The sequence below is a fragment of the Pseudarthrobacter sp. NPDC092202 genome (assembly GCF_044755505.1).
Lineage (GTDB): Bacteria > Actinomycetota > Actinomycetes > Actinomycetales > Micrococcaceae > Arthrobacter.
This window is the reverse complement of record NZ_JBIVRG010000004.1, coordinates 111,690-165,150: the sequence shown is the minus strand read 5'-3', so window position 1 is coordinate 165,150 and position 53,461 is coordinate 111,690. Positions and strand designations below refer to the sequence as shown.

At 65.7% G+C, this 53,461-nt stretch carries 59 protein-coding genes (2 of these 59 only partly in view); 29 read left to right on the top strand and 30 right to left on the bottom strand.

Translation table 11 applies throughout. From position 1 onward, the window contains the following. The 5 genes from ACIQF4_RS08925 to ACIQF4_RS08905 all read right to left on the bottom strand — a co-directional run. Positions 1-392 carry the start of a molybdopterin-dependent oxidoreductase gene (locus tag ACIQF4_RS08925; RefSeq protein ID WP_400515048.1) on the bottom strand. It extends 2,440 nt beyond the left edge of the window, so only the first 392 of its 2,832 coding nucleotides appear in the window; its start codon is at positions 390-392; its stop codon lies off the left edge, out of view. A gap of 2 nt (positions 393-394) precedes the next feature. Then, positions 395-1,333, bottom strand: a complete 939-nt coding sequence (locus tag ACIQF4_RS08920) for an FAD binding domain-containing protein (protein WP_400515050.1) — start codon at positions 1,331-1,333, stop codon at positions 395-397. Then, positions 1,324-2,583: an XdhC family protein gene (locus tag ACIQF4_RS08915; RefSeq protein WP_400515052.1), complete on the bottom strand. Its 1,260-nt coding sequence runs from the start codon at positions 2,581-2,583 to the stop codon at positions 1,324-1,326. The genes ACIQF4_RS08920 and ACIQF4_RS08915 overlap by 10 nt, the downstream gene beginning before the upstream one ends. Before the next feature lie 140 nt (positions 2,584-2,723). Continuing rightward, on the bottom strand, positions 2,724-4,244 hold the full coding sequence (locus tag ACIQF4_RS08910; RefSeq protein ID WP_400515054.1) for an NCS2 family permease: 1,521 nt from the start codon (positions 4,242-4,244) through the stop codon (positions 2,724-2,726). A 9-nt stretch (positions 4,245-4,253) separates the two neighbouring features. Further along, positions 4,254-4,748, bottom strand: a complete 495-nt coding sequence (locus tag ACIQF4_RS08905; protein ID WP_350003035.1) for a nucleoside deaminase — start codon at positions 4,746-4,748, stop codon at positions 4,254-4,256. Between the two features lie 413 nt (positions 4,749-5,161). Here ACIQF4_RS08905 and ACIQF4_RS08900 point away from each other — a divergent pair, with 413 nt between their 5' ends. Next, on the top strand, positions 5,162-6,529 hold the full coding sequence (locus ACIQF4_RS08900; RefSeq protein ID WP_400515056.1) for an 8-oxoguanine deaminase: 1,368 nt from the start codon (positions 5,162-5,164) through the stop codon (positions 6,527-6,529). A 6-nt stretch (positions 6,530-6,535) separates the two neighbouring features. Here the strand turns inward: ACIQF4_RS08900 and ACIQF4_RS08895 are convergent, their stop codons facing one another. Then, positions 6,536-6,724 carry a hypothetical protein gene (locus tag ACIQF4_RS08895; RefSeq protein WP_400515059.1) on the bottom strand — a complete coding sequence of 63 codons (189 nt, stop codon included), beginning with the start codon at positions 6,722-6,724 and terminating at the stop codon, positions 6,536-6,538. Between the two features lie 361 nt (positions 6,725-7,085). Here ACIQF4_RS08895 and pucL point away from each other — a divergent pair, with 361 nt between their 5' ends. After that, positions 7,086-7,994, top strand: coding sequence for a factor-independent urate hydroxylase (gene pucL, locus ACIQF4_RS08890; RefSeq protein WP_400515061.1), 909 nt, complete (start codon positions 7,086-7,088; stop codon positions 7,992-7,994). Positions 7,995-8,174: 180 nt separating this feature from the next. Next, positions 8,175-9,686 (top strand): nucleobase:cation symporter-2 family protein, encoded by a 1,512-nt coding sequence (locus tag ACIQF4_RS08885; RefSeq protein WP_400515063.1) that lies wholly within the window; start codon positions 8,175-8,177, stop codon positions 9,684-9,686. Positions 9,687-9,825: 139 nt separating this feature from the next. On the opposite strand, the gene ACIQF4_RS08880 is transcribed toward ACIQF4_RS08885, so the two are convergent. Continuing rightward, positions 9,826-10,581 carry an IclR family transcriptional regulator gene (locus tag ACIQF4_RS08880; RefSeq protein WP_066279009.1) on the bottom strand — a complete coding sequence of 252 codons (756 nt, stop codon included), beginning with the start codon at positions 10,579-10,581 and terminating at the stop codon, positions 9,826-9,828. 209 nt (positions 10,582-10,790) lie between these two features. Between ACIQF4_RS08880 and ACIQF4_RS08875 the strand changes: the two genes are divergently transcribed. From ACIQF4_RS08875 to ACIQF4_RS08855, 5 genes are all read left to right on the top strand, one after another. Further along, the gene (locus ACIQF4_RS08875; RefSeq protein ID WP_400515066.1) at positions 10,791-12,239 is read left to right on the top strand and encodes an NAD-dependent malic enzyme; all 1,449 of its coding nucleotides are present in this window, start codon (positions 10,791-10,793) and stop codon (positions 12,237-12,239) included. A gap of 39 nt (positions 12,240-12,278) precedes the next feature. Beyond that, a complete protein-coding gene (gene aceB, locus ACIQF4_RS08870; RefSeq protein ID WP_400515068.1) occupies positions 12,279-13,877 on the top strand; it encodes a malate synthase A in 1,599 nt (532 codons plus the stop codon). A gap of 3 nt (positions 13,878-13,880) precedes the next feature. After that, positions 13,881-15,158 carry a DUF6986 family protein gene (locus ACIQF4_RS08865; RefSeq protein WP_400515069.1) on the top strand — a complete coding sequence of 426 codons (1,278 nt, stop codon included), beginning with the start codon at positions 13,881-13,883 and terminating at the stop codon, positions 15,156-15,158. Positions 15,159-15,174: 16 nt separating this feature from the next. Continuing rightward, on the top strand, positions 15,175-15,987 hold the full coding sequence (locus ACIQF4_RS08860) for a bifunctional allantoicase/(S)-ureidoglycine aminohydrolase (RefSeq protein ID WP_231457410.1): 813 nt from the start codon (positions 15,175-15,177) through the stop codon (positions 15,985-15,987). 94 nt (positions 15,988-16,081) lie between these two features. After that, the gene (locus ACIQF4_RS08855) at positions 16,082-17,233 is read left to right on the top strand and encodes a serine hydrolase domain-containing protein (RefSeq protein WP_400515071.1); all 1,152 of its coding nucleotides are present in this window, start codon (positions 16,082-16,084) and stop codon (positions 17,231-17,233) included. 43 nt (positions 17,234-17,276) lie between these two features. Here the strand turns inward: ACIQF4_RS08855 and ACIQF4_RS08850 are convergent, their stop codons facing one another. Then, complete coding sequence (locus ACIQF4_RS08850) at positions 17,277-18,458, bottom strand: zinc-dependent alcohol dehydrogenase (RefSeq protein ID WP_400515072.1); 1,182 nt, start codon at positions 18,456-18,458, stop codon at positions 17,277-17,279. Positions 18,459-18,627: 169 nt separating this feature from the next. On the opposite strand from ACIQF4_RS08850, the gene ACIQF4_RS08845 reads away from it, so the two are divergent. After that, positions 18,628-18,876, top strand: a complete 249-nt coding sequence (locus tag ACIQF4_RS08845) for a hypothetical protein (RefSeq protein WP_350005533.1) — start codon at positions 18,628-18,630, stop codon at positions 18,874-18,876. Between the two features lie 19 nt (positions 18,877-18,895). Here ACIQF4_RS08845 and ACIQF4_RS08840 read toward each other — a convergent pair whose 3' ends face one another. The 3 genes from ACIQF4_RS08840 to ACIQF4_RS08830 all read right to left on the bottom strand — a co-directional run bounded on the left by ACIQF4_RS08840 (position 18,896) and on the right by ACIQF4_RS08830 (position 21,813). Then, complete coding sequence (locus tag ACIQF4_RS08840) at positions 18,896-19,603, bottom strand: HAD family hydrolase (protein WP_350005535.1); 708 nt, start codon at positions 19,601-19,603, stop codon at positions 18,896-18,898. Beyond that, positions 19,603-19,893 (bottom strand): hypothetical protein, encoded by a 291-nt coding sequence (locus ACIQF4_RS08835; RefSeq protein ID WP_350005539.1) that lies wholly within the window; start codon positions 19,891-19,893, stop codon positions 19,603-19,605. The genes ACIQF4_RS08840 and ACIQF4_RS08835 overlap by 1 nt, the downstream gene beginning before the upstream one ends. Positions 19,894-20,004: 111 nt before the next feature. After that, on the bottom strand, positions 20,005-21,813 hold the full coding sequence (locus tag ACIQF4_RS08830) for a glycoside hydrolase family 15 protein (protein WP_350005649.1): 1,809 nt from the start codon (positions 21,811-21,813) through the stop codon (positions 20,005-20,007). Positions 21,814-21,874: 61 nt separating this feature from the next. Between ACIQF4_RS08830 and ACIQF4_RS08825 the strand changes: the two genes are divergently transcribed. Next, a complete protein-coding gene (locus tag ACIQF4_RS08825) occupies positions 21,875-22,606 on the top strand; it encodes a DUF72 domain-containing protein (protein ID WP_400515074.1) in 732 nt (243 codons plus the stop codon). A 65-nt stretch (positions 22,607-22,671) separates the two neighbouring features. Then, the gene (locus ACIQF4_RS08820; RefSeq protein ID WP_350005543.1) at positions 22,672-23,772 is read left to right on the top strand and encodes a phosphatase domain-containing protein; all 1,101 of its coding nucleotides are present in this window, start codon (positions 22,672-22,674) and stop codon (positions 23,770-23,772) included. Here ACIQF4_RS08820 and ACIQF4_RS08815 read toward each other — a convergent pair. The 4 genes from ACIQF4_RS08815 to ACIQF4_RS08800 all read right to left on the bottom strand — a co-directional run bounded on the left by ACIQF4_RS08815 (position 23,769) and on the right by ACIQF4_RS08800 (position 26,817). Next, positions 23,769-25,346: a family 1 glycosylhydrolase gene (locus tag ACIQF4_RS08815; protein ID WP_350005545.1), complete on the bottom strand. Its 1,578-nt coding sequence runs from the start codon at positions 25,344-25,346 to the stop codon at positions 23,769-23,771. The two genes, ACIQF4_RS08820 and ACIQF4_RS08815, sit on opposite strands and share 4 nt — an antisense overlap. A 112-nt stretch (positions 25,347-25,458) precedes the next feature. Beyond that, complete coding sequence (locus ACIQF4_RS08810) at positions 25,459-25,836, bottom strand: hypothetical protein (RefSeq protein ID WP_350005651.1); 378 nt, start codon at positions 25,834-25,836, stop codon at positions 25,459-25,461. A gap of 130 nt (positions 25,837-25,966) precedes the next feature. Further along, positions 25,967-26,287, bottom strand: a complete 321-nt coding sequence (locus ACIQF4_RS08805; protein ID WP_400515075.1) for a J domain-containing protein — start codon at positions 26,285-26,287, stop codon at positions 25,967-25,969. 104 nt (positions 26,288-26,391) lie between these two features. Further along, entirely contained in the window at positions 26,392-26,817 is a 426-nt protein-coding gene (locus tag ACIQF4_RS08800; protein ID WP_251422810.1) for an Hsp20/alpha crystallin family protein, read from the bottom strand. A gap of 136 nt (positions 26,818-26,953) precedes the next feature. Between ACIQF4_RS08800 and ACIQF4_RS08795 the strand changes: the two genes are divergently transcribed. Beyond that, complete coding sequence (locus tag ACIQF4_RS08795; RefSeq protein WP_350005549.1) at positions 26,954-27,274, top strand: MerR family transcriptional regulator; 321 nt, start codon at positions 26,954-26,956, stop codon at positions 27,272-27,274. A 58-nt stretch (positions 27,275-27,332) separates the two neighbouring features. Here ACIQF4_RS08795 and ACIQF4_RS08790 read toward each other — a convergent pair whose 3' ends face one another. Then, on the bottom strand, positions 27,333-28,133 hold the full coding sequence (locus ACIQF4_RS08790) for a phosphatase PAP2 family protein (RefSeq protein ID WP_400515077.1): 801 nt from the start codon (positions 28,131-28,133) through the stop codon (positions 27,333-27,335). A 79-nt stretch (positions 28,134-28,212) separates the two neighbouring features. Here ACIQF4_RS08790 and ACIQF4_RS08785 point away from each other — a divergent pair, with 79 nt between their 5' ends. Continuing rightward, the gene (locus ACIQF4_RS08785) at positions 28,213-29,325 is read left to right on the top strand and encodes a DNA alkylation repair protein (protein WP_400515079.1); all 1,113 of its coding nucleotides are present in this window, start codon (positions 28,213-28,215) and stop codon (positions 29,323-29,325) included. 3 nt (positions 29,326-29,328) lie between these two features. On the opposite strand, the gene ACIQF4_RS08780 is transcribed toward ACIQF4_RS08785, so the two are convergent. Continuing rightward, positions 29,329-30,201, bottom strand: coding sequence for an NAD-dependent epimerase/dehydratase family protein (locus tag ACIQF4_RS08780; RefSeq protein WP_400515081.1), 873 nt, complete (start codon positions 30,199-30,201; stop codon positions 29,329-29,331). Between the two features lie 11 nt (positions 30,202-30,212). Further along, on the bottom strand, positions 30,213-30,845 hold the full coding sequence (locus ACIQF4_RS08775; protein WP_400515082.1) for an adenylate kinase: 633 nt from the start codon (positions 30,843-30,845) through the stop codon (positions 30,213-30,215). Between the two features lie 298 nt (positions 30,846-31,143). Here ACIQF4_RS08775 and ACIQF4_RS08770 point away from each other — a divergent pair, with 298 nt between their 5' ends. Further along, positions 31,144-31,887: a GAF and ANTAR domain-containing protein gene (locus tag ACIQF4_RS08770; protein ID WP_400515084.1), complete on the top strand. Its 744-nt coding sequence runs from the start codon at positions 31,144-31,146 to the stop codon at positions 31,885-31,887. A 182-nt stretch (positions 31,888-32,069) separates the two neighbouring features. Here the strand turns inward: ACIQF4_RS08770 and ACIQF4_RS08765 are convergent, their stop codons facing one another. The 5 genes from ACIQF4_RS08765 to ACIQF4_RS08745 form a co-directional block, all read right to left on the bottom strand. Next, positions 32,070-32,906, bottom strand: a complete 837-nt coding sequence (locus ACIQF4_RS08765; protein ID WP_400515086.1) for an alpha/beta fold hydrolase — start codon at positions 32,904-32,906, stop codon at positions 32,070-32,072. Between the two features lie 168 nt (positions 32,907-33,074). After that, positions 33,075-33,272: a hypothetical protein gene (locus tag ACIQF4_RS08760; RefSeq protein WP_231457626.1), complete on the bottom strand. Its 198-nt coding sequence runs from the start codon at positions 33,270-33,272 to the stop codon at positions 33,075-33,077. A gap of 186 nt (positions 33,273-33,458) precedes the next feature. Further along, positions 33,459-34,643, bottom strand: coding sequence for a fatty acid desaturase family protein (locus ACIQF4_RS08755; protein ID WP_400515088.1), 1,185 nt, complete (start codon positions 34,641-34,643; stop codon positions 33,459-33,461). Between the two features lie 13 nt (positions 34,644-34,656). Beyond that, on the bottom strand, positions 34,657-35,754 hold the full coding sequence (locus ACIQF4_RS08750; RefSeq protein WP_400515090.1) for a ferredoxin reductase: 1,098 nt from the start codon (positions 35,752-35,754) through the stop codon (positions 34,657-34,659). A 222-nt stretch (positions 35,755-35,976) separates the two neighbouring features. After that, a complete protein-coding gene (locus ACIQF4_RS08745; RefSeq protein WP_400515092.1) occupies positions 35,977-37,008 on the bottom strand; it encodes an LLM class flavin-dependent oxidoreductase in 1,032 nt (343 codons plus the stop codon). A 69-nt stretch (positions 37,009-37,077) separates the two neighbouring features. Between ACIQF4_RS08745 and ACIQF4_RS08740 the strand changes: the two genes are divergently transcribed. The 3 genes from ACIQF4_RS08740 (at position 37,078) to ACIQF4_RS08730 (ending at position 38,263) form a co-directional block, all read left to right on the top strand. Next, positions 37,078-37,437, top strand: a complete 360-nt coding sequence (locus ACIQF4_RS08740) for a YnfA family protein (RefSeq protein ID WP_400515094.1) — start codon at positions 37,078-37,080, stop codon at positions 37,435-37,437. 79 nt (positions 37,438-37,516) lie between these two features. Then, positions 37,517-37,921, top strand: coding sequence for a YidH family protein (locus ACIQF4_RS08735; protein ID WP_400515095.1), 405 nt, complete (start codon positions 37,517-37,519; stop codon positions 37,919-37,921). A 3-nt stretch (positions 37,922-37,924) separates the two neighbouring features. Beyond that, on the top strand, positions 37,925-38,263 hold the full coding sequence (locus ACIQF4_RS08730) for a DUF202 domain-containing protein (protein WP_400515096.1): 339 nt from the start codon (positions 37,925-37,927) through the stop codon (positions 38,261-38,263). A gap of 67 nt (positions 38,264-38,330) precedes the next feature. Here ACIQF4_RS08730 and ACIQF4_RS08725 read toward each other — a convergent pair whose 3' ends face one another. After that, the gene (locus ACIQF4_RS08725) at positions 38,331-38,729 is read right to left on the bottom strand and encodes a hypothetical protein (RefSeq protein ID WP_400515098.1); all 399 of its coding nucleotides are present in this window, start codon (positions 38,727-38,729) and stop codon (positions 38,331-38,333) included. A gap of 57 nt (positions 38,730-38,786) precedes the next feature. On the opposite strand from ACIQF4_RS08725, the gene ACIQF4_RS08720 reads away from it, so the two are divergent. The 3 genes from ACIQF4_RS08720 (at position 38,787) to ACIQF4_RS08710 (ending at position 41,521) form a co-directional block, all read left to right on the top strand. Next, positions 38,787-39,023: a DUF2630 family protein gene (locus ACIQF4_RS08720; protein ID WP_400515100.1), complete on the top strand. Its 237-nt coding sequence runs from the start codon at positions 38,787-38,789 to the stop codon at positions 39,021-39,023. Positions 39,024-39,046: 23 nt separating this feature from the next. Then, positions 39,047-39,841, top strand: coding sequence for a carbon-nitrogen hydrolase family protein (locus tag ACIQF4_RS08715; RefSeq protein ID WP_400515102.1), 795 nt, complete (start codon positions 39,047-39,049; stop codon positions 39,839-39,841). A 339-nt stretch (positions 39,842-40,180) separates the two neighbouring features. Next, a complete protein-coding gene (locus ACIQF4_RS08710; RefSeq protein ID WP_400515104.1) occupies positions 40,181-41,521 on the top strand; it encodes an ammonium transporter in 1,341 nt (446 codons plus the stop codon). Positions 41,522-41,566: 45 nt separating this feature from the next. On the opposite strand, the gene ACIQF4_RS08705 is transcribed toward ACIQF4_RS08710, so the two are convergent. Further along, positions 41,567-42,181 carry a PadR family transcriptional regulator gene (locus ACIQF4_RS08705; RefSeq protein WP_400515106.1) on the bottom strand — a complete coding sequence of 205 codons (615 nt, stop codon included), beginning with the start codon at positions 42,179-42,181 and terminating at the stop codon, positions 41,567-41,569. 175 nt (positions 42,182-42,356) lie between these two features. Between ACIQF4_RS08705 and ACIQF4_RS08700 the strand changes: the two genes are divergently transcribed. Then, positions 42,357-44,534, top strand: a complete 2,178-nt coding sequence (locus ACIQF4_RS08700; protein WP_400515108.1) for a transglycosylase domain-containing protein — start codon at positions 42,357-42,359, stop codon at positions 44,532-44,534. Here the strand turns inward: ACIQF4_RS08700 and ACIQF4_RS08695 are convergent. After that, on the bottom strand, positions 44,531-46,150 hold the full coding sequence (locus tag ACIQF4_RS08695; RefSeq protein WP_400515110.1) for a DUF222 domain-containing protein: 1,620 nt from the start codon (positions 46,148-46,150) through the stop codon (positions 44,531-44,533). The genes ACIQF4_RS08700 and ACIQF4_RS08695 overlap by 4 nt on opposite strands. A 285-nt stretch (positions 46,151-46,435) precedes the next feature. Here ACIQF4_RS08695 and ACIQF4_RS08690 point away from each other — a divergent pair, with 285 nt between their 5' ends. Continuing rightward, on the top strand, positions 46,436-46,924 hold the full coding sequence (locus ACIQF4_RS08690) for a GNAT family N-acetyltransferase (RefSeq protein WP_400515112.1): 489 nt from the start codon (positions 46,436-46,438) through the stop codon (positions 46,922-46,924). Positions 46,925-47,123: 199 nt separating this feature from the next. On the opposite strand, the gene ACIQF4_RS08685 is transcribed toward ACIQF4_RS08690, so the two are convergent. Beyond that, positions 47,124-47,717 (bottom strand): DUF1992 domain-containing protein, encoded by a 594-nt coding sequence (locus ACIQF4_RS08685; RefSeq protein WP_400515184.1) that lies wholly within the window; start codon positions 47,715-47,717, stop codon positions 47,124-47,126. Between the two features lie 129 nt (positions 47,718-47,846). Here ACIQF4_RS08685 and ACIQF4_RS08680 point away from each other — a divergent pair, with 129 nt between their 5' ends. Beyond that, complete coding sequence (locus tag ACIQF4_RS08680) at positions 47,847-48,362, top strand: PaaI family thioesterase (protein WP_400515114.1); 516 nt, start codon at positions 47,847-47,849, stop codon at positions 48,360-48,362. Between the two features lie 117 nt (positions 48,363-48,479). On the opposite strand, the gene ACIQF4_RS08675 is transcribed toward ACIQF4_RS08680, so the two are convergent. Together ACIQF4_RS08675 and ACIQF4_RS08670 are read right to left on the bottom strand one after the other, a co-directional pair. Beyond that, positions 48,480-48,977: an SRPBCC domain-containing protein gene (locus tag ACIQF4_RS08675; RefSeq protein ID WP_400515116.1), complete on the bottom strand. Its 498-nt coding sequence runs from the start codon at positions 48,975-48,977 to the stop codon at positions 48,480-48,482. A 14-nt stretch (positions 48,978-48,991) separates the two neighbouring features. Continuing rightward, positions 48,992-49,324, bottom strand: coding sequence for a metalloregulator ArsR/SmtB family transcription factor (locus ACIQF4_RS08670; protein WP_350005605.1), 333 nt, complete (start codon positions 49,322-49,324; stop codon positions 48,992-48,994). 100 nt (positions 49,325-49,424) lie between these two features. Here ACIQF4_RS08670 and ACIQF4_RS08665 point away from each other — a divergent pair, with 100 nt between their 5' ends. After that, complete coding sequence (locus tag ACIQF4_RS08665) at positions 49,425-50,153, top strand: hypothetical protein (RefSeq protein WP_400515118.1); 729 nt, start codon at positions 49,425-49,427, stop codon at positions 50,151-50,153. Between the two features lie 33 nt (positions 50,154-50,186). Here ACIQF4_RS08665 and ACIQF4_RS08660 read toward each other — a convergent pair whose 3' ends face one another. Beyond that, positions 50,187-50,921 carry a GAF and ANTAR domain-containing protein gene (locus ACIQF4_RS08660; protein WP_350005609.1) on the bottom strand — a complete coding sequence of 245 codons (735 nt, stop codon included), beginning with the start codon at positions 50,919-50,921 and terminating at the stop codon, positions 50,187-50,189. Positions 50,922-51,040: 119 nt separating this feature from the next. Here ACIQF4_RS08660 and ACIQF4_RS08655 point away from each other — a divergent pair, with 119 nt between their 5' ends. From ACIQF4_RS08655 to ACIQF4_RS08635, 5 genes are all read left to right on the top strand, one after another. Further along, positions 51,041-51,760, top strand: coding sequence for a GAF and ANTAR domain-containing protein (locus tag ACIQF4_RS08655; protein WP_400515120.1), 720 nt, complete (start codon positions 51,041-51,043; stop codon positions 51,758-51,760). Positions 51,761-51,766: 6 nt separating this feature from the next. Next, a complete protein-coding gene (locus ACIQF4_RS08650) occupies positions 51,767-52,102 on the top strand; it encodes a hypothetical protein (protein WP_400515122.1) in 336 nt (111 codons plus the stop codon). A gap of 167 nt (positions 52,103-52,269) precedes the next feature. Further along, positions 52,270-52,995, top strand: coding sequence for a GAF and ANTAR domain-containing protein (locus ACIQF4_RS08645; RefSeq protein WP_400515124.1), 726 nt, complete (start codon positions 52,270-52,272; stop codon positions 52,993-52,995). A 2-nt stretch (positions 52,996-52,997) separates the two neighbouring features. Continuing rightward, entirely contained in the window at positions 52,998-53,249 is a 252-nt protein-coding gene (locus ACIQF4_RS08640; RefSeq protein WP_400515125.1) for a hypothetical protein, read from the top strand. Then, on the top strand, positions 53,246-53,461 hold the beginning of the coding sequence (locus ACIQF4_RS08635; protein WP_400515127.1) for an ANTAR domain-containing response regulator. 561 nt of this gene lie beyond the right edge of the window; 216 of the gene's 777 nt are visible here — the first part of the coding sequence; it begins with the start codon at positions 53,246-53,248; its stop codon lies beyond the right edge, outside the window. The genes ACIQF4_RS08640 and ACIQF4_RS08635 overlap by 4 nt, the downstream gene beginning before the upstream one ends.

Sequence of the window (53,461 nt, the reverse complement as noted above, 5' to 3'; positions counted from 1 at the left end):
CGGCACAGGTTTCCCTTGAGGTTCCGGGGCAGGTTCTCTGTCTGCCCGTCGTCGAAGGTGGCGGCGGTCATCACCATGCCCGCAGTGCAGAAGCCACACTGGAACCCCTGCCGCTCCATAAACTGCTGCTGCACCGGATGCAGGTCCGCAGCCCCGCCGGCGGTTGCCGCCAGACCCTCGATGGTGGTGACCGCGTGCCCCTCTGCGCGGACCGCCGGGTAGATGCAGCTGTGCACCGGGGTTCCGTCCACGTGGACGGTGCAGGCGCCGCAGTCACCGCCGTCGCACCCCTTCTTCACGCCGAGGTTGCCCTGCTCGCGCAGGAAGGTCCGCAGGCACTGGCCCGGGCGGGGTGCGGCGTCCGCCGCGTTTCCGTTGATTTCGACGGCCATGCTCAGGCCCCTTCCAGCTGTGCTTCAAGCCCGCGGGAGTCCGGCGGCCAGAAATCGCCCGATACCCGGAGTCCGGGTGCCCCGTCCGGCGCGGCAAGTTCCGCGCGGATCTCTTCCGCGAGGCGGTAGGTCATGTCCCGGCGCCAGGGCGGCAGTCCGTGGATGTCGTCGTGGTACAGGTCGCCGGGGATCGCCTCGTCGAGGGCCCGGGCCAGGGCGTCGGTGTCCGGCAGGGCGTCAAAGCGCAGCTGCACAGGCCGCTTGGTGGCAGCGGTGACAGTGAGCACCAGGCGGTGTCCGTCGTCGAGCCTTCCGATCAGCAGGACCCCGGACCTGCCCAGGTTGCTGAGGGACAGGCGGCGGAATGCCACCCTGGACGCAAGGGCCGACGCCGGGAGGAAGATGCTGCGGAGAAGCTCGCCGGGTGCCAGGCAGTTCCGGGCGTCGCCGGTGACGAAGTCTGCAACCGCCACGCTGCGGCTGGTCCCGCCGGGTGCGATCACTGTAGCCGTTCCGTCCAGGCCGGCGCAGAGCGAAATGACCGGACCGGCGGGCAGGGACGTGCACAGGTTGCCGCCCACGGTGGACATGTTCCAGACCTTGAAGGAGGCCACGAAGGAATCGCAGCAGGGCCGGATTAGGTCCAGTGCCGGCCAGGCGCGGCCTGTTGCCTGCGTTGAACCGGGAAGCTCTGTTGAACCGGGAAGCTTGTACAGCTCGGCGATGGTGCAGGTGGCGGCGAGTTCGATTCCGGCGTCAGTGACGGTTACGGGGGTCCAGCCTGAGCTGCCGAGGTCGAGCAGGCGCTTGAGCGGCTGCGGCCCGAACGCCAGGCTGCCATAGGAGAACAGCACGGTGCCACCGGCCAGCCAGGCGTCACCGTCCCGCCATTGTGCGGGGTCGGTGGTGGGGACTACCGCCTCGATGGTGTTCATGTCCATGCGATCTCCTGCTGCAAAACGTTGGTGGGTGCCGGCGCGCTGGCCGATGATGCGGCCGGCTGGTGGATGGGGCCGGAGGTTTCCCTGAGCGGCTGGTGGGTGGCCGCCGGGTTCCTGGCGGCGATGACTTCTGCGAGGACGGAAACCGCCACTTCCGCCGGGCTTGCTGCCCCGAGGTCCAGGCCGAGCGGTGAATGGAGCTGGGCGATCCGTCCGGGGAGTATCCCCCGGTCCAGGAGGGCGCCCACCCGCTGGGCGTGGCTGCGGCGTGAGCCGAGCGCTCCAATGAAGGCGACCTCCAGCGCCAGTGCGGCTTCCAGCAGCGGGATGTCGAACTTGGGGTCATGTGTCAGGACGCAGACCACAGTCCGGGAATCCACCCGCCCCGCGGCCGCTTCCGCTGCAAGGTACTGGTGCGGCCAGGCCGTGACCACCTGGTTCGCTGCCGCAAACCGGGCCTGTGAGGCAAAGGCCGGGCGGGCATCCACCAGGGTGACCAGGTAGCCCAGCGGTTTGGCGGCGGGCAGCAAGGCGGCGCTAAAGTCGTTGGCGCCGAAGACCAGCAGGCGCGGCGGTGCGAGCCGGGTTTCCACCAGGACGGCGGCTTCACTGGTGCACAGGCCCCCTCCGCCCAGATCCAGGACACCGGTTGTGCCGGAGCGGATGAACGACTCGAGCAGCGCGGCGTTTGCCCGCACGGCGCGTTGGCTGTTGCCAGTGCTTTCACTTCTACCGGTGCCGTCGCGGCCCTCGAGCAGCCCGGCCAGGCCACGGTGTCCGTCCAGGGAGGGGGCACCAGGGTCCGGAAGAACGACGGCGCCGCTGCCGCCGCCATCAGCGCGGCGGTCCAGCCGGCGGACCAGCGCCAAGGGTTCGTCCGGCCCGTACTCGGCCAGCTCCCGGACAGCCGCTCCCAGCGGGCATCCGCGGTGCCTGTTGGCAGGCTCGATGTGCACCTGCAGCTCACCGCCGCAGGTGAGCCCGGCGGCGAAGGCGTCGTCCGCGCTGAAGCCGAACGTCTCAAGGCGCGTGGCGCCGTCGTCCATTGACTCCAGGGCGGCCGCCACCACGGCGCCTTCCACGCAGCCTCCGGAGAGGCTGCCCAGGACCGCGCCGTCCGCGGATACCAGCATGGAGGTGCCCACCGGCCGGGGGACGGAACCGCTGGCGCGCACGATGGTGGCCACCGCGAAGGGCTGGCCGGCCAGGGCAGGTGCCCAGGTGCCCAGTGAAGGGATCAGGTCAAGCATGGCGGCACTCCTTCTTCCGCGCTGCAAGTGGTGTCCATATTGTCGTTGCTGCGGGCTGGTTCTGAAAGCATGTGGTTCTAAAAGCGCTGCCGTTCCGGACATCCGCGCCCCCCGGTCGCGGATGTCCGGACGCAGCGCGCTCAGGCGCCGAGCAGCAGGTTGATGGGGCCGCGGGCGAAGTACACCAGGAAACCTGCGCTGACCACCCACATCAGCGGATGGACCTTCTTCGCTTTCCCGGACGCCGCGCCGATGATGGCCCAGCTGATGAAGCCCACGCCGATGCCATTGGCGATCGAGTAGCTCAGGGGCATGGTCACGATGGTGAGGAAGGCCGGCAGTGCCACGGAGAACCTGGTGAATTTGATCTCGCGGATCTGCGCCATCATCATTGCGCCAACCACCACCAGCGCAGCGGCGGCAACCTCCAGCGGAACCACGCTGGTGAGCGGGGTGAGGAACATCGAGCCCAGGAACAGCACGCCGGTGACCACGGACGCCAGGCCCGTACGGGCACCTTCGCCGATGCCGGCCGCGGAGTCGATGTACACCGTGTTGGAGGAACCGGACGTTGCACCGCCGGCCACGGCACCGAAGCCTTCCACGATGAAGGCGGACTTCAGCCGGGGAAACGTTCCGTCCTTATGGGCGACGCCGGCGCTCTTGGCCAGGCCGGTCATGGTGCCCATGGCATCGAAGAAGTTGGTGAACACCAGGGTGAACACCAGCATCGTGGCGGCCAGCGCCCCGATCCGGCCGAAGGCCCCAAACAGGTCGAACTGGCCTACCAGGCCCAGGTCCGGGGCGGACACCAGCTGGCCGGAGAGCACGGGGGTGTTCAGGTGCCAGCCGCCGGGGTTGGTGGCGCTGGCCGGACCGATTTTCAGGACAGCCTCCACAACGGCCGCGAGGACCGTGGTGGCGATGATGCCGATCAGCAGGCCGCCCTGGACCTTGCGGGCCACCAGGATGCCCATGGCCAGCAGGCCGACGATGAACACCAGGGTGGGAACTGAGGTGATGGAGCCGCCGTTGCCCAGCTGGACGGGCGGGCCGCCCGCCGTTGCCTTGACGAAACCGGAGTCCACGAAGCCGATGAAGGCGATGAACAGGCCGATTCCCACCGTGATGGCGGCTTTCAGTTCCTTGGGCACAGCCCGGAAGATGGCGGTACGGGCGCCGGTGATGCCGAACAGGACGATCAGGAATCCGTTTATCACCACCAGCCCCATGGCTTCTGCCCAGGTGACCTCCTGGATCACCGAGACGGCAAGGAACGAATTGATGCCGAGCCCTGCGGCCAGGCCGAACGGCAGGTTTGCCACGAGGCCGAAGAGGATGGTCATGACGCCGGCGGTCAGGCCGGTGACGGCGCCCACCTGCGCGGCGGAGAGCCAGCCCCCGGCGACGTCGGTGGGGGCGTTGTCCGCGCTGAAGCCACCCAGGATCAGGGGGTTGAGGATGACGATGTACGCCATGGTGAAGAAGGTGACCAGGCCGCCGCGGAACTCCCGGGCAAGCGTGGAGCCGCGCTGGGTGATCTGGAAGAACCGGTCAAGGAAGGAGTCCGGTGCCGGCTGCCTGGGGGTGCGCGTTGCGGGCTTCGGGTTGCGGGTGCTTGGAGCCGAATGCTCCTCGTGGGAATTATCCAGGATGGTCATCCCAGCCGCCTAGTAGTCAATCCTGGACTCGAGCGTGTTCCAGGTGGTGAACGGCTCCAGCGGGGCGGGTGCCTGCGGATCGTCCAGCTCAAGTTTCGAGACCGGCATCAGGGAGTTCCTGTCCTGGTTCTCGAAGTATTCATAGAAGACGGCGTCGTCGAACCCCACGGAGGCGGCATCATGCCGGTCCGCGGCGTACACAACGCGCTCAACCCTTGCCCACAGCGCGGAGGCCAGGCACATGGGGCACGGCTCGCAGCTGGTGTAGAGGGTGGCGCCGGTGAGGTCGAACGTGCCGAGTTCGCGGCAGGCCGTGCGGATGGCGGTGACTTCGGCGTGGGCGGTGGGATCGTTGTCCGCGGTGACGCGGTTGACGCCGTCGAACGTCTGGCCGTCGGCCGTGACGATCATGGCCCCGAAGGGTCCGCCGCTGTTGAGGACGTTGGCCGTAGCCAATGTGATGGATCTGGCCAGAAACTGTTCGGCCGTGACGGTGGTACTCATGATGCGACTTCCTTTTGCCGGGAAGCCTGATGCCGCTTGCAGGACCAGTAGAACCAGGTGCGACGGTTACCAGGCTTCAGCATGTGCTGTGAAGGTTAAGTTGCGCCTGGTAGATAGCTTCCCGCTGACCGGGTGCCCGCCTTTGGCAAGATCGAGGTTAGCACCGGATTGTGGCCGGCGCCATAGTTTTCTGGAAACTAAATTTCGCAATGTGAAATCTATGTTTCTGGCCGCTCACCCCCGCCGGTCACATTCTGCCAGGCGTTGACGCAGTAGCGGCAACAGCCCTAGCCTGAGTCCCAGCCGCGCTGCTCCCGGTCTGTAACTTGCCCTGCAGCAGCAGCCACCTGGATCAGCAGACAGGGCCTCACTGAGCTGGAAAGACCACCGCCACGCTCAGAGAAGGACACACCATGGCGCACCCCACTGCACCACCTGCCCGCCTGTGGATCAGGAACCCGCAGGCCGCCTTCACCGCCAACGGACTGGACGCCTCCGGCGGGCTGGTGGTCAGCGGCGGAGTCATTGCCGAGGTCCTGGCGGCCGGGCAAAACCCCTCGGAACCATGCCAGGAAACCTTCGACGCCGGCAGCCATGTGCTGCTCCCGGGGCTCATTAACACGCACCACCACTTCTACCAGACCCTCACCCGGGCGTGGGGTCCCGCAGCGAATGCCCCGCTGTTCCCGTGGCTGCAGAACCTGTATCCGGTGTGGGCCCGGCTGACGCCGCGGGACCTCGAGCTGGCATCGACCGTGGCGCTGGCCGAGCTCCTGCTTTCGGGCTGCACCACCGCCGCGGACCACCATTACCTCTTTCCAGCCGGCCTGGAGGACGCCATCGACATCGAAGTGGCAGCGGTCCGCCGGCTGGGAATGCGCGCCACGCTGACGCGCGGGTCCATGACCCTCGGAACGGACGACGGCGGCCTGCCGCCCCAGTCAACCGTGCAGGCACCGGAAGTGGTGCTGGCAGACAGTGAGCGGCTGGTGCGGCAGTACCACGAGCCTGGAGGCGATGCTGTGATCCAGATAGCCCTCGCCCCGTGCTCCCCGTTTTCGGTGACGAAGGAGATCCTGGCCGAGAGCGCAGCACTTGCGGAGCGGCTGGACGTGCGCCTCCACACGCACCTGGCGGAGACCCTGGATGAGGAGGGGTTCTGCCAGGAAGTGTTCGGGCTGCGCCCCGTGGACTACCTGGACAGCGTGGGCTGGCTGACGGACCGCACCTGGCTCGGCCACGGCATCCACTTCAGCGACGCCGAGATCAGCCGGCTGGGAGCCGCGGGCACCGCCGTCGCCCACTGCCCCACCTCCAACATGCACCTGGCCTCCGGGACCGCGCGGGTCCTGGAACTGGAGGACGCGGGAGTGCCGGTGGGGCTGGGAGTGGACGGGTCGGCGTCGAACGACGCGTCGAACATGATCCTGGAGGCACGGCAGGCACTGTATCTCCAGCGGCTGCGGTACGGGGCGGATGTTCCCGTGGAGCGCGCGCTCGGCTGGGCAACCCGCGGATCGGCGGCTGTGCTGGGCCGCGCAGGGCTGGGACAGCTGGCACCAGGGATGCAGGCAGACCTGGCCCTCTTCCGGCTGGACGGCCTGCGCTTCTCCGGCAGCCACGATCCCGTCGCCGCTCTGCTGCTGTGCGCCGCCGACCGTGCGGACCGGGTGATGGTGGGCGGCCAGTGGCGCGTGGTGGACGGCATGATTCCAGGGCTCGACACCGCCGGCCTGATCGCCGAACACTCAGCCGCAGCCCGCCGCCTGGTGAACGGGTAGCCGGGCCTAAGGCTGCCTGCGGCCGAAGCTTGGCAGTGCGTGGATCCAGCGGGAGAACCTGCCCTGCACATGCTCGCGGTCGGCCGGAAGATTGAAATCGGGATCCGTGCCGCCTCCGAGGGGAAGGTAGAACTCCGGAACGGCCTGAGCCGCCGCCTGCGCCGGTGCAACCGGCGTTGTGTCCTGCTGGTACATCTGATCCTCCTCCGAGGTAGTTTTTGTACTGAAACAACTTCCGCTTAGCGGAAATAAAGTTTTGCTATACGGAATACAGTAAGGGTCTACTGTTCCGCAGGTCAACAGTTCTCCGGCCCGTCGGTCACAAAGTGAATTTTCAACTTGTGATGTACACCACCGGTTTCCGGAGGTACGCTGGATGTCAACTCGTGGCGCATGTCACGTAACCTGGGAGCAGCAGGCAGGGTCGTAATGAGCTGGCATCAATGGATGCCGGCTCTTTTTTGTTGGGTCGGCTCCACCGGAAACGCGCTTGAAATGCGCGCTTAATTTCAGTGATGGAACCTAGGTTCCACTTACCGGAAGTTGGGAACAGACCATGAGCAGCAACATCATCCTTGGCGACAACCAGTACGGAAAGGCCGAGGTCCGGGTAGTCAAGATCACCCGCGACAGCGACCGCCACGAGATCGAAGACCTGAACGTCACCTCGCAGCTGCGCGGAGACTTCGCGGCGGCCCACCTCGAGGGCGACAACGCCCATGTGGTGGCCACGGACACCCAGAAGAACACCGTCTACGCATTCGCCCGCGATGGCGTAGGTTCACCCGAAGCGTTCCTCCTGCGCCTCGGCGAGCACTTCACCTCCAGCTTCGACTGGGTGACCGGCGGACGCTGGGAAGCCGAGTCCTACAGCTGGAACCGCATCCAGGCCCACGGCGCCGAACACGACCACTCCTTCGTGCGCAACGGCCAGGAGGTCCGCACGGCGGTCCTGGTCCGCGACGGCGCCACCACGCACCTTATCTCCGGACTCAAGGACCTGACCGTCCTCAAGTCCACCCAGTCCGGCTTCGTGGGCTACCCGAAGGACAAGTACACAACCCTTCCCGAAACCACGGACCGCATCCTGGCCACCGACGTCTCGGCCCGCTGGCGCTTCAAGACCGGAACGGACTTCAGCGCCCTGGACTTCAACAAGAATTACGACGACGTCAAGGGACTCCTGCTCGAAGGCTTCACGGAGAAGTACTCCCACGCCCTCCAGCAGACCCTCTTCGACATGGGCACCAAGGTGCTCGAAGCCCACAGCGAGATCGAGGAGATCAAGTTCTCGATGCCCAACAAGCACCACTTCCTCGTGGACCTCTCCCCCTTCGGCCTAGACAACCCCAACGAGGTCTTCTTCGCCGCGGACCGTCCCTACGGCCTGATCGAGGCCACGGTCCAGCGCGAGGACGCCACCCCGGCGGCCATCGCCTGGTCCGGCATCGCCGGCTTCTGCTAAACCTCCACTGCCAACCACCATCCGGTCCGGAGTTTTTGTCCAGATAAGACGGCTTCTAAGCACCTGAAGTCCGCATACGTGGACAAAAACTCCGGACCGCACCGAACGTCTTCCAGCACCACCGTTAGCCAGACAACGTTAGCCAGACGATGACGTCTGCCATGAACCAGAAAGTCTGCCATGAACATCAAGAACACCCTCAAAGCCGACGCCAAAAAGCAGGGCAAGCGCCTCGCCTCGAACCGGCCGGAGGACGAACGCCTTTCCATCGGGAGCAGCTTTGCCTACGGCTTCCAGCACGTCCTCACCATGTACGGCGGCATCATCGCGGTCCCGCTGATTGTGGGCCAGGCCGCGGGCCTCTCCCCGGCCGATATCGGCATCCTGATTGCGGCCGCCCTCTTCATGGGCGGGCTGGCGACGCTGCTGCAGACCATCGGCATACCGTTCTTCGGCTCCCAGCTTCCCCTGGTGCAGGGTGTTTCCTTCGCCAGCGTGGCCACCATGGTGGCCATCGTCAGCGGCGGCGGCGGATTGCCGGCCGTGTTTGGTGCGGTCATCGTATCGGCGGCCATCGGCCTGCTGATCGCTCCGGTCTTCTCCAAGATCGTGCGGTTCTTCCCGCCGGTGGTGACCGGCACGGTCATCACCACCATCGGCCTGACGCTCATGCCCGTTGCGGCCAACTGGGCCATGGGCGGCAATCGCACCGCAGAGAACTACGGCAGCATGGCCAACATCGGCCTCGCGGCCGTAACCCTGGTCCTCGTCCTGCTCCTGAGCAAGGTGGGCAGCGCCACCATTTCCCGCCTGTCCATCCTCCTGGCCATGGTGGCCGGCACCATCATCGCCGTCGTTACCGGCATGGCGGATTTCTCCAAGGTGGGCCAGGGACCCATCGCAGCCTTCCCCACTCCCTTCCACCTCGGCGCACCCACCTTCGAAATCGCCGCCATCATCTCCATGGTGATTGTGGTACTGGTCATCCTCACCGAGACAATGGCGGACATTCTGGCAGTTGGCGAAATCGTAGGCACCAAGGTCGATTCCAAGCGGATCGCGGCCGGACTCCGTGCGGACATGGGATCCAGCCTGGTCGCCCCGATCTTCGGCTCATTCACCCAGAGCGCGTTCGCCCAGAACGTTGGCCTGGTGGCTGTCACCAAGATCAAGAGCCGTTACGTGGTGGCTGCCGGCGGCGTCATCCTGGTCATTCTCGGCCTGCTGCCCGTCATGGGCCGTGTTGTCGCAGCCGTCCCCACCGCGGTTCTGGGCGGTGCAGGAATTGTCCTGTTCGGCACCGTGGCCGCCAGCGGCATCCGGACGCTCGCCAAGGTGGAATACAAGAACAACATGAACCTGATCATCGTGGCGGCGTCCATCGGATTCGGCATGATCCCCATCGCCGCTCCCACCTTCTATGACCAGTTCCCGTCCTGGTTCAGCACCATCTTCCACTCCGGCATCAGTTCCGCCGCCGTCATGGCCATCCTGCTGAACCTGCTCTTCAACCACCTCAAGGCCGGCAACTCGGAGAACCAGTCCGTATTCGTGGCGGGCACGGGGCGGGTCATCAGGGAAGAAGACCTGAAGTGCCTCGAGCACGGGGACCGCTTCGAAAACGGCAAGCTCATCGACTGCGAAGGCAAGGAAGTGCCTGTCCAGTCGTCCGACAAGGCGTCCGAGCACTAGCAACGCCGCCAAACGACGACGGCGGCCCACTCCGGGAAGGAGGGGCCGCCGTCGTGCTCAGCTCAGAGTTTTTGTCCAGGTATGCAGGGCAAACGGGTGTTTAAGTCTGCATATCTGGACAAAAACTCCAGAGGGTGGGTCAGGTGCGGTTCATCTCCAGGGAGATGGCCTCCGCGGCCTCGCGGAGGACGGGTACCGCCTTGTCCGCGAAGTGCTCGTCCACCCGGGACACGGGGCCGGACACCGAGATGGCAGTGGGGGTGGGTGCGTTGGGCACCGCCATGGCGAAGCAGCGGACACCCAGTTCCTGCTCCTCCTCGTCGATGGAGTAGCCGCGTTCGCGGATGAGCTTGAGGTCGGCCAGGAGGTCATCAACGTCGCCGATGCTCTTGGGGGTGGGGGTGGGCATCCCGGCACGGGTGACGATGCCGCGGACCACGTCGTCGTCCAGCTGGGCCAGGATGGCCTTGCCGACGCCGGTGGCATGGGTATGGGCACGCCGGCCCACCTCGGTAAACATGCGCATGGCATGGAGTGAGGGCACCTGCGCCACGTAGATGACCATGTCCGAGTCGAGCACGGCCATGTTGGACGTCTCGCCCAGCCGGTCAACAAGGGTTTTGAGCTGCGGCCGGGCCACGGCGCCAAGCTGCTTGTTGGCTCCCTCGCCGAGCCTGATGAGGCGCGGGCCCAGGGCGTAGCGCCGGTTGGGCAGCTGGCGGATGTAGCCAAGCGATACCAGGGTGCGCAGCAGGCGGTGGATGGTGGGCAGCGGCAGGTCGGTGGACGACGACAACTCACTGAGGGTGACGTCGCCGCCGGCGTCTGTGATCAGTTCCAGCAGTTCGAAGACGCGCTCAACGGACTGCACGCCTCCTGCGGCTTTTTCAGCCATGACCAGTCTCCTGTGGACTCGGATTCCGACAAGTCTTATCCGCATCGTGAAAAGAATTGCCCTAGAAGTCCCAAGATACAGCACAAGCCGGGCAGGCGCGATGAATGGCAACACGGGCTTGTATTTCCACAAAGTAGATAATAATATCCATAATACGAAAACATTCGGATTGGAACAGAAGCCCACTGGGCCCAACAGGAGGACATTCAATGGCGAACCCGAGCCCCGGAAATTCCATCACCCTGCGCGTGGAAGCACCCTCAAGCTTCAGCGCCACAAGCGAGCTCGCTGCGGCCGTAGGTGCAGCCGGCGCTGCCATCACTGCCCTTGACGTCACCGAGTCCCATCACGAGACCCTGGTTGTGGACGTCACCTGCAACACCACTGACGACGAGCACGCCGGCCGGGTCAAGGACGCCCTGAACGCGCTCGACGGCGTCAAGGTCCAGCACGTCTCGGACCGCACCTTCCTGATGCACCTGGGCGGCAAGCTCGAAGTCGTCCCCAAGGTAGCCCTGCGCAACCGTGACGACCTCTCCCGCGCCTACACTCCCGGCGTCGCACGCGTCTGCCTCGCCATCGCCGAGGACCCGGCAGCGGCCCGCAACCTGACGGTCAAGCGCAACACCATCGCCGTCCTCACCGACGGTTCAGCCGTCCTGGGCCTGGGCAACATCGGCCCCGCCGCCGCCCTGCCGGTCATGGAAGGCAAAGCCGCGCTGTTCAAGCAGTTCGCCAATGTGGACGCCTGGCCGGTCTGCCTGGATACCCAGGACACCGAGGAAATCATCATGATCGCCAAGGCCATGGCCCCCGTCTACGGCGGCATCAACCTTGAGGACATCGCTGCCCCGCGCTGCTTTGAAATCGAGAACCGCCTCCGCGAAGAACTGGACATCCCGGTGTTCCACGACGACCAGCACGGCACCGCAATCGTCACCCTCGCCGCCCTTGTCAACGCCCTGCGCGTGGTGGGCAAGAAGCTGTCCGAGGTCCGCATTGTGGTCTCCGGTGTGGGCGCTGCCGGTTCTGCCATCATCCAGCTCCTCAAGGCCCAGGGCGCGCAGCACATCATTGCGGCCGGCCGCTCCGGTGCCATCCACTCAGGGCAGGAATACGGGGACGAACACCGCAGCTGGATCGCCGCGAACACCAATCAGGAAGGCTTCGACGGCACCCTGCACGAGGCCCTCGCGGGTGCGGACGTGTTCATCGGCGTCAGCGCCCCGCACGTGATCGGCGAGGAGCAGGTGGCGGCGATGGCACAGGATGCCATCGTGTTTGCCATGGCCAACCCGACGCCGGAGATCGATCCGGTGGTGGCGGCACGGCACGCCGCCGTGGTGGCCACCGGGCGCAGCGACTTCCCCAACCAGATCAACAACGTGCTGGCGTTCCCCGGCTTCTTCCGGGGGCTACTGGACGCCGGAGCCTCGGACATCACTCCGGAGATGCTGGTAGCCGCCGCGGACGCCATTGCCAACCGGGTAGCTGACGAAGAGCTCAATGCCAGCTACATTATCCCCAGCGTCTTCGACCCCCATGTTGCCGCCGATGTTGCCTCAGCTGTTGCCGCAGCCGCCCACGCAGCAAACGTGGCCACCGCGGCTGAACCGGCTGAAGCCGCGGCTCCCGAAGCCGCCCTGGCCAGCGCCTGATTCACTGCCTGACTGCAAGCCACAAGGAAAGGACCAGAAATGGCCATCACTGTCACAGATCCCCGGCCGATCGACCGCGCGGAGGAGATCCTCACCCCCAAGGCGCTGGCCTTTATCGAGGAGCTTCACACCCGCTTTGCCGGCACCCGCAACGAGCTCCTGGCGGCCCGTGCCGTCAAGCGCCAGCGGGTGGCCGAGACCGGAAAGCTGGACTTCCTGCCGGAGACGCAGGACGTGCGCGACGGCGACTGGAAAGTTGCGCCCGCCCCCGCACCGCTGCAGGACCGCCGGGTTGAAATGACCGGGCCTGCCTCGCCTGCGAAGATGGCCATCAATGCCCTGAATTCCGGCGCCAGGGTGTGGCTCGCGGACCTCGAGGATGCCAGCACCCCCACTTGGGGCAACGTCATCGACGCCATCCTCAACCTCCGCGACGCCGCCCAGGGCACCCTCAGCTACACCTCGGACGAGGGCAAGGAGTACAGGCTCCGCACCGACGCGCCGCTCGCCGTCGTGGTGGCCCGCCCCCGCGGCTGGCACATGCCCGAAAAGCACCTGCTCATCAATGATCAACCCGCGGTGGGCGCCCTCGTGGACTTCGGCCTGCACTTCTTCCACGTGGCCAAGCAGCTGGTCCTCAACGGCCAGGGCCCGTACTACTACCTGCCCAAGATGGAGAGCCACCTCGAGGCGCGGCTGTGGAACGACGTCTTTGTCTTCGCGCAGGACTACCTGGGCCTGGGCCAGGGGACCGTTCGCGCCACCGTCCTGATCGAGACCATCCCGGCCGCTTTCGAAATGGACGAGATCCTCTACGAACTGCGGGACCACGCCTCCGGCCTGAACGCCGGCCGCTGGGACTACCTGTTCAGCATCATCAAGTACTTCCGGGACGCCGGGGAGGAGTTTGTGCTGCCGGACCGCGCGTCGGTGGCAATGACGGCTCCGTTCATGCGCGCCTACACCGAGCTGCTGGTCAAGACCTGCCACAAGCGCGGTGCGTTCGCCATGGGCGGCATGGCCGCCGTCATCCCCAACCGCCGCCACCCCGAGGTGACCGAGGCCGCCTTCGCCAAGGTCCGCGCCGACAAGACCCGTGAGGCCAACGACGGGTTCGATGGCTCCTGGGTTGCGCACCCGGACCTGGTGCCCACCTGCCGGGAAGTGTTCGACTCCGTCCTGGGCGACAAGCCCAACCAGCTGGACAAGCAGCGCCCCGAGGTTTCCGTCACGGCAGAGCAGCTGCTGGACGTCACCTCCGCCGACGGCCAGGTTACCGAGGCAGGACTCCGGCTGAACCTGTACGTGGCCGTGGCCTACACCGCGGTGTGGCTGTCCGGAAACGGCGCTGTTGCCATCCACAACCTCATGGAGGATGCCGCCACGGCGGAAATCTCCCGCTCGCAGGTTTGGCAGCAGATCCGCAACAAGTCCGTCCTGGCGGACACGGGCAATACCGTGACCCGCGAGCTGGTGGAGCGGATCCTGGGCGAGGAAACCGAGCGGCTGCGCACCGAATTCGGCGACGAAGCCTTCCGCCGCTACTACCAGCCCGCCAGCGAACTGATTGGGGACATCTGCCTCTCGGAGGACTACACGGACTTCCTCACCACCCCGGCCTACGAACTGGTGGGCTGAGGCATGGCGGAAACACCCCGGCCGTCGTTGTCCGCGAGGGATCTGGCTGCCATCGACGGGCAGCTCGCCGCCACGGACCTCCTGCTTGAGCGGAACTACCCGGGCGACGACGGCTCACGCCAGCCCGTCCACACGGTGTACGTTCCCGCGGACCGCTTCACGGCGTCGTTCGCTGCTGACTGGGGCGGTCAGGCGATGGCGACGGCGGCCGCGCACGGCGGGCTGGAACGCCTCGGTGCGCTGCTGGGCCAGGACAACGCGCTGGCTGAAGCCGTTGCGCCCCGCGTCGAGGCCAAGCTGGCAAACGAGCCGATCGAAGACCTTCGGCTCGATTTCGAGGACGGCTTTGGGGACAGGGGCGACGACGCCGAGGACGCTGCAGCAGTTGCCGCAGCATCCGCGGTGGCCACCGCCGTCGCGGCCGGGTCCGCTCCCCCGTTTATCGGCATCCGGTTCAAGTGCTTCGAGGCACCCACCAGGGCCCGCGGGCTCCGGACGCTGGACCTCTTCGTCTCCGGACTCGCCGCGGCCGGCGAATTGCCCGAGGGCCTGGTCCTGACCCTGCCCAAGGTCACCACGGTGGCCCAGGTCCAGGCCATGGACTTCGCGGTCTCCAGGCTGGAGGAGATCCATTCCCTCCCCGCCGGCCGGCTCCGCTTCGAAGTCCAGGTGGAGACCCCCCAGCTCATCCTGGGTCCGGACGGCACGTCCCCGGTGGCGCAACTGCCGCACGCCGTACCCGGCCGGATCAGCGGCCTGCACTACGGCACGTACGACTACTCCGCATCGCTGCAGATCTCGGCCGAGTACCAGTCCATGGAGCACCCGGTGGCGGACTTCGCCAAGGAAGTCATGCAGCTTGCGGTTGCTGGCACCGGCATCCGGCTCTCTGACGGGTCCACCAACATCATCCCGGTGGGCGACAACGTGGAGAACGCCTGGCAGCTGCACGGCCGGCTGGTCCGGCGGTCGCTGGAACGGGGTTACTACCAGGGCTGGGACCTGCACCCCGCCCAGCTGCCCAGCAGGTTCGCGGCCACCTACGCCTTCTACCGGCAGGGCCTCCCCGCTGCCGCGGCCCGGCTGCGGAACTACGTGGAACAAACCGAAGGCGGCGTCATGGACGAACCCGCCACGGCCCGCGCCCTGGCAGCGTTTGTCCTGCGCGGCGTCCAGTGCGGCGCCGTCGGTGCGGATGAAGTCCAGGCGCTGGCCGGCGTCGGAATTCCGCAGCTCACCGTGCTGGCGCACCCTCGGCTCGCCGCCACGTCCAACTCCTAGTTAAGGATCACTTTTCATGGGCAAGTACTACTCCCCCACCGGCGGACTGCCGCCGCAGACGCACCTGACCACCGAGCGCGCTATCGTCACCGAGGCGTACACGGTGATCCCCAAGGGCGTCATGACGGACATTGTCACCTCCAACCTTCCCGGTTTCTCGAACACCCGGTCCTGGATCATCGCCCGTCCCATCTCCGGCTTCGCCACCACGTTCTCGCAGCTGATCGTGGAGATCGGCCCGGGCGGCGGGGCACCGAAAGCTGAATTCGAGGCCGGTGTTGAAGGTGTCATTTTCGTGACCCGCGGCAAGGTGAACCTCACCCTGGACGGTGAACTGCACCAGCTTGAGGAAGGCGGCTACGCCTACCTGGCTGCCGGTTCCGAGTGGGGCCTGGAGAACGTTTCCGACGACGTTGTGTCCTTCCACTGGATCCGCAAGGCCTACGAGCGCCTTGAGGGCTACGAGGCCAAGTCCTTCGTCACCAACGAAAAGGACGTGGAGCCCACCGCGATGCCGGACACCGACGGCGCCTGGAAGACCACCCGCTTCACGGACTCCAGCGACCTGGCCCACGACATGCAGGTGAACATCGTGACGTTCCAGCCTGGCGGCGTCATCCCGTTCCCGGAAACCCACGTCATGGAGCACGGCCTCTACGTCCTGGAGGGCAAGGCCATGTACCTGCTCAACAACGACTGGGTGGAGGTGGAGGCCGGCGACTTCATGTGGCTGCGCGCCTTCTGCCCGCAGGCCTGCTACGCCGGGGGCCCGGGTGAGTTCCGCTACCTGCTCTACAAAGACATGAACCGCCAGGTCCGCCTCACCTAAGCACCGAGCCCCTCCCAACTGGGTAGCAGCACATGTCGTATTGGGCCCCCAAAAGGACATGTGCTGCTACCCAGTTCGAGGGAAAATGGGTGGCATGGGCACAGGCCGGGTCCGCAGGTGGAGGGGCATTGCGGCAGCCCTGTGCGTGGTCCTGCTGGCGGGATCCCCTGCCGGTTGCATTGGCGGACCGGATCCGCCTGAGCCGGAGCCTGAGCCGCCCGCAGCCTTTGCGCTGCTGGAGGCTTTCAGCACCCGGATGCTGGCCGAAGGAGCCCCTGCCGTCCTGATCGCCGCCCGGAACGGCACCACCACCTGGACCCATGCCGCCGGCGTACGGAGCCTGGAATCCGGCGAGCCGGCCACTGTGTCCGATCCCGTCCGCGTAGGCGGCATCACAGAATCCTTCATCGCAGCCTCGGTGATGAAACTTGCAGCGGAGGGCAGGCTGGACCTGGACAGCCAGGCAAGCCGCTACCTGCCGGAGTTTGGAAGCGTCCTCCAACCGCCCGGCCCCGTGAGCGTCCGGCAGCTCCTGACCCACGAATCAGGAATCCCCGACTTCACGGTCCCCCTGCTGGCCTCCGGAAGCTGGGCGCAGACGATGAACCGGCCGCTCAGCCTTGAACAGCAACTGGACCTGGCGGCCACCGTGCCATGGGACGGCCGGCTGGCGCGGATCTTCGACTATTCCCGCACCAACTACGCAGCCCTTGCCCTGATCGTTGAGCGGCTCCGCGGCGAAAGGATCGAGGACGTCCTGGCCGCGGACATCTCCCGCCCCCTGGGCCTGGCGGCGACCCGGATGGGCGGTCCCCCACCCACGGGCATGGTCCACGGGTACGTCATCCTCGAGGGCAGGCGTACAGATGCGAGCACGCCGGCCTGGCAGGCTGCGTCCCCCTCCACCGGCGCAGTCTCCACCGTGGAGGAAGTGAACAGGTTCTACGCCGCGCTCCTGCAGGGCCGGCTTCTCCCCCCGGACAGCGTGACGGCCATGAAGGGCGGCTACTCCCAGTACTACGGCTTTGCCCTGCGGCGCTGGAACAACACCTGCAACAACCGCTTCTATTACGGCCTTCCCGGTGACACCGACGGCTACGGAATGGTCGCCATGACCAGCGAGGACGGCAGGAGCCAGCTGGCGATAGCTGTCGCCTACCCTCCCGCGCCGCCCACCCTGGAGGCCAACCCGCTGATCCAGGAGATGCAGGACGTTGCACAGGAAGCCCTCAACAGCCTGTGCTGAGGGCTTCCTGCCGGGCTTCCCGCTTGGGAGTCCGTTTTGGGGCTTAAGCCCCCGGGTTCAGGACCACCTTGATGCAGCCGTCCTCTTTCTTCTGGAACTTCTCGTACAGGGCGGGCGCGCCTTCCAGCCCCGAACGGTGGGTGACCAGGTCCATCACGCCCAGCGGATCGGCGTCGTCCTCCACCAGGGGCAGGAGCTCGTCAGTCCAGCGGCGGACGTTGCACTGCCCCATCCGCACCTGGATCTGCTTGTCGAACATCGTCAGCAGGGGCATGGGACTGGCCTGGCCACCGTAGACGCCGCTCAGGGACAGGGTGCCGCCCCGCCTGACGGCATCGATGGAGGTGTGAAGTGCCGCTAGGCGGTCCACGCCGGCCGTCTCCATCGCCTTTTGCGCCAGTTTGTCGGGCAGGAGCCCCAGGGCCTGGTGGGCGAAGCCGGCAACAGGGGACCCGTGGGCTTCCATGCCGACGGCGTCCACCACCGCGTCCGGGCCCCTTCCGGCTGTCATGTCCCGCAGCTGGTCCGCCACGCCCTTGCCGTAGTCGAGCGTTTCGACGCCGTGCCGTTCAGCCATCGCGCGGCGTTCGGGGACTGGGTCCACACCGATGACCCGGAGCCCCCGCTGGACGCCAATCCGTGTGGCGAACTGACCGACGGGTCCCAGGCCGAACACAGCCAGGGTTCCTCCGGCCGGGACGTCCGCGTATTCCACGCCTTGCCAGGCTGTGGGGAGGATGTCCGAGAGGAACAGGTACCGCTCGTCCGGAAGCTCACTCCCCACTTTCACCGGGCCGTAATCGGCATGCGGCACGCGCAAATATTCGGCCTGGCCGCCGGGAACAGAACCGTACAGTTCCGAGAAGCCAAAGAGGGCTGCGCCGGAACCCTTGCTCTTGACCTGGGTGGTTTCGCACTGGGACTGCAGGCCCAGCCCGCACATGAAGCAGTGGCCGCAGGAGATGTTGAAGGGAACCACCACACGGTCGCCCTTGCGGAGGTTGGTGACAGCGCTGCCCACCTCTTCAACGATGCCCATCGGTTCATGGCCGATCACATCGCCCTTGTGCATGTACGGCCCCAGGACCTCGTACAGGTGCAGGTCCGAGCCGCAGATGGCCGTGGAGGTAATGCGGACAATCGCGTCGGTGGGTTCCTGGATCACGGGATCAGGTACTTCTTCCACGCTTACCGAGCGTTTTCCTTGCCAGGTCAGTGCTTTCACGATTCGCCTTCCGGTGGTGTTGCCTTCTGTCCGGGCCGGAGCCCATAGATCGACGGTATCGGCTTCGGCAGAAAAAAGTAAGCAAGCTGACTAAAGTCTTGTCCTTGTGGCCCGGGGCTTCTAGCGTAGGAAGGGCCAGATCCCGAGAAACGCGCGAAAGAGGAACGCCATGACGCTCTACCAGCCGGAACCGGTTGAGATCTCCACCCGCATGCGGCCCGGCGAGTGGACGGAAGAGAGCCTGGAGGCGCTCGTTGGCACGTACCACGCCCGGATCATGGAGATGGGCGCCAATATGGCGGAAGTGAGCACGGACATTGAGCGGAACGACGACGGGTCCGTCAAGGTGGCCGTGGTGTGGAACAAGCCTGCCAATGCGGGCGACGAGGACGCCGTCACCGGCGGGCAAACGGTCTGAGCCGGACTCAGGGCAGTCTTTATGTACTTCCGAGCAGCCTGCCAAGGGCGCTTGAGGGCAGGTTCCGCAGGAGGTCCCGCGGTCCTTCGTAGACCTCTACCGCCCCCGCATCCCGGAGTTCGCCGGCGCTGACTCCCCCGCAGGTCACGCCGATCGCCGGGATTGCCAGGGCGGCCGCAGCCTGCATGTCCCAGACGGCGTCCCCGACATAGACGGCGTCCGCGGCCTGGACGTCGATGGCCTCCAGGGCCGCCACGAGGATGTCCGGGGCCGGCTTGCTGTTCTTCGCATCATTGGCGCTGGTGGCGGCGTCAATGAAGGCTTCGGCGTCCAGGATGGACTTCATGACCTCCAGGTCCTTCCTGCGCGCCGAGGAGGCCAGTGCAACGGCCAGCCCTCCGGCGTGGCATCGGGCAAGCAGGTCCTTCACCCCGTCAAAGGCCCGGAGCGAGGGCCAGTGGGACGCATAAAGCGCCCCGTGGCTGGCTAGGATCTCCGGGTCGAGGGCGCGGTCCCGCCCTCCGGGCAGGAGGCTGTCCACCAGGCGGTCGCCGCCCATGCCCACATGGCGGTGGATGGAGGCCATCGGGACGTCATAGCCCTGCTCCCGGAAGGCGCCCCACCAGGAAACCGTGTGGATGTAGGACGAATCGATCAGGGTGCCGTCAACATCAAAAAGAACCCCCCGGCGTCGTCCGCCAGGGGGTACAAGGCTGTGGGACACCATCAGCTGACCGCTGCCCGCTTTGCCGCCGGCGCCTTCTTCTGGCGGGCGGCGTCTTCCTTTGCGGAACTTACAGGGCGGACGCGTTCCCGGAGGACCGTTCCTGCGCCACCGTGGCTTTTGTCCCGGATCAGGCCGGTCCCTGCAATTTCCCGCGCCATGGCCACACCGGCAACGGCAGCCCTTTTCGTGGGAAAGGTGACCGAGATGGCCATCAGGCTCCCGGCTCCATCCAACATCCTTACCCTGTAGCCGCCGTCAGGCGCATCCACGAGCTCAAAATATCCGGCCATTCGTATCACTCCTCCGTCAGTCACCGCGTTGTGCTTTGTCAGGAGCACTGAGGTGTTAGTAAGTATACTTATCTCTTCTGCGAAGGAGAAGCCACCCCTGGCCGCGCCGCCTCAGCACGGTCCCGCCGTCTCCGGCGGAATGGGGGTGTCACTTCGGCGAACCGTATCCTGATGCAGCTCCAGGGCGCTAGTCACAAGGGCAAAGTGGCTGAAAGCCTGCGGGGTATTGCCCAGCTGCCGGCCCGCCTTCACCGCCCATTCCTCACTCAGCAGCCCCACGTCGTTCCGCAGTTCCAGCAACCGCTCGAAAAGCTCCCGGGATTCCTCGTGCCGGCCCGCACCCAGGAGTGCCTCCACCAGCCAGAAGGAGCAGGCCAGGAAAACGCCCTCATCCCCCGGCAGGCCGTCGTCGCTCTCCGCGGGACGGTACCGCAGGACAAACCCGTCCTCGGTGAGCTCACGCTGGACCGCATCGATGGTCCCGATCACCCGGGGGTCATCCGGCGGCAGGAAGCCGACGCGCGGTATCAGGAGGAGGCTGGCGTCCAGCTCCGGCCGTCCGTAGGACTGGACGAAGGTATTGCGGGCAGCGTCAAAACCGTTGGCCATGACGTCCTGGTGGATGGTGTCCCGCAGCCGCTCCCAGCGTTCCACCGGTCCTGGCAGCCCGGACTCGCGGACGCCTTTGACCATCCGGTCCGCGGCTACCCAGGCCATCACCTTTGAGTGCGTGAAATGGCGGCGGGGCCCGCGCATCTCCCACAGCCCGTTATCCGGCTGGTCCCAGATCTTCTCAAGGTGCTCCATCAGGGAAAGCTGGACGTCCCACGATTCATCCGGATGCGTCAGCAGCGAGTTCCGGGTCAGTGCCAGGCAGTCCAGCACCTCGCCCCACACATCGAGCTGCAGCTGCTCCGCAGCCCCGTTGCCGATCCGCACCGGGGACGAATTTTCGTAGCCCTTCAGCCACGGCAGCTCCATCTCGGGCAGGCGGCGCTCCCCGTGGATGCCGTACATAATCTGCAGGTCGGCGGGGTCGCCGGCCACCGCGCGGAGCAGCCAGTCCCGCCACGCCGCCGCTTCGGCCGTGTAACCGGCAGCCATGAGGGCCTGCAGCGTCATGGTGGCGTCCCGCAGCCAGCAGTACCGGTAGTCCCAGTTGCGGGGGCCGCCCAGTTGCTCGGGCAGGGACGTGGTCACGGCCGCCACGATGCCGCCGGTGGGGGCGTAGGTCAGCGCCTTCAGGGTCACCAGGGACCGCATCACCGCTTCCTGGTACTTCCCCTTCACCGTGCACTGGGAAGACCAGCCGCGCCAGAAGGCACAGGTGGTGCCAAGGACTTCTTCCGCGTCCACGCTGTGCGGCCGGCCCACGTGGCTGGGCGCCCAGGTGAGGACGAACGGGACCCGCTCCCCGGCGCTGACGGTGAAGTCGCTGACCGTGTGCATGTTTTCTCCGTGGAGCGGCGCAGGTGTCACAAGATAGACGGCGTCCGGACCGGCGATGGCGTGCAGGCCCAGCCTGTCGCTGCGGACCCAGGGAATGATGTGGCCGTAGTCAAAGCGGAGCACCAGCTCGCTGTGCATCCTGACGCTCCCGCTGACGCCCTCGACAATGCGGACGATGTCCGCCACGGAGTCGCGGGGCGGCATGAAGTCGATGACGCGAACCGTTCCTTCGGGTGTTTCCCATTCCGTCTCAAGCACCAGGGTGCCGTCCCGGTAGCCCCGCCGGGTGCATTGCCCGGCGCCTTCGGGGGCCAGCAGCCAGCGTCCCGCGTCAGGGGTGTCCAGCAGGGCATTGAAGCAGGCCGGGGAATCGAACCGGGGAAGGCACAGCCAGTCGATGGATCCTTCCTTGCTGATCAAGGCCCCGGTTTGGAGGTCGCCTACAACTGCATAATCCTCGATGCGCGCCATGTCCTTACCCTGCCACAGTCCGCCCGGCGGTGACGGGCACAATTCGATGTAGCCTGCAGTCATGGCCATCCACATCGGCACCTCCGGCTGGAGTTATGACCACTGGGAGAACGTCCTCTATCGGCCCGGGCTCCCGGCGAAGGACAGGCTCCAGCATTACGTCGGGCGGTTCAGCACTGTCGAGCTCAATGCCAGCTTCTACCGCTGGCCGCGGGACACCACCTTTGCGGGCTGGAACCGGCGCTTGCCTGACGGCTTCAGCATGTCGGTCAAGGCCCCGCGCGGCCTAACGCACGCCCGGAAGCTGTACCAGCCGGAGGTATGGGTGGAGCGCATTGAACGGTGCTGGCACGAGCTCGGCGACAAGCGGGCAGTCCTCCTGGTCCAGCTGCCGCCCGGCATGGAACGGGACGACGCCCGGCTGGACTATTTCCTGGCGAGGATTCCGGAGTGGATCCGGGTGGCTGTGGAGTTCCGGCACCCCAGCTGGGACTGCGATGATGTGTACGCGCTGCTGGAGCGGCACCAGGCCGCGTACTGCATCATGAGCGGTGCCAACCTCCCCTGCATCCTGCGCACTACGGCCCCGTTCACATACGTGCGGCTGCACGGCCCCGACCACCAGCACCTCTATGCCGGCTCCTATTCGGACGCCGACCTGCATTGGTGGGCAGACCGGATCCGCGAGTGGTCCGGCAGCGGCCTGGACGTCTATGCGTATTTCAATAACGACGGCGGCGGCCACGCCGTGCGCAACGCTGAGACCCTGCGATGGATCCTTGGGGAGGGATGACGTCACGGAGGAGCGGCAAGGACCAGGGTAGCTACGCGTGGTTCAGCCTGTGGCAGAGTGGTTCCATGGACACGGCCCCCCAGACTCCGCCACAGAACGCAGCAACACCACCGGACCCGGACAGGAAAGACGAGCTTTCCGGCAACACGGTGTTCAAGCTTGCCCACCGGATTTCCGACGGCGTCAACGGTGTGCGCATCCAGCTGGCCAAACGCTGGAAGTTCGTGCCGCAGACCATTGCCTACCAGGGTTACGGATCCACCAGCCTGGTGCGCGTCCTGGGCCGGGTCCTGCTGACCCAGAAGCCCCTGCCGGGAAGCAAGGCAGAGCACGCAGCCAAGAACGGCAACCAGAACGTGCGCGGCTGGCGGGCCTTCACCAGCGTTCCCCTGCAGTTCACCGACGTCGAAATCACCATCGGCGATGTTGTCACCCACGTCCGGGCGGACAGGGGCGGGCTGATCGACACGGAAGTGGCTGTCCAGCTGGAGCCCGGCTGGCACACCGCGGTCCTGCGCGCCGAGGGCACCGAGCCCGTCGAAGCCAGGATCCGGGTCATCGCACCGGACGTGAAGTTCGGGATCGTGTCCGATATTGATGACACCGTCATGGTGACGGCCCTGCCCCGGCCGTTCCTGGCCCTGTGGAACACGTTCGTGTTGAGCGAGCGGGCCCGCATGGCAACACCGGGCATGGCTGTCCTGCTGGACCGGCTCACGGTGGAGCACCCGGACGCACCGGTGGTCTACCTTTCCACCGGCCCGTGGAACGCCGCCCCCACGCTGGCGCGCTTCCTGACCCGGAACATGTATCCGTCCGGGGCACTGCTGCTCACCGACTGGGGCCTTACCCAGGACCGGTGGTTCCGCAGCGGCCAGGACCACAAGCACCGCAACCTTGAGCGGCTCGCCAAGGAATTCCCGGACATGCAGTGGCTCCTGATCGGCGACAACGGCCAGCATGACGAAGCCATCTATTCCGGCTTCTCGCAGGAGCACCCGGACAAGGTGGCCGCTATCGCCATCCGCCAGCTGTCCGTCAGCGAATCGGTGTTCGCCGGCGGCCACTCCGAGGACGGGGACCATACCGCGTCCCAGGTCCCGTGGATCTACTCACCGGACGGCGCCGGCATCGCCAAACAGCTCACGGCCCTGGACCTTCTCTAGGCGCTGGCACCCACGGCGGGAACGTCGTCGTCGGGCATCTCACTGACAACTGCTCCGGCGTCCCTGGGCGCGGCGGCCATGCCGTCACCCACCATGGCCTCGGCAATCGCACTGCCCGCGGCGGCGGCGAGGTCACGCTCCTCGATGAGTTCCTGGAGCCAGAAGTAGGAGGCCTTCGGCGTCCGTTCCAGGGTTTCGAAGTCCACGTGCAGGAGTCCGAAGGGCTGTTTGTAGCCTGCGGACCATTCGAAGTTGTCCAGGAGCGACCAGACGTAGTAGCCCCGAAGGTCCACGGAGGCAGCCTCCCCGCCCGGGGCCGTTGCCCTCAGTGCGGCTTCGAGGTGGTCCGAGAGGTACTTGAGCCGCCGCTCGTCCGGGATGAACCTGGTGTTGGTGGACTTGTCCCGGACGATGATGTCCTCGAAGCTGGCCCCGCCCTCGGTGAGGATGACGGGCGGAAGGTTGGGGTACCGTTCGCCCATCTCCTTCAGCGCCACGGCCATGTACTCCGGCTTCACCGGCCAGCCGTAGGCGGTGATGTCCGCCTCAGGCCAGGTTTCAACGTGGAACGGTGTTCCGCCGTTGCCGGCGGCGCTCAGGTCGCTGCCCATGGCTTCGGCCATGCTGGCGGGCACCGCTCCCCCGCCCGGCCCTACTGCCACTTTCGTGGGCATGTAGTAGTTGAGGCCGTAGAAGTCCAGGGGCTGGGAGATGAGCTCCATGTCCTCGTCCGGGTGTTCGAAGGAGCTGAAGAACTTGGCCGCACGGATCAGGTCCGGGTATTTTCCGGTCAGCACGGGGTCCGCGTACAGCCGGTTCTGGGCCAGGTCCATCAGCCCGGCGCTGATCCTGTCCAGCGGGTTGATGGAGTTCGGCACCATGGGCGAGTAGACGTTGGTCATGCCGATCTCCCCCGGCACCTTGGCGGCGCGCAGGGCCTGGACAGCGAGGCCGTGCCCCAGCAGCTGGTGGTGCACCGTGGGGAAGGCACCCAGCAGCAGTTCTTTGCCGGGTGAATGCAGTCCAAGCGTGTAGCCGTTGGTGCTGACCGTGGCAGGTTCGTTGATGGTCACCCAGCGCGCCACCCTGTCACCGAATTCCTCTGCGAGGATGGCAGCGTACTCGCCCAGGCGGTAAGCTGTGTCCCGGTTCATCCAGCCGCCGGCTTCGTCCAGCGCCAGCGGAGTGTCCCAGTGGTAGATGGTTGCCATGGGGGAAATGCCGTTGGCCAGCAGTTCGTCCAGCAGCCTGTCGTAGAACGCCAGGCCGGCGCGGTTGGCCGGCCCGCGCCCGGTCGGCTGGATGCGCGGCCACGCAAAGGAGAACCGGTAGGAGTCCACGCCCAACTGCTTCATGAGCGCAACGTCCTGGGGCATGCGGTGGTAATGGTCGGTGGCAATCACGGGGCTGTCGTTGTCCACGATGGCACCGTCCTTGGCCGCGAAGACATCCCAGCCTGCCGGACCCCGCCCGTCCTCATCCAGCGCGCCTTCGATCTGGAAGGCTGCCGTAGCCACGCCCAACGTAAATCCGGACGGAATCAGGGCAGCGAGTTCTTTGGCGGTGATATGCATCTGCGGGCCTTTTGTAACGGAGCGTAAATAAAGTACGTCTCAGGATGGCACAGCTCCGGGCGCCTGACGAGCAAAACGGTATCCTGCGCCGGGCCTGTCCCCAATGGCGCTGCTACTGGGAGCCGAACAGGAACTCCTTGGCATGCGCCACCGCTTTGCGGAAGGCGTCGTTCCGGAGGGTCGCCAGCTGTTCCGTGTCTCCGTCGGCTGGTTCCAGGTAGCCGGTATAGCCGGGGCGCAATACCCAGATGTCGCCCGCCGGCGGCAGGTAGAACACGCCAAAGGACCGCTGCTGCATCTCATCGGCCGTCCACACCGGCACCACGGCCAGCGCGGCGCCGGTGGCAGGGTTGATCCATTGCGCGCGGGGCAGCGGCTGCTCGTGCGCTTCGGGGTCCAGGAAGGGGGCAGTGCCGGCACCCCAGCGTTGTTCAAAGCGCTCGTGGAATGCCGGGATCAGGTGTGAATCGTATCGGCGCCAGTCGCTCATCCGGTTCTCCGCCTCCTCGCGGTGTTGTTGTTGTGTTCCGGTCCCCGTGTGTTCCATTCCCCATGCGTTCCATACCCCGCGTGTTCCATTTCCTGGGGGACCGCTTAGGGTCAGGCCCAAAGTTCCAGCGTCAGGCCCAGGGCCCGCTCTCCCACCGCACCGGGGTGGCCCTGATGACGGGACCCGGTGATCCGCGGGGGCTGCGCACCTTCCGGACGGGAATCGACTGCCCGGCGGAGGCCCGCTGCTTGTCATAGGCGGCGCGCCGCTCCGGATCCCTGAGGACGTCGTAGGCCTGCATGATCTGGAGGAGCTCCCCTTCCGGGGAAGTACCGCCGTCGATGTCGGGGTGGTGGCTGCGCATCAGTGCCCGGTAGGCGCGCGAGATTTCCTGTTGGCTGGCCTGGGGCTGGACCCGCAGGGTGTCGTAGTAGTCGGGGGTGCTTGTCATGGTGCCCTTTTCCGCTCCGCGGGCGACGCCTCCGGGGGCGCCGTGCGGAAAAGAAGGCAGGGCGCGGGCAACCGTGAGAAGGTCCCCGCGCCTGCCGGTTGTGGCTAGGTTCCGATCTGGTGCTTTTCGCTTTGCTGTGTCTGGATCTCGATCCTGCGCGGCTTGGCTTTCTCGGCCACCGGGATCCGCAGGGTCAGGACGCCTTGGTCATAGCTTGCCTTGATGTTGTCAGTGTCCAGCGTGTCCCCGAGGATCAATTGCCGGCTGAAGACACCGCGGGGGCGCTCGGAGGCCACCAGTTCCACGTTGGGCTGGGTGGGGTCCTTGCGCTCCGCCCGGACCGTGAGGACGTTGCGTTCAACGTTCAGGTCCAGGGAATCCATCTTCACGCCAGGCAGGTCGAAGGCCACCACAAACTCGCCGTCCTCCTGCCAGGCGTCCATAGGCATGGCAGCCGGGCGGGCGGCGGTTCCAAAGACCTGCTGCGTGAGCCGGTCCAGCTCACGGAACGGGTCCGTGCGCATCAACATCATTTCCCACTCCTTCAGCTTCAGTAGGTGTTCCAGCTGTGCCATATCCACCGCTTAATCTATGGTGATGGATATAGATTTTTTATAGCACCTGTGGGAAACTGAGGCAAGGCCCCGGACGGATTTTGGAGAACTGATGGCAAACCAGGACGCAGGCCGGAGTTCCGGACCCAGCAGCAGCCGCGCGCTGTACGCCATCTCCGTGGCCGCGGAACTGGCCGGAACAGGGCAGCAGAACATCCGGCTCTATGAGACGAAGGGCCTGCTGACGCCATCGCGGACATCCGGGGGCACCCGCCAGTACAGTGATGACGACATCGCTGTCCTGCTGCGGATCGGCGAACTCCTGGAACAGGGCCTCAACCTCGCCGGCGTGGCCAAGGTGCTGGAACTTGAGGCGGCCAACAACAAACTGCACCGCGCCCTAAAAAAGGCCAGGTCCCGGCCGCCAGCTTGAAGGTTGCGCCGGTCCCGGGGCAGGGTCAGTCCCGGAGCAAGTGACTCCCGGGGCAGGGTCAGTCCCGGGGCGAGTCCGCCTTGGACAGTTCGCCGGTGATACGTTCCCCGGGCACACGGGCCGTGCGCCATGTGTCCAGTGCGATAACCCCGCCCAGGATGACCAGGGAGAGGGACAGCGACGCGAGGGCGTCGCTGAGCCAGTGGTAGCCCAGGTACAACCTGCTCAGGGCGGCAAGCACGATGCCTATCCCCGCTCCCACAAAACCAAGAACGGCCGCTTTGGTGTTGCTGTGCCGGGAGAACACCAGGAAGGCGCCAACCAGGAGGAAGTCACAGGCACCCAGCACATGCCCCGACGGGAACGAAAACGTGTGGTCGATCCCGAAGAGCATCTGCTCCACGGGCGGACGCGAGCGCTGGACAATCCGCAGGATGATCTGGGAAATGATGACCCCCGTGACCATCGCCGACGCCAGCAGGATGGGGCGCCAGGCATGCTTCGCGGCGAAGCCCCACCACAGGATGACCACCAGGACAATGATGGGCAGGGCGACCGGACCGAAGACCACGGCGAGGAAAATCATGAAGGCAGTACCGGCGTCGGACCTTGTCCCCAGGAGCCAGTCGCGCACCGGCACATCCGCCGCGGACAGGCCATCGGCCTGCAGCACACTGACCAGCGTGGCAATGAACAGCGCAACCCCCGCCACCACCAGGATGATGGCTGCCCGGTACAACCCGCGCCGGTCGGCGGGGTCCATGTAGCGTTCCTCCACCACGAACTTGTCATGGAAGGCCCGCCACCTGCCCCGGCTCTTGCTGGTGGTTCCGGAACCTGCTGAATCCTGATGTCCCACTGTGATGCCCGTCCCTGCGCCGTTGAGATTTTTCCTACGGGAAGAGTATCGCGTTCCGCACTGGCGCTAGCCTGTCTCCATGGGTGCCATGAATGAACTGATAGACGCTGCTGCGGTTCATTCCGCCGCAGCCGTCCTCACGGAGGCTGCTCCCGGCGTGCGGTGGGCCAGGACAGGCGTCGCCGCCTCCCTGCTGGGGGACCATAACCTGCGCGCCAGGACTGATCTTGTGGCCGAGGCGCTGCAGGAGGACATCCGGGGCGTTCCCGGGGCGGGATATCCGACGGCGGCGGGCTGCTTCCGTGCCGCGCTGCGGTTTCCGGAGTTCACGGGCTGGATCCTCTGGCCGGTTTCGGAGGCTGCCGCTGCGCTCGCCGTCGAGTCCGGAGGAGCAGCGGACTTTGACGACGCGCTGGCGCTGCTGGCGGAACTGACGCCCAGGCTGACCAGCGAGTTTGCGGTCCGCCGCCTGCTGCGCCATGACCTGGACCGGGCACTGGTGGCCGCCTTGGAGTGGACGTCCCACCCGGATGAGCATGTGCGTCGCCTCGCGAGCGAGGGCACCCGCCCCTACCTGCCGTGGGCGGTGCGTGTGCCCGGCCTCGTGGAGCGGCCCGAGTCCACCCTTCCCGTCCTGGACGCGCTGTACCGGGACCCCTCGGAGTACGTGCGCCGGTCCGTCGCCAACCACCTCAACGACCTTGCCCGCCACGCCCCCGGCGCCGTGGTGGCTACGGCAGCACAATGGCTGTCCGCCCCTGACGGCAACACCGGCTGGGTGGTCCGGCACGGCCTCCGCACCCTGGTGAAGAAAGGGCACCCGGAAGCCCTGGCACTTCTGGGCTTTAAGCCGGCGCAGGTAGCAGTGGCCGGGCCACGCCTGGACCGGAACGTGGTCCCTTTGCCCGGCGAACTGACGTTCTCCTTCGAGATCGCCAACACCGGCACGCAGGATGTGCGCCTGGCCGTCGACTATCGCGTCCACTACCGCAAGGCCAACGGCAGCCAGTCCGCCAAGGTGTTCAAGGTGTCAACCCTCACCCTTGCCCCGGGCGAGAGCAGGAGCCTGTCCAAAAGCCATGCCTTTCGGCAAATGACCACCAGGGTGCACTACCCCGGCCTCCACGCCCTGGAGCTGCAAATCAACGGGGCGGTCCACGGGCGCGCCGAGTTCCTGTTGCAAGGCCCCTAGCGGCTAGCTCGGCGAGCTGCCCGCAGGGTCCTGCCAGTGGTCCCGCCAGGTGTGCTCAGGCTCAAAGCCCAGCAGCCGGCGCGCCTTGTCGATGGACAGCATGGTTTCGTGTTCGCCAAGTTCCTTTACCACCTTGACGCCGGGGAACACTTCCGCGGCGAGGCCGGCACTTGACCGGCTCATGACGGTATCCGCGTTGGCAATGATGAACGCCTCGAATCCCGGCGCACCGTTCTCGAGGGCGCGGGCCACCGCCTGGGCGCCGTCCCGGCCGTCAATATAGCCCCAAAGGTTCCATTTCCGGAGGGTCGCGTCGGAGTCGAAGGAAGGGAACTTTTCGTAGTCCTCCACGTCCATGACGTTGGAAAACCGCAGCCCCACGATGCTCAGTTCCGGGTCCCAGCGGGTCAATTCCACGGCCATCTGCTCTTCCAGGTGCTTCACCAGGGAGTAGGTGCTTTCCGGCCGTGCCGGGTACTCCTCGTCCACGGGGATGTAGGGCGGGTCGACGTCGAACGGCAGTCCCAGCACCGTCTCGCTGGAGGCGTACACCACCTTCTTGATGCCCGCCCGGCGTGCCGCCTGGAACACGTTGTAGGTGGACAGCATGTTGTTCTCGAAGGTGGCAGCATCGGGAATGATGCCCGGGGCAGGGATGGCACCGAGGTGCACCACGGCGTCGAAACCCTCGTGCCTGTCGTCCAGCCCCAGCAGCACGTCCAGGACCTCGCCGTAATTGCGCAGATCCACCACAACAAGGCCGGGGCTGCGGGCGCCCGCACGGTCCAGGTTGAGAACATGGTGGCCGTCCTCCGTGAGCCTGCGGACCACGTGCCGCCCAAGTTTTCCGCTTCCGCCGGTGACCGCAATTCTCATCAGGTTTTCCTTTACTGTGGTGGCTTGCGCCGGTTCTTCAGTGCTGGCATGTGCCCGTTCGGGCGCGGGGAAGCCAGGAACTTTTCGACGGCGGCGATCGCCAGTTCGGTGATGTCGCCGGGATCCCCGCTGCCGTCCACGGAGACGAGCATTCCACGGCCGGCGTAGACCGAGACTACTTCATGCGTCTCGCGGTGGTAGAGATCCAGGCGGCGCCGGAACACGTCCACCGTGTCGTCCGTGCGGCCCTGCTCCGCGGCCCGCAGCAGCATCCGGCGCTCCAGTACGGCGTCGGGGGCGGTCAGTTCAAGGACCGCATCCAGCGCAAGCCCCTGGGACACAAGCATGTTGTCCAGTTCCGTGACCTGCGGGGCTGTGCGCGGATAGCCGTCCAGCAGGAAGCCTTCCCGGAGGTCGCTGTCCAGCAGGCGGTCCTTGACCATGGCGTTGGTGAGGTGGTCGGGGACAAAATCGCCGCCGTCGAGATAGCCCGCTGCCTGGTTACCCAGCTCCGTTTCCTGGCTGACGTTGGTCCGGAAGATCTCTCCAGTGGAGACGGTAGGGACGCCGAAATGCCGGGCCAGGTGCTCTGCCTGCGTTCCCTTGCCGGAGCCCGGCGGACCAATGATGAGCAGCCTGGTCATGTCATGTCCCTCTTCCTGCCCGCTGTGGGGCGTTCCAGCCGCCGGTTTCGGGGTCTGCAGCCGGGAGCACCGGCGCCTGCTTCATTCTGCCGGTAAGTCCCCGGCCGGCGCCAGAAAGCCCGCACCGCATGTGTCAAAGTGACCGTGTCCCCCGGCGGAGGATGTATATACTTCTGGATATCGGTTTAGCAGCAGGCCGTTGGAAAGTTCCTCGATCCAGCGACCTTCACAGCCTGCCCGCACCGCCGGGAAATGCCGAAGACGCCGGGTTGTCCTGAGCGAATGGCACCAAAAAACCGTGGCCAGCGAGTCAACAGCAAAAACTGATACATCCATTACCGAGCACCTTCATGAACTGGTCCTCAACAGCTCTGACGTTGAGGACTTCCTCAATGAACTGGCACAGGTGTCCGCACGCAACCTTTCCGAGCCCGGCGATGAGATCATGTGCGCCATCACCCTCCTGCGGCAGCGCAAGGCCGCGACAGTGGCGAGCAGCAGCCCGGATGCCAAGGCCATCGCGCACCTCGAGTACGAGTTCAGCGAGACCCCGAGCCTGACAGCCTCCGCCGCCCAGGAGAGCGTCCACGTCCCCGACGCCTCCCACGACAGCCGCTGGCCGGAGTACTCCTCGGCCGTGCTTGCCCAGGGCATCCGCTCCGTCCTCGCACTGCCCTTCCAGGTGGAGGGCGGGACAAAGGCTGCCCTGCTGCTGTACTCCCGCCGGCCGAACCGTTTCGAGCCGCGGATCCTTGAATTCGCCGAGGACTTTGTGGGCCAGACCTCCCTGGCCCTGCGGCTGGCCGTGCGCTTTGCCCACTACAGCGAAACTGCGGCGAACCTCCGGGCCACGCTGGAGTCCCGCACGGTCATCGATATGGCCGTGGGCATCATCATGGCGCAGAACCGGTGCAGCCAGCAGGACGCCTTCGACATCCTGAAGACTGCGTCCAGCACCCGCAACTCCAAGCTGCATGACGTTGCCGCGGCCGTGGTGAATTCGCTGGGCCAGGGCCCCGCGCGGACGCACTACGACGGGTAGTTTTCACAGGCCCCTCATATAGCCGGCAAATCCCCCCGCAAGCTTGCTCGCCTATACCCGGCTAGGTTCTGTCACAGCACCCGCATAACGCAACTTTTCCCCCAACGCTCGCTCTCGTCCGGCGGTAGCAGTCATGCCACCGCCGGACGTTTGCGTGTGCCCGTGTGCTGAACGGGCGGCTGCTACTTGGCGAGGAAGCGCAGGAGCGCTTCGTTTACTTCAGCCGCGTGCGTCCACAGCAGGCCGTGCGGGGCACCTTCAATTTCCACATATTCGGCGCTGGGCAATGCTTTGGCGAACAGCCGGCCGGTGGAGTCGATGGGCAGGATGTTGTCCGCGGTGCCGTGGAGGATGAGCGCGGGGACGTCGATTTTGGGGATATCGTCCCGGAAGTCCGTGAGCCACGCGGGCTGCGCTGCAACGGATGCTGTGGCGCCCGCACTTGCAGCGAGGTTCCAGCTGGCGTTCACGGCTTCCTGGCTGAGGCGGGGTGTGCCCAGGAACGTGTCCGAGTTGTAGAAGTTCTTGAAGAACTCGGTGAAGAAGGCATAGCGGTCCGCGGTGACGGCCTCCGTCAGCCCGTCGAAGACCTCCTGCGGGACGCCGTCCGGGTTGTCATCGGTCTTGAGCAGGAACGGCTCCAGGGAACCGAGGAAGGCTGCCCGCGCAACCCGTGCGGAGCCGTAGGTGCCCAGGTAGCGGCCCACCTCGCCGGTGCCCATGGAGAAGCCCACGAGTACAACGTCGTTAAGGTCCAGGGTTGTCAGGACGGTGTTGAGGTCAGCAGCGAAGGTGTCGTAGTCGTAGCCTTCAGTGGTCTTGCTTGATTTCCCGAAGCCGCGGCGGTCGTAGGTGATGACACGGTAGCCGGCGTCAAGGAGCGCAGCAGTCTGCTTTTCCCAGGAGGATCCGTCCAAGGGGTAGCCGTGGATCAGGACGACGGGCTGGCCGGAGCCGTGGTCTTCGTAGTAAAGCTCGATATCAGTGCTGTTTTCGGTTCCAACGGTGATGAAGGCCATCGCGGCAGGTCCTTTCGAGACTGTGGGATCGGTGCGGCCGCCGTAGGTGCCGCGACCGCGCAGTACCTACTCTAGGGCGGTCCACCGCCCAGTCCAGCCGTTCACGCGGGGTTTCCCTACGGACGCGTTTCCCTTCAGCCGCATGGGTTTCCCTTCAGGCCGGTCAGGCTACTGGGAGGGTTGCGGAAGTTCGCAGGAAATCTTGGGATTCGCTCCCATGTAGTTCAGGGGCCCGGCAGCAATGGTGATGGCAATGGTTCCGGCCTCCGCGCAATTGCCGGGTGCGGCGCCGAAGTAGCCCCGCTGCCAGGCGGCCACCCCGCCGATAATGAGCCAGATAACGATGAGTGCTCCGAGAATCCGCATGATTCCTCCATTGGGCGCCGCGGCGGCTGTCCGATCAATTATGCGCGCTGCCCCGGGGAGTGCGGGAGCGTCCGCCGAAAACACGCATCAAATGCGAGAGCGTCCGCGGGGACAAAAACACCTCCGGCCCCGGGATGGTCCCGGAACCGGAGGTGCTTTTGGTGCTTTGGAAAGGCGGTGCTGTGGTTACGCCTTGGCCGTCTTGCCGGGCAGTGCCAGCTTGAAGATCTTGCCCCAGGTGGATCCGACCTGCTTCAGCAGCGGCCCGGTGGTGTACTTCAAACCGTAGCGCTGGCAGATCTCACGGACCTTGGGTGCCACCTCGGCGTACCTGTTGGAGGGCAGGTCTGGGAAGAGGTGGTGCTCAATCTGGTGGGAGAGATTACCGGTCATGATGTGCATGAGTTTGGACCCGGAGATGTTGGCGGAGCCGATCATCTGGCGGATGTACCAGTCGCCGCGGGTTTCGCCCTCCGCCATTTCCTCCGTGAAGGTGTCAGTGCCTTCGGGGAAGTGGCCGCAGAAGATCACTGCGTGGGCCCAGACGTTGCGCACGGCATTGGCCGTCAGGGTCCCGTAGAGCGCCTGCTTTCCGGAGCCGGTCAGCATGGCGACGGCGGGGGTCGCGGCGTAGTCCTTGGTGAACTGCGTAACCACCTTCTTGCCCAGGGCCTTGAGGTCCTTGAGCAGGGCTTCCTTGGACTTCTTGCCTTCCTTGAACTCAGTCAGTTCAAGGTCGTAAATAGCGATGCCCCACTCGAATAGGGGCGCCAGGATGGCATTGAAAACCGGGTTGGCCAGGTTGATGGGCTTCCACGGCTGCTGCTCGTCCATCCGCAGGAGGTTGTATCCGACGTCGTTGTCCTTGCCCACAACGTTGGTCCAGCGGTGGTGGAGGTCGTTGTGGGTGTGCTGCCACGAGCGCGACGGCGTGACGAAGTCCCACTCCCAGGTGGTGGAGTGGATATCCGGGTCCCGCATCCAGTCCCACTGGCCATGCAGGACGTTGTGCCCGATTTCCATGTTTTCCAGGATCTTGGCCAGGCTCAGCAGTGTGGTTCCGGTGACCCAGGCAGCCTTGTTCTTGCTGACCAGCAGGGCGGCACGGCCGGAGATTTCCAGGCCACGCTGGATCTTGATTACCCGGCGGATGTAGGCGGCGTCGGCTGAACCGCGCTTGGCCAGGACCTCGTCACGGATGGCGTCCAGTTCACGCCCAAGCTCGGCAACCTGCTCGTCACTCAGGTGGGCGGCGGCCGGCGGCCGGACGGTGGGGCTGCCGGACTCGGCGAGCTTTCCGGGGCGCGTCCTTGACCCTCCGGTCGGCTTGCCTTCGGCGGGTGTGGTTTTGCTCGGTGTTATTACAGTCATACCGTGATGCTCCTCAGATTTCGAGGTTGACGGGTCCGGCGGCTGCCGAGACACACGTTTGGATCAGTTGGCCGGGTTCGCCGTGGACTTCCCCGGTGCGGAGGTCGCGGACCTGCCCGGACAGTAGTGGGGTCAGGCAGCTGTGGCAGATGCCCATGCGGCAACCGCTGGGCATCAGCACCCCAGCGTCCTCACCCACGTCCAGGATGGGGGTGTCGCCGTCGGCTTGCACCTCACGGTCGGAGGCTTCAAAGGTGACCAGTCCGCCGTCGTGCCCCACTCCGGCGTCGAAGGTGGTGTTGAAGCGTTCGATCATGAGGTTTCCGGCACTGCCGGCCGCTGCAACATCGGAACCCGGCGCTGCCGTGGTGAGCGCCGCGCGCTTCCACAGCGCCTCGGCGTCGTCCAGGAAGCTGTCCGGACCGCAGGCGTAGGCGGCGCGTTCCTTCCAGTCCGGGCAGATCTCGTCCAGCTGGGAGGTGTTGGTGAGGTCCATGCGGCCCTGCTCGCCAGTGAACCAGTGGGCGAGGCGGAAGTTGGGGAACTGGTCCGCCAGCTCTGCGAGTTCCTCGCGGAAGAGGCTGTCGCCAGGGGTGCGGGCCGAGTGGACCAGCACGACGTCGGCATCCGGACGCCGCGGGACAAGGGTGCGGATCATGGACATGACGGGAGTGATGCCGCTGCCCGCGGTGACCATCAGCAGGGGGCGGGGGTGCTCCGGGAGCACGAAATCGCCCTGCGGAGGAGCCAGGAAGAGGACGTCGCCCGGCTTGGTGGTCCGCACCAGGGTGCCGGACACAGCCCCGACATCAGTAACCGTGATGGCGGGGTCCTTGCCGGCGGGGGTGCTGAGGGAATAGGACCGCCAATGGCGGACTCCGTCCAGCTCGACGCCGATGCGCGCCCACTGGCCTGCCAGGTGGGAGTGCCAGCCGCGGCCGGGCCGGAAAAAGATGGTTGCTGACTGTGCCGTCTCCTGCACCACACGGGTGACCACGCCACGGAGCTGGCGGGCAGAGTAGACGGGGTTGAACAGGGCTAGGATGTCCTCCGGCGACAAGGGCGTGGTGAGGACAGTGGCCGCCTGGGCCAGCTGACGTAACCGGATCATGCGATTAAGCCTAGAGCGGCGCGAGCCATATTTCTCTCTCTCCGTCATATGACCGTTCCGCAGTCACGCTGTAGTGATGGCGCTAAGCCCCCAAGCCGCACTCTAAGAGTAACGGTTCGGCAACGCGGAAAGTTCCGTGATGGTTCAATAAGCCTGCTTAGTATATCGCGGACAGGGCTTGCAGGGAGAAATTTTTAGCCGCCTTTGGGGCGTTGCGCCTGTTCAGGAGCCCGGGTTCCATCCCAGCGCAGGCGCGATGTGCCGGGCGATATTGCCCAGCAGCTTCGCATTGAAGTCAACGCCCAACTGGTTGGGGACGGTCAGCAGGAGGGTGTCTGCCGCCTGGACTGCGGTGTCCGCAGCCAGCTGTTCCGCCAGGACGTCCGGAGCGCCCGCGTAGCTCTTCCCGAACCTGGCAGTCAGCCCGTCGATGATGCCGACCTGGTCGCGGGCGTCCCGAAGGGCGGCACCGGCAAAATAGCGGCTGTCTACTTCATCCACGATGGGCAGGACGCTGCGGCTTACCGATACCCGGGGCGCGTGCTCGTGGCCTGCCGCGGTCCAAGCGTCCCGGAACAGCTGGATCTGTTCCGCCTGGAGTTCGTGGAAGGGCACGCCGGTGTCCTCGGTCAGCAGTGTGGAACTCATCAGGTTCATTCCTAGTTCGGCTGCCCATACCGCAGTCTTCCTGCTTCCGGCTCCCCACCAGATGCGTTCGGCGAGCCCGGGTGACTGCGGCTGGACCGGCAGGAGCCCGGTGGCCCCACCTCCGTAGCGCGGGTCTGCTTCCGCTACTCCCGCGCCGGTGATCGCCTTCCGGAAGAGAGCGGTGTGGCGCCGGGCCATATCGGCGTCGGTCTCTCCGGGCTCCGGCACGTACCCGAAGGCTGCCGCGCCTTGGCGGGCCGGCTCGGGCGACCCGCGGCTGATGCCGAGCTGCAGGCGGCCTCCGCTGATCAGGTCCGTGGCCGCGGCTTCCTCCGCCATATAGAGCGGGTTCTCGTACCGCATGTCTATGACGCCGGTGCCGATCTCGATCCTGGAGGTGCGTGCGGCAATGGCGGACAGAAGCGGGAACGGCGAGGCCTGCTGCCGGGCAAAGTGGTGCACGCGGAAAAACGCGCCGTCCATCCCAAGCTCCTCCGCGGCCACGGCCAGGTCGATGGCCTGGAGAAGAGCCTCACCCGCGGTCCTGGTGCGCGAGCCCTGCCCGGGGCCCCAATGGCCAAATGAAAGAAATCCAATGCGCTCCATACCTGGCCCAACCCCGGCCCGGCATCCAGCATTCCCGTCCCTCAATGCTCCGGCTGGCATGATGGCGGCGTGGGTATCCCTGAGGAAGCTGTAAGCATCGCCAAGACTGTGGTGCTGTTTGTCCTGGCCGCAGCGGCGGAAATCGGCGGCGCGTGGCTGGTGTGGCAGTCAGTGCGTGAAGGTAAGGACTGGTGGTGGGCCGGCCTGGGAGTCATCGCCCTGGGGGCCTACGGGTTCGTAGCCACATTCCAGCCTGACGCGCACTTCGGCCGGATCCTGGCGGCATACGGCGGAGTGTTCGTGGCCGGATCGCTTGCCTGGGGCATGGTCTTTGACGGTTTCCGGCCGGACCGCTGGGACATCGCGGGTTCATTGATCTGCCTGCTGGGGGTGGCCGTCATCATGTTTGCGCCGCGAAGCGGTAGCTAGCACAAGGAAGTGCAGCGGTGGCTCGCACCGCGGACAGCCCGGTAGAGGACGCAGGCTGCACCATAGCTAAACTGGCACCGTGACCAACCGCGAGCAGCCCGCCAGCGCCCCCGTCCCGCCGTCGCGCGGGAAAATCGCCGAACGCCTGCTGCCTGGCGGTGAGGAGCCGGATCCGCGGTTCACCCTGGCCAACGAGCGCACCTTCCTTGCCTGGATCCGCACGTCCCTGGCCTTGCTGGCCGGCGGCATCGCCATTGAAGCCTTCACCTCGGACCTCTTCCTGGAGCCGGTCCGAAAGGGCCTGGCGGTGGTCCTGCTTCTGCTGGGCATGTTGTTGAGCGCCGGCTCCGCCATCCGGTGGCTCCGCGTGGAACGCAGCATGCGCAATAAGGCACCGCTGCCGTTGCCGTTTATTGTGCCGCTGCTGGCCGCTGCCGGCGCGCTGGCGGCCGCCGTCGTGATGATCTTCATCCTCTGGCGCTGACCAGTGGCACCATCCCGCGGCCCCGCGCCACTGCATGGCGATCCTGGTCTTCAACCGGAACGGACCACGCTCGCCTGGGGCAGGACCATGCTGGCACTGGTGACAGTAAGCGCGATCTTCCTGCGGTGGCTGCCGCAGCATGGCCTGCCTATCCTGCTGCTGTTCACGGTATCGGCCGGAACGGCGGCCGGCATCTACTTCACGCAGCGGCGCCGCTACCGCGTGAGCTCGCACGGCATCCGCAAGGAAATGCACGACGCCGATATCACCGGCGTACTGTGGACGGCTTTTGCCGGGGTGGTCCTGGGCGCCCTTGGTATTGGCGTGGTGCTTATTGGCTAGTGCCGCCGCACCGCGCCGCCGGTGGGGACGCCGGCTTGGAACAATGCCGGTTTAGAACAACGCCGGCTTAGAACATCGGCAGGAAGAAGCCGGCAAGAAAGGCGGCTGCGCCAATGCCTGTCAGGTACCGGCCCAGCAGTGATGCTGTCCTGCCCGCCTCTTCCGGCGCAGCAGTTTGCCACTGCGTAGGACGCTTGGGATGGTAGTAGACGGGGAGGGTGTCGCCCACGGCGAGGTCCCTGATGTCGTGGGGGGACATGGGCGCATGGTGCACCTGGAATTTGCGGTCGAACCAACGGAAGCCCACGCCCGTGCTGTCGGAGTAGACCACGGCCTCAGCCACGGCCCACGGATGAACGAAGCGGCGGAGGAAGCCTGTGTAGAAGAGCAGTGCGAGCCCGGCGGGCAGGCACATCCAGGTCAGCATTTCCAGGATTGGACCTGCCATATCGAGCACAGTGGGCATGATTGAGATGGTACAGGCGTACGCTGGGGGAACCGTTCCGGGAAGTAAGGGGAAGCCATGAATGACCAGGATATTTTGACCCGCATCCAGGCCCTCGTTGAGGAGGAGCACTCGTTGCGGGAGGTGCCAGGGGATGGGCAGGTGCCTGACAAAGCGCGGCTGAAGCAGGTGGAGGAAAGCCTGGACCAGTGCTGGGACCTGCTGCGGCAGCGCCGGGCAAAGTCCGATTCCGGCGAGAACCCCAACGATGCCGAAGCCCGCCCGGTCAGCGAAGTCGAAGGCTACAAGCAGTAGCTTTCACACAGATTGGAGCATGTATGCGTCTGGCTGTCGCCCAGATCATCAGCAGTGCAGATCCCGGCGGGAACCTGGGGCTGATCCGCGACTATGCGGCGCAAGCCAAGGCTGCAGGCGCAGAGCTGGTGGTGTTTCCCGAGGCCGCCATGCGTGCTTTCGGCCATTCCCTCCGCGATATCGCAGAACCGCTTGACGGGCCCTGGGCTGGGGAAGTCCGGGGCATCGCGCAGGAACTGGATATTGCGATCGTGGCCGGGATGTTCACTCCCGGGAAGGACGGGCGGGTCCGCAATACCCTGCTGGTCACGGGCCCCGGCGTGGAAACGTCCTACGACAAGGTGCACCTGTTCGACGCCTTCGGATTCGCGGAGTCAAAGACGGTGGACGCGGGCGGAACTCCGGTGACCTTTGAGCTCAACGGCACGGTCTTCGGCCTCGCTACGTGCTACGACGTCCGCTTCCCGGCGCTGTTCACTGCCAACGCCCGGGCGGGGGCGCAGGTCAACATCGTATGCGCATCCTGGGGAGCCGGCGAGGGCAAGGCTGAGCAGTGGGACCTCCTGGTTCGGGCGCGCGCCCTGGACAGCACCACGTTCGTGGTGGCCTGCGGACAGGGTGACCCTGAAACCACGGGCGCCGGCCCGGCAGGAAGCGCCCCCACAGGCATAGGGCACAGCGCAGTGATCACCCCCCTGGGTTCCGCCGTCGTGGCCTTGGGCGGCAAGCCCGAACTCGCCGTCGTCGATATCGACCCGTCCGTTGTTGACGAGGTCCGCGGCAAGCTCCCCGTGCTGGCAAACGCCCGGCAGTTCTGACCCATCCACTGCAGGGCCCTCGGGTGAGCCTGCGTTCACGGCCTTGAAACCTGCACGGTTTTCCGCGTTCGACGGCGGATCTCACCTTTCCCGCCCGGCAGCCCGCGCCTTTACGGCCCCTGAAGGACAAGCTGGTCCGGCCACTTCGCTGCATCGAGGACTTCCGTTAACAAGCCTGAAACATGATGGACGCGCGAACTTCACGTAAGGGCGGATTGTGTAACGCTGCCGCAACTTTTGCGCGCCTTTCCCGAAACACCGGCGGAGAAACATGGACGGCGGGGGAAGTGCGAGGGCCAGCAAGAGCGCCCCGCTGGCGCAACGCGAAGGGACCCGCAGGTGGAGATTTCTGCCCAACATGTCTGGCTGATGATTTCGGCCGCGATGGTACTGCTGATGACGCCCGGACTGGGCCTCTTCTACGGCGGCATGACCCGCGCCAAAGCCGCGCTCAACATGATCATGATGAGCTTTATCTCGGCCGGGATCGTTGGTGCGGTGTGGGTCCTGTGGGGCTACTCCATGACAACGGGGGACGGCGTCCTGGGCATCTTCGGCAATCCCTTCGCCAACTTCGGCCTGCAGCACCTGATGGGCTCCCCCGACCTGATCAAAGCCGGCTACAGTGCCACGTTTGCGATCATCACAGTGGCGCTGATCAGCGGTGCCATCGCTGACCGCGCAAAGTTCGGCGCGTGGGCGCTGTTCGTACCGCTGTGGATCACCGTGGTCTACTGCCCCCTCGCCTACATGATCTGGGGCGGCGGGCTGATGAGCGCCGGCGGAGCAGTCACCGCCGTGTTCGGCCAGGTCATCGACTTCGCCGGCGGCGCGGTCGTGGAGATCAGCTCCGGGACGGCCGCCCTGGTCCTTGCCCTGATCGTGGGCCAGCGCCATGGTTTCGCCAAGGACCCCAACCACCGTCCGCACAACATCCCCTTCATCATGCTGGGTGCCGCGATTCTGTGGTTTGGCTGGTTCGGCTTCAATGGCGGCGCGGCAACAACAGCCGAGCAGGCCGGCCTGATCTGGGTGAACACGCTGGTGACTCCCGCCGCGGCGATGCTGAGCTGGCTGGTCACCGAAAAGATCCGCCATGGACATCCCACGTCCCTCGGTGCTGCATCCGGCGTAGTTGCCGGGCTCGTGGCCATCACCCCTTCCTGCGCCAACATCAGCCCGGTTGCCGCTATTGGCCTGGGCTTCGTGGCCGGGGCTGCCTGCGCAGTCTTCGTTGACCTCAAGTACCGGTTCGGCCTGGACGACTCACTCGATGTTGTGGGCGTGCACCTCGGCGCCGGACTCATCGGCACCCTTGCGCTTGGCTTCATCGCCCTTCCCGTGGATGGCCAGGGCGGCGGACTCCTCTACGGCGGGGGTGCGCAGCAGCTGATCGCCCAGACGGCGGCCGTGGTGATCACCCTGCTGCTCTCCGGCGCCGGAACTTTTGTCATTGGCCGGGCCATCAACAAAACCATCGGCTTCCGGGTCAGCCACGAGGCAGAGACTGCCGGAGTGGATTTGGCTGAACACACTGAAAGCGCCTATGCCTTCGGTGAAATCGGGGCAGGCTTCAATCCGCTGCACTCCGCTTACCACTCCCCCGCGGCCAGCGCCGCCGGGGCCGCAGAAGCACCCAGCAGGACTGCAACGCGCACTAAAGAAGACTCCTTCGCCTGAGCGGGGCGGGGTCTGTGGCCGGTGGGCCCGGCCCTGACATGAGGGTCAGTCAGCCAGGATCTTGTACAGTGCCCGCCGGGTCTCATCCATCTTTTCGATGGCGGCGGCGCGCTGTTCCTCGGTAACACCGCTGCGGAACTGGTGGATGGCTCCCATCAGCTTGCCGATGCTCTGGTGGAACTCGCGGTCGGAACTGTCCGGCCCAGCACTCCAGGCGTTCTCCATTTCCTCCCCATGCTCGGCCACATAGGCCCGGCCCCGGTCCGTGAGGGTGAACTCCGTCCCGCGCCCCTCGCTGAGTGCTGAGATCAGGTCCTCGTCAACGAGCTGCTGCAACGTGGGGTAGATGGATCCAGGGCTGGGCCGCCAGGCACCTTCGGTCCTCTCGGCGATCGTCTTAATCAGCCCGTAACCGTTGGAGGGCGCCTCGGCCAAGAGCGAGAGAACCGCTGCCCGGACGTCCCCACGGCTGGCCCGCCGCGGGCCGCGGCCGAAACCGGGACCGAACCCGGGGCCGAAACCTGACCCAAAACCGGGTCCGAAGCCAGGCCCGAAGCCTCCACCGCGGTGCCCGTGCGGCCCCCTGCGGCCCCTGCCCCGCCCGAACGGCTCCCGTCCGAATTCCGTGTGGGGAAATTTCTCTTCGTGCATGCCGTTCATGGTGGCATTGTCCTTTCATATAGTGTCGCCAACAACTTCACCGATACTTAATGATATGTCGTTAAGTATCGGCAGGTCAAGACCGCGAGCGTGATCAAATCCTGACCTTCCAGCACCTCAAAGTGCCAGCGGAAGGGCGTATTCTTTGGGGACCTCCAAGCTCGAGGGCTGAACGATGGCGAAGAAAACGAAGCGCAGGCGCGGTTTGGGCACCTCCCTGGGAAGGTTCCTGGGGTTCCTGGCCGCGAGCGTCATGTGCGGCGTCCTGGCGGCCAGCCTTGTAGTCCCGGCCGTGGCGGCAGCGGGATACGGCGTCAGCAGTTCCATTGGTTTCTTCGACAGCCTGCCCGAGGAACTCACTGTCCAGCCGCCGTCGCAATCTACCAAAGTCCTCACCTCCGACGGCCAGCCGATTGCCACTTTCTTCGCCGAAAACCGCGTCCGGATACCGCTGGACCAGATGTCTCCCCACATCAAGGACGCGATCATCGCCATCGAGGACAGCAGGTTCTATGAACATGCCGGCATCGACCCCCAGGGCATCGTGCGGGCAGTGGTCTCCAACCTGACCAAGGGTGGCCAGCAGGGCGCGTCAACCATCACCCAGCAGTACGTCACCAATGTGATCAATGAAGCCCGGCTGTCACAGGACAGGCCCGATGAGGTGATCCTCTCCGGACAGAAGGATGTTGGTGACAAGCTGCGGGAGATGAAGCTGGCCATTGCGCTGGAAAAGAAGTTCACCAAGGAACAGATCCTTGAGGGTTACCTGAACATCGTCTTCTTCAACAGCGACGCCTATGGCATCGAGGCAGCTTCGCGCTACTTCTTCAGCACCACCGCCAAGGACCTCACCCTTCCCCAGGCCTCACTGTTGGCCGGACTCGTCAACAGCCCCACGTTCTACAATCCGGCGATCAACCCCGAGAAATCGATCGTCCGCCGGAACCAGGTGCTTTCGGAGATGATGCTCCAGGGGAAGATCACGCAGGCCCAGCACGATGAAGCCGTGGCCACGCCGATCGAGCTGAAGATCAGTCCGGAGCGCCAAGGGTGCGCCTACGCGTCCATGGCGCCGTACTTCTGTGACTACATTTCCCATCTCATCCTGAACAACCCTGCATACGGGAACAGCCTGATAGAACGGCAGCGGAAGCTGTACCGCGGCGGACTGACCATCGTCACCACCCTGGACAGCAGGCTGCAGGCGGCAGCCCAGACGCAGGTGGACGGCACCGCTGGACCAAACCCGGACCGGTGGGGCGCCGCCTTGGTCACAGTGCAGCCCGGGACCGGCAAAATCCTGGCGATGGCCCAGAACACGGTGTTCCTCCCGGAACCGGGCAAGTTCGACACGCACCTGAACTTCAACGTTGATGCCAAGGACCCGCAGGGGAACGACCTCAACGGAGCCGGTGGTTTCCAGCCCGGGTCAACCATGAAGCCTTTCACCTTTGCCCAGTGGCTGAACGAGGGCAAGTCCCTGACCGCGGAGGTGGACGCTTCACGGCGCGTCTATCCGCTGAACTTTCCGTGGCGCTCCAGCTGCGGGAAGGTGATGGGTGCGTACAGCACCGCGCAGAACAACCCCGAGCTGGGCGCCGCTGACGACCTGCAGAACGCAGAGGAGGGCTTCTACCGGAAGATGCCCATCAACTACGGGCTGTACAACTCGATCAACACGGCTACGTTCGCCTCGGCGGCGCAGCTGGACTTCTGCGGCATCCAGAAGATGGTGGACGCCGTGGGGCTGCACAGCGGACTGGATGGAACCCCCATCAACATGCATCAGCTGGGCAACCTTCTCGGTGCTATCGGCGTCGCTCCCCTGCACCTTGCCAACGCTTTTGCCACATTCGCCAATGACGGCCGCTACTGCACCCCTGTCGCCCTGGTGGGCGTCAAGGATGCGACCGGCGGCAGCCTGCCCACCCCGCCCGTGGAGTGCCGGGATGCGGTGAAGCCGGACGTGGCACGTGGGGTCAACAACGTACTGCAGGATGTGCTGGTCAGGGGCTCGGGTGTCTGGATCAATCCCAAGACCCACGACAAGTTCCCGGTGGCGGCCAAGACCGGCACCTCGAACAACAACGGATCCACCTGGATTGTTGGCTACACCTCCGGCATTGCCACAGCTTCCTTCTTCGGCGACGCACTGGAGGGACAGAAGCGGGCGGGGCAGAACGTCACCATCAACGGGACCTTCTATCCCCGCCTTGATGGCTACATGATTGCCGGACCGCAGTGGGCCAACTACATGCTTCAGGCGGCGCCGCTGTATCCCGCCAACCCCTTCCCGCCGCCTCCTCCCTCGATCATGGGCCCGAGTCCGTCACCCAGCCCCCGCCCCTAGTTCCGGCACCAGCTAGACGGAATAACGCGGCCAAGTACCTGCACTGCGGGTTTTGCCTTGGGCCCGTGCTCGTCGAGACGCCGTTGCGTCCCCGAGGCTAGTGGCTGCGGGCGGATATCTCGACGGCGGGCTGGGGCTCCGGGGCCGACGGCACCGACCGTTTTGGTCAACGGAGCCGCGACACCTGGCGGGCACGTGGCAACTGCAGCAGCAGTACCGGCTGGTACGCCCGATCCGGCAACATCGGGTGCGGTGCCGGGTGGGGGTGGTGCTGTGGAGTGGTAGGTGTGGCCGGTGGGGGTTTGGAGCTCGACCGTGTGCCTGGGCCCAGGAACCGGCCTGGCTGAAAACCCGTGTGTTTCTTTGGTGTGGTTGCAGGCTTCGCAGAGGCCTTGGCCGTTGGTGCTGGTGGTGGGGCCGTCCTGGTGCCAGGGGGTGATGTGGTCGTGGTGGCGGATGGGCGCGTCGCAGTAGGGGGTGCGGCAGGTGTCGTCCCGGATTTGGAGGAACCGGCGGAGCCCGGGCGGGAAGAGCCGGGCCTTCGAATCCATCGCGAGGAGTTCTCCGCTGCCCGGCGCTGTGTAAAGCCGGCGCAGCCAGACATCAATGTCGCTGCTGCCCCTGACTTCAGTCCCTGCAGCGCCGGCGGCGGCCGCTCCCGTAGCAGGGGTCCTCTCGGCCAGCGCACCTCCCGTTATATCTTTCGCTGTACCTGCGGGCCGGACGTTACCGGGTTTGGCACCGGCGGGCCTCACGGCTGGCAATCCCTGACCCGTAGCTTTCGGCCCGCCCCGCACTCCGGGGGCTTCCAGCTCTCCTAATCCTCCGAGGATTGTTTGGCGTGCCCAGTGGGCGGGGACGGTGCCGTAGCCTGCGAGGCGGGCGGGTTCGCTGTCGCTCTGGAAGAGGGTGCGGTCGGTCATGACCAGCTGTACCTCAAGGCCGGCGACCCCGCCAGGGGTGCCGGTAACGTTCTCAACGAGCTGGTCGGCCATGATCTGGCCCTTGGACCGTTCGTCCCCGGAGGACCGCAACGTGTCCGCATGCCGGGTCAGGGCGGCGTAGGCGGCGACCCCCTGGGCGACGGGCAGCAGGGCGGTCAGGCGGGCCATGGTGTCCGGCGCCGGGCGAAGACTCACGGTCCGGTCATTCACCGCATGGCTGGCCCGTTTCGCCACCGAGTGCGGGTCACGCCGGTACGCGGCCGTCCGGACCGCGGCAATGATGCCCCGGTCCCCGCAGCCTGAAAGCGTTCCGGTGTCGGCGGCGAGTTCCTCGTCCACGGCGCATCGGTCTTCGGCGGACAGGCACGCTGTTTCCTTTACGATGAGGGTGGCGCGCCATTCGTTCAGCTGCCCGGACTCCAGGGCGGCCAGGGCGTGGGGCATCTCGGTGCCGAGGGCTTTGGCCAGGCCCATGAGCCGGCCGCCGCGGGCCGGGGACTCCCGCCGCGCCAGCGCAACCTGCGCGGCAACACCGGCGCCTTGATCCTTGGCCGGGACAGCGGCCGCGGCCTGCTCCCGCCGCCGGGACAGATCAAAAGCCACAGCAATACGGGCCTGTTTCGCAGCGGCCAGCGACTTCAGATCCTCAAGCTCCCGCAACTGATCAATCATCCCCGGACCATCAGACGCGACCGTCACCGACGCCAGGGAGCGAGAGATCTCAGCAACAGACAGGACACCAGGAACCGGCGGCGCAACGGCACCAGCCGACGTGCCGGCCGCAGCCGGCGCAACGGGGTTTCCCGCCTGCGCTGTTGCCGGTGCCCCTGCCAACCCCTGAACCGCCTCCATGAGTAAAGTCTTCCAGCAGGGTGTGACATTGACCCGCTGCCAAGAGCTGTATGTGGAAAACCGGGCAACAGCAGAAGACGCCACCAGTCTGGCAGCATGGGCGTGGTGAAGAGCCTTGAAACCGATCGGCTAATCCTCCGGCAATGGAAGCGGGAGGACGCCGGCTTTGTACTGGACCTCTACTCGCGCTGGGAGGTACAGCGTTTCATTGGCAGCCATCCCCAGGTGATGCGGGACCGGTCCCAGGCCGACGAGCGCATCCGCGCCTGGCAGCAGATGGACAACCCCGTCCACGCTGTCTGGGCAGTGCAGCTGAAGGAACAGTTGCAAGGACAGGCCGGGCTGCGCGGCCATGGCACGGGCGGTGGCCCCAACCGGGGCACTGAGCAAGACCTTCCTGCCCCGCTGGCCGGCACCCTGCTCCTCAAGTCCATTCCGGCCTCGGGCGATGACTTGCCGTTGGAACCTTCAGGAGACACCGAAATCGGCTGGCACTTCCACCCGGATTACTGGGGGCATGGCTATGCGACTGAAGCTGCGGCAGCGGTCCTGTCTACGCCTTTGCAGGCGGCCTGGAAAAGGTGGTGGCAGTGACCGCCCCAGCCAATAAACCCTCGCAGAGCGTCTGTTCGCGGATCGGGATGAGGCATTGCGGGCAAACTCGCAGGTACTACAACGCGCTGTGTGAGCTCTTTGAAGCGACAGCCCCGGCACAAGCCAAGGACCACGCTGACGCGGGGACATAGCTAAGGCGGAACGACGACGTCGGGAGGCAGCGCCGTCGTCCGTCCGCCTAGGCCGTACCTTTCCACAGCCGCTGCCACCAGGGGCGCGCAGGCTGCGGTTCCGCCGGAGGCTCGGCGGGGCGGGCTGCACGGCGCTGGCGCCACCGGCCCACTTCGTCCTCAATGTCCCGGGTCTTGGTGACAACCGGCGGACCGCCCTGCAGCTGGCGGCGGGCGTCGATGACGCGGCGGTTGAAATCCTGCAAAATGTCACGGACCTGCTGCTCCGTGTACTGGGCGTCGAGCCTGGCATCAAGTTCGGCGTCCTCCTTCCGGACCAGGATGGCCGCCGGACCGAGGCCGCTGATATTTTCCCGCTGGATGAGGCCCTTTACCCACCAATCGGGATCGTACGACTCCCCCAGCCCCGGAATGGGCTTGCCGGCATACTTGAGGTTGTCGAACTTGCCCTGCGCCATGGCATCCCGGACAAGGTATTCCGCCCGGGCAGCGTCGCCCACCTTCTTGCGCTTCTCCCGCTCCTTCTCTTCAAGGGCGTCCAGCTCCGCTTCTTCCTCTGCGCTGATGCCTGCCCCGCGGTAGGAACGCATTTCGGCAGCACGCTCAAGGCGCTTCCGGTACTCTGCTGCACCGCTTCCCATTGCCGCCACCGCCTCACAATTTTTGCAACGTTCCCTTCCAGTATTCAGAAGCCTTTGGCCGGGTTCAACGCCCGCCTTCGCTTCACTTAAGCTGGGCAAGCGGGGGCCACACAAGGAGGAGGCAGTGCCATGGATGCCAACGGAGAAGCTGAGCGTTCGGCAACTTTCAGCTGGACAGATCCGCGCGTGGGCCTTGAACACTTATCCCGCTTGTCCGGGCTGGACTACCTCACCGGAATGCGGGACGGAACCATTCCGCGCCCGCCCATGGCGTCCCTGATGAACCTGGCCCTTGTTGGAGTTGAGCCGGGTCGCGTGGAGTTCGAGTGCACGCCGGCCGAAGCGCACTACAACCCGCTGGGCATGGTGCACGGCGGCTTGGCCTGCACGCTCCTGGACACTGTTGTTGGATGCGCCGGGCACAGTACCCTTGCCGCCGGATTCGGTTACACGTCCATCGACCTCTCCGTCAGCTACCTTCGCCCCATCACCCTCGAGCACGGAATGCTCCGGGCCGAAGGTACCGTGACCAAACCGGGATCGCGGGTCATCTTCGCTGAGGGGCGCATCTTCGGGCCGGCCGGTGAACTCCTGGCCACCGCCACCAGTTCACTCCTGGTTTTCGCCACGGCCCCGGCCCGGTAGGCCTCCAGCCCAACCCAGCCAGCAGCAGCCCCGCCAGCCCGGGAAAAACTGAAGCGTACGACGGCGGGACGTCCCGCCGTCGTACGCTTTCGTTGTGCTTGTGGTGCAGTAAGCCGTTCAGGCGTTGGCGTGTTCGGCGAGGATCGCGTCAATCTGGCCGACAGCTCCAGTCATGCCCTCCTCCATGCCCATCTGCACCATCTGTTCCATCTGCTCTTCGGACTCGAAGATGGTGGCAACGGTCATGGTGGTACGGCCGCTGCTCTCCTCAAGCGTGACCGTGACGTGGGTGCTCCCCATGGCTTCCACGGGCGCGCCGTTGTCGTCTGCGAAACCGTCGTCGAACTCCAGCCTGGCAGGCGGTTGGATGGAGGTGAAACTACACCACCCGCCGGCCTTCTCGCCCTCGGGACCGGTCATGTAGTAGCCGGCCCTGCCGCCGGGCTCGAAGTCGAACTTCTCGAAGGTGGCCGGCCAGGTGGGCGGCCCCCACCACCGCTCGAGCTGGCGCGGGTCTTCCCAGAGCTGCCAGACGCGTTCGACGCCGGCGTCGAACTCAGCGGTGAGGATGAAGCTGAGCGCCTCAAGATTCTTGGTGGTACCAGTAACGGACATTGCAAAACCCTTCCTTATCCTTCAGCCAGAATGCTGGCGATCTGGTCGACGCGCTGCCGCCAGATCGCCTCATACTCATCGAGCAGCCGCCGGGCTTTTTGCAGGCCTTCATGGTTTCCCCGCACGATCTGCTCCCTTCCGCGCTTTTCCTTGGTCACCAGGGACGCGCGTTCCAACACCGCAACATGCTTTTGGACTGCGGCGAAGCTCATGGCATAGAGGGCAGCGAGGCCGGACACCGAATATTCGCCCACGGTCACACGGCGGACAATATCGCGGCGGGTGGAATCGGCGAACGCCTGGAAGAGGCGGTCCAATTCGGCTTCACGAAGCTGATCTACAACCATTTGGTTGTACGATAGTCCTGCCCGCCCAGGCTGTCAATGGCCTGGGGAAACGGGCTTGCCGCTGCCCCGGGCACCCGGCCCGCCCGGTATCTTGATGGCCATGAGCATCTTCCTCGCCGGCGCCGGGCCGGACCATGCAGCCTTTCCGGAGGTCTTTGACCGCTTCGCCGAGGCCGTCAGCCCGAGTTCCCGCCACGAGGCGCCCGCCCGGGTGGCGGTGGTGGTCCACGACCGCCACGGGAACCCGGAAAGCCTCCTCCCGGCTTACGTGGATCCGCTGCTCGCGCGGATTGAAGTGGAGGTGGTGCCGGTCCTGCTCGATGCGGGCGCACCCTGCGATCCCTCCGTGTTCGACGGCGTCGACGGGCTGGTGGTGGGCGGCGGACTGACGCCGGGGTACTGGGAAGGGCTCGCCGCCTCGGCACGCGCCATTTCCGCGGCAGTTGCCGGCGGGGTGCCCTACCTCGGCTTTTCCGCCGGGGCCATGATCGCACCGAAGCGGGCACTGATGGGCGGCTACCTCAGCCGCGGCATTGAGGTCTGCGGCGAAGAATGCTCTGAGGGCTTGGCTGAGCTCGAGATCCGGGACGGCCTGGGCCTCGCCCCCTTCGCAGTTGATGTCCACGCAGCCCAGGCCGGCACGCTCAGCCGCGCGGTGGGAGCCGTGGCTGCCGGGCTGGTGGAGAGGGCTGTGGCCGTGGACGAGGACACCGCACTGGTGCTGGCAGCGGCAGGCGAGGACACCTTCGAGGTACTGGGCCATGGCAACTGCTGGGACATCCGCCGGTCCGGCACGGCCTGCATCGTCTCCGTGCTGCGGGCGGATTAAGGGCCCGGACGGAGCGGCGCCAAGACCATTCCTTTAGGCGTCGAAGTGCGTTTTGGCCCTGTCCCCGGTCAGTTGCTCAATCAGTTCCGCCGCGACGTCCCGCAGCTTCTGGTTGCGGTTGCTGGAGACCTTGGTGAGGATGTCCATTGCCTCCGCCTGGGTGCACCTGTTCTGGGCCATGATGACACCGCACGCCAGGTTGATGGCCGTCCGGCTCTGCATGGCAGCTTCAAGGTTGTCCGCCCGGCTTTGCGCCGTGTCGAGACGGACCGAGAGATGAAGCGTGTTGTGCGCGGCCGCGGCGAAACCCAGGGCCTTCTCATACACATTGGTGGTGAACATGCCAGGCTTCTGCGCAAAGAAATTCAAAGCGACGCTGGCATCACTGTTAATCTCCAGCGGCACTCCGAGGGAACTGCGGATGTTCGCCTCGGAAAGCTGCCGGGTCAGCTCCGGCCAGCGGCCATCGGTGGCGACGTCGTCAATAATCACCGGGGACATTTCCCGCAGGGCTTTGATGCAGGGGCCGTCTCCAACCACCTGCTCCACCTGGTCCAGCTCCACCGCCCGCCGGCTGCTGCCGGCTACCGTGGTGGGCTTGCGCCGGAGCTTGAGCGTGACGGCACACTCGATATGGTCACCCGCCACCTCGGAAACGGATGCAGCGGCAAGCCCGGCAAGCCCGGTGAGAAACTCAACAACGTTTTCCGCGCCGACCAGAATGCTCTGGAGCTCTTCTATTGGTTCTTTCTCCGGTGCACTCGACATGCGCCCATCTTACTGTCCCGCCTGCCGCAGGGCAGTGGAGAAGCCTCCCATGTTTGCCCGATCCACGCCGCGAACCGTCTTTGAAGGCGGACCTCCGGACTTGGCCCTATGCTGAAACCATGGCGCAGCAACTTCCCCTTGATGAGCTCAGCACTGTCATAGCTCGGATCCAGGGGCTGCTCCTCACGGAGGAAAAAGTCACCACAGCCGTCCGGCTCCTGGCCCAGGCCGCCAAGGAGTCCGTTCCAGGCACCATCGGAGCAGGCGTGTCGCTTTTGGATGCCCGCGGACGCCGCACCAGCAGCGGCTATACCGACAGCATTGTGAGACAGGCCGATTCCACCCAGTATGAGTGCGGGCAAGGACCGTGCCTGGCTGCATGGGCAGCCGAGGAGCCCGTGCTGGTCAAGGACCTGGCGAATGAGTCCCGCTGGCCGGAGTGGCGCAAGGCCGTCGCCGGGCTACCAATAACGTCAGTGGTCAGCGCTCCCCTGATGGCCGGCCGCGAAACCCTCGGTGCCCTGAAACTGTATGCCGCTACCCCTGGCGTGTACGACGAAACGAGTGTCCGACTGCTCCAACTCTTTGCGGCCCCCGCGGCCACCCTGCTCGCGCATATCCAGGCCAGTGAGGCCCCCCAAAGGATGACCGAGGGCCTGCAGGCCTCCCTGTACAGCCGCGATGTGGTGAACAGGGCGTGCGGAGCGCTGATGGAGCGGTTCGGGATTCCCCACGAGGCAGCACTGCAGCGGCTGATAAAGCTTGCCCGCGACGAGAACGCTGCACTGCAGCACGTCAGCGAACGCGTCCTGGCCGGGACGCTGCCTGCCGGATCCTAGGAACTCATGGGTTTCGATCCGAACGAACCGGAACAACGCCGCCGGCTCCGCGCTGCCATCAAGGCGGCGGATATCCCTGTGTCCGAACTGTGGCTGAAGTATTTCAGTCTCTCGGGCGACGCCGGGGAGTATGAGGTGGAAGCCTACCTGCAGGGGCTTCTTTCGCTGCCGCCGGTGCAGCGCGATCTGCTGGCCCTGGCGGCCAACGAACTCATTGACGACTTGCCCCGGCCGCGCGCACCCTACTCGGATGACTTCCCGGGGTCCGGCGATGTCCCTGGCTCCCCTACTGAGGGACAGGGCGGCCGAGCAGAGGGGCCAGGGCGGCAAGCGGACGATTAGTCTGCAACCCTCCCCGTATCAATAGGTCCGGGACCGGCGTAGTGTCGGTAGTAGGAGATTTCGGGGATGCGGGACATCCGGGGTTGAATACTCGGGCCAGCCAGCGTAGAGAGCAGCGGCCGCCAGCCAGGGGTTAGCCTTCTGGTGCATCCAGGGATCGAGGCCTCATGGCCAAGGAAAGCACGCTCACCACATCGGACAGGATGCAGGACCTGCTGCTTGAAAGTCCCGGGTTCCCCGAATTCCTCCTGGGACTGGCCACCCTGTCGGCCTCCCTGCTTGGTTCAGACGGCCAGATTACGTGCACCATCACGGTGGAGCGCGACGGCGGGCTGGCCACGGTCGCCAGCAGCAGCGAGGAGGGCCGGAGGCTGGACGAGACCCAGTATGCCTTTGGCGAAGGCCCCTGCCTGACCGCCCTGCGCCAGCAGCGCCTCGTTCGGGTTCCGGACCTGCTGGGCGACGAGCGCTGGAATGGATATACAAGAGCGGCAAGCCAGGAGGGGGTTCGTTCCGTGCTGGCCATCCCCATTCCCACGGACGCTTTCTCCCATGCGGGGCTGAACTGCTATGCACGGACCATCGATGCCTTCAACGAGGAATCCGTGGTGCTCCTGGAGCAGCACGCAGCGTCCATGTCCAGGGTCCTCCGGATCGCGCTGCGCCTGCATGGGGCGGACGTCCATCCCGAACACCTTAGGGCAGCCCTCAAATCCCGCGCAGTTGTGGATGCGGCCGTGTCCCTGATCATGCTCCAGCACAGGGGCGGTCGGGACGGCGCCCTGCAAATCCTCCGCCTGGCGGCGAAGTCCAGCAACCGTAGAATGCACGCGATCGCCCATGACATCGTGCTGGGAGCTGAGCTCCCTGCAACCCACCAGGACGGAGCGTAGGGATGTATCCCTACGGGGCCGACGGGCCCGAACCGCCGGACTGGACAGGGGAAGAACGCAACGGAACTGCCAGGCGATTCCGGGACGCGGACCTGGCCCTGGACAAACTTTGGATCTACTACTACGGCATCGGCGGCGATATTGATGAGGTCTCACTGGACGCGTACCTCCATGACGCCCTGGACATACCGGCAGCGCAGGTGAGCCTGATTGCCACAGCCATGACGGAAATGTCGGAAGGGGAAGCACTGTGACGGCTTACGGAAACAGCACAGGCAGCTTCAGATTCAACTCGGATGCGCGCGACCTGCCTGACGTCGACATGCGGCTGCTGGATATGGTCCTGGACAATGGCGATATCGCAGCGTTCCTTACGGATCTGGCGGTTGTTGCCGCCTCCCAGCTCTCCGTTCCGGGGAATCCGGTCCATTGCGGGGTCACCGTGATCCGCCACAAGAGGCCGGAG

What these genes read in the sequence shown, in the direction of transcription:
- ACIQF4_RS08920 (WP_400515050.1), bottom strand. Translation starts at nt 1,333, where the DNA reads ATGGACATGAACACCATCGAGGCGGTAGTCCCCACCACCGACCCCGCA.
- ACIQF4_RS08915 (WP_400515052.1), bottom strand. Translation starts at nt 2,583, where the DNA reads ATGCTTGACCTGATCCCTTCACTGGGCACCTGGGCACCTGCCCTGGCC.
- ACIQF4_RS08910 (WP_400515054.1), bottom strand. Translation starts at nt 4,244, where the DNA reads ATGACCATCCTGGATAATTCCCACGAGGAGCATTCGGCTCCAAGCACC.
- ACIQF4_RS08905 (WP_350003035.1), bottom strand. Translation starts at nt 4,748, where the DNA reads ATGAGTACCACCGTCACGGCCGAACAGTTTCTGGCCAGATCCATCACA.
- ACIQF4_RS08900 (WP_400515056.1), top strand. Translation starts at nt 5,162, where the DNA reads ATGGCGCACCCCACTGCACCACCTGCCCGCCTGTGGATCAGGAACCCG.
- ACIQF4_RS08895 (WP_400515059.1), bottom strand. Translation starts at nt 6,724, where the DNA reads ATGTACCAGCAGGACACAACGCCGGTTGCACCGGCGCAGGCGGCGGCT.
- pucL (WP_400515061.1), top strand. Translation starts at nt 7,086, where the DNA reads ATGAGCAGCAACATCATCCTTGGCGACAACCAGTACGGAAAGGCCGAG.
- ACIQF4_RS08885 (WP_400515063.1), top strand. Translation starts at nt 8,175, where the DNA reads ATGAACATCAAGAACACCCTCAAAGCCGACGCCAAAAAGCAGGGCAAG.
- ACIQF4_RS08880 (WP_066279009.1), bottom strand. Translation starts at nt 10,581, where the DNA reads ATGGCTGAAAAAGCCGCAGGAGGCGTGCAGTCCGTTGAGCGCGTCTTC.
- ACIQF4_RS08875 (WP_400515066.1), top strand. Translation starts at nt 10,791, where the DNA reads ATGGCGAACCCGAGCCCCGGAAATTCCATCACCCTGCGCGTGGAAGCA.
- aceB (WP_400515068.1), top strand. Translation starts at nt 12,279, where the DNA reads ATGGCCATCACTGTCACAGATCCCCGGCCGATCGACCGCGCGGAGGAG.
- ACIQF4_RS08865 (WP_400515069.1), top strand. Translation starts at nt 13,881, where the DNA reads ATGGCGGAAACACCCCGGCCGTCGTTGTCCGCGAGGGATCTGGCTGCC.
- ACIQF4_RS08860 (WP_231457410.1), top strand. Translation starts at nt 15,175, where the DNA reads ATGGGCAAGTACTACTCCCCCACCGGCGGACTGCCGCCGCAGACGCAC.
- ACIQF4_RS08855 (WP_400515071.1), top strand. Translation starts at nt 16,082, where the DNA reads ATGGGCACAGGCCGGGTCCGCAGGTGGAGGGGCATTGCGGCAGCCCTG.
- ACIQF4_RS08845 (WP_350005533.1), top strand. Translation starts at nt 18,628, where the DNA reads ATGACGCTCTACCAGCCGGAACCGGTTGAGATCTCCACCCGCATGCGG.
- ACIQF4_RS08840 (WP_350005535.1), bottom strand. Translation starts at nt 19,603, where the DNA reads ATGGTGTCCCACAGCCTTGTACCCCCTGGCGGACGACGCCGGGGGGTT.
- ACIQF4_RS08835 (WP_350005539.1), bottom strand. Translation starts at nt 19,893, where the DNA reads ATGGCCGGATATTTTGAGCTCGTGGATGCGCCTGACGGCGGCTACAGG.
- ACIQF4_RS08830 (WP_350005649.1), bottom strand. Translation starts at nt 21,813, where the DNA reads ATGGCGCGCATCGAGGATTATGCAGTTGTAGGCGACCTCCAAACCGGG.
- ACIQF4_RS08825 (WP_400515074.1), top strand. Translation starts at nt 21,875, where the DNA reads ATGGCCATCCACATCGGCACCTCCGGCTGGAGTTATGACCACTGGGAG.
- ACIQF4_RS08820 (WP_350005543.1), top strand. Translation starts at nt 22,672, where the DNA reads ATGGACACGGCCCCCCAGACTCCGCCACAGAACGCAGCAACACCACCG.
- ACIQF4_RS08815 (WP_350005545.1), bottom strand. Translation starts at nt 25,346, where the DNA reads ATGCATATCACCGCCAAAGAACTCGCTGCCCTGATTCCGTCCGGATTT.
- ACIQF4_RS08810 (WP_350005651.1), bottom strand. Translation starts at nt 25,836, where the DNA reads ATGAGCGACTGGCGCCGATACGATTCACACCTGATCCCGGCATTCCAC.
- ACIQF4_RS08805 (WP_400515075.1), bottom strand. Translation starts at nt 26,287, where the DNA reads ATGACAAGCACCCCCGACTACTACGACACCCTGCGGGTCCAGCCCCAG.
- ACIQF4_RS08800 (WP_251422810.1), bottom strand. Translation starts at nt 26,817, where the DNA reads ATGTTGATGCGCACGGACCCGTTCCGTGAGCTGGACCGGCTCACGCAG.
- ACIQF4_RS08795 (WP_350005549.1), top strand. Translation starts at nt 26,954, where the DNA reads ATGGCAAACCAGGACGCAGGCCGGAGTTCCGGACCCAGCAGCAGCCGC.
- ACIQF4_RS08785 (WP_400515079.1), top strand. Translation starts at nt 28,213, where the DNA reads ATGGGTGCCATGAATGAACTGATAGACGCTGCTGCGGTTCATTCCGCC.
- ACIQF4_RS08780 (WP_400515081.1), bottom strand. Translation starts at nt 30,201, where the DNA reads ATGAGAATTGCGGTCACCGGCGGAAGCGGAAAACTTGGGCGGCACGTG.
- ACIQF4_RS08775 (WP_400515082.1), bottom strand. Translation starts at nt 30,845, where the DNA reads ATGACCAGGCTGCTCATCATTGGTCCGCCGGGCTCCGGCAAGGGAACG.
- ACIQF4_RS08765 (WP_400515086.1), bottom strand. Translation starts at nt 32,906, where the DNA reads ATGGCCTTCATCACCGTTGGAACCGAAAACAGCACTGATATCGAGCTT.
- ACIQF4_RS08760 (WP_231457626.1), bottom strand. Translation starts at nt 33,272, where the DNA reads ATGCGGATTCTCGGAGCACTCATCGTTATCTGGCTCATTATCGGCGGG.
- ACIQF4_RS08755 (WP_400515088.1), bottom strand. Translation starts at nt 34,643, where the DNA reads ATGACTGTAATAACACCGAGCAAAACCACACCCGCCGAAGGCAAGCCG.
- ACIQF4_RS08750 (WP_400515090.1), bottom strand. Translation starts at nt 35,754, where the DNA reads ATGATCCGGTTACGTCAGCTGGCCCAGGCGGCCACTGTCCTCACCACG.
- ACIQF4_RS08745 (WP_400515092.1), bottom strand. Translation starts at nt 37,008, where the DNA reads ATGGAGCGCATTGGATTTCTTTCATTTGGCCATTGGGGCCCCGGGCAG.
- ACIQF4_RS08725 (WP_400515098.1), bottom strand. Translation starts at nt 38,729, where the DNA reads ATGCCCACTGTGCTCGATATGGCAGGTCCAATCCTGGAAATGCTGACC.
- ACIQF4_RS08720 (WP_400515100.1), top strand. Translation starts at nt 38,787, where the DNA reads ATGAATGACCAGGATATTTTGACCCGCATCCAGGCCCTCGTTGAGGAG.
- ACIQF4_RS08715 (WP_400515102.1), top strand. Translation starts at nt 39,047, where the DNA reads ATGCGTCTGGCTGTCGCCCAGATCATCAGCAGTGCAGATCCCGGCGGG.
- ACIQF4_RS08705 (WP_400515106.1), bottom strand. Translation starts at nt 42,181, where the DNA reads ATGAACGGCATGCACGAAGAGAAATTTCCCCACACGGAATTCGGACGG.
- ACIQF4_RS08700 (WP_400515108.1), top strand. Translation starts at nt 42,357, where the DNA reads ATGGCGAAGAAAACGAAGCGCAGGCGCGGTTTGGGCACCTCCCTGGGA.
- ACIQF4_RS08695 (WP_400515110.1), bottom strand. Translation starts at nt 46,150, where the DNA reads ATGATTGATCAGTTGCGGGAGCTTGAGGATCTGAAGTCGCTGGCCGCT.
- ACIQF4_RS08685 (WP_400515184.1), bottom strand. Translation starts at nt 47,717, where the DNA reads ATGGGAAGCGGTGCAGCAGAGTACCGGAAGCGCCTTGAGCGTGCTGCC.
- ACIQF4_RS08680 (WP_400515114.1), top strand. Translation starts at nt 47,847, where the DNA reads ATGGATGCCAACGGAGAAGCTGAGCGTTCGGCAACTTTCAGCTGGACA.
- ACIQF4_RS08675 (WP_400515116.1), bottom strand. Translation starts at nt 48,977, where the DNA reads ATGTCCGTTACTGGTACCACCAAGAATCTTGAGGCGCTCAGCTTCATC.
- ACIQF4_RS08670 (WP_350005605.1), bottom strand. Translation starts at nt 49,324, where the DNA reads ATGGTTGTAGATCAGCTTCGTGAAGCCGAATTGGACCGCCTCTTCCAG.
- ACIQF4_RS08665 (WP_400515118.1), top strand. Translation starts at nt 49,425, where the DNA reads ATGAGCATCTTCCTCGCCGGCGCCGGGCCGGACCATGCAGCCTTTCCG.
- ACIQF4_RS08660 (WP_350005609.1), bottom strand. Translation starts at nt 50,921, where the DNA reads ATGTCGAGTGCACCGGAGAAAGAACCAATAGAAGAGCTCCAGAGCATT.
- ACIQF4_RS08655 (WP_400515120.1), top strand. Translation starts at nt 51,041, where the DNA reads ATGGCGCAGCAACTTCCCCTTGATGAGCTCAGCACTGTCATAGCTCGG.
- ACIQF4_RS08650 (WP_400515122.1), top strand. Translation starts at nt 51,767, where the DNA reads ATGGGTTTCGATCCGAACGAACCGGAACAACGCCGCCGGCTCCGCGCT.
- ACIQF4_RS08645 (WP_400515124.1), top strand. Translation starts at nt 52,270, where the DNA reads ATGGCCAAGGAAAGCACGCTCACCACATCGGACAGGATGCAGGACCTG.
- ACIQF4_RS08640 (WP_400515125.1), top strand. Translation starts at nt 52,998, where the DNA reads ATGTATCCCTACGGGGCCGACGGGCCCGAACCGCCGGACTGGACAGGG.